We start from the raw sequence: 56,968 nt of genomic DNA on the forward strand, positions 1-56,968 counted from the left end.
TAGTTGACCATCAAGCCTGCGGCCTGGTTAATGCCCTTCTCGGAGATATCGCCCAGCCAATTGATACGATGCAGTTCGGCCCCATTGCCAAGGTGGAAACGGGCCACCGGGTTCAGCGGCAGGCCGTGGCGGTTCTTCTCCTCGGCTAAGTAGCGCGCCGCCAACGGGCGGATCGCGGATTTCAATGGCTCCTCACGGGTTTTATCTTGATGCCAGCCAGGTGTTTCAAGCCCTTTTAGCGACTGACGCAGTGACTCGGGCAACTGCTCATCATCGCGCTGTTCTTGTAACCACTGGGCGAAGCCGGGCACCGGCGAAAGAGTGACGAAGTATTTCAACTGCGGCAGCTCTTGAGACAACTCCTGCACCACTTGCTTGATCAAAAAGTTACCAAAGGAGATGCCGCGCAGACCGGTCTGGCAGTTGCTGATACCAAAGAACGCCGCGGTATCAGCGTCTTCAGGTTCGTCGATAGCTTTTTTAGCGCTACTTTCGCCCGCCCTTTCTCCCAATAAAATAGGCTGAATACGGCTGGGCAGTCCCTTGTGCAGGGCGACTTCGACGAAGATCAACGGCTCGTCGCCAATCGCTGGGTGGAAAAAGGCAAAACAGCGGCGGTCACGTGCATCCAGTCGACGACGTAGATCGTCCCAGTCCTGAATTTCGTGTACCGCCTCGTAGCGGATGATCTTCTCAAGAATTGAAGCGGGGGTATTCCAATCAATGCGCTTGAGCATCAAAAAGCCGCGATTGAACCAGGAGCCGAACAGGTGAGCAAAATCGTCGTCAATGGCCTTCAGCTCAGGCTGCTCACGCAGCAACGACAGAAGATCTTCACGCATTTTAACCAACTCATAGGTACCATCGCTGGCCAGGTTTAAACGCCGGAAAAGTTCCTGGCGCCTAGGTTCGCTGGCTTCAAATAGCCGCTGTAAAGTGGGGTTGTCGCGGGCTTCCCGATACGCCGTGTAGGCCGCATCAATAGGGCCTGGGTCGGCGGCAAAGTCTGTTATTAAACGGTCAAAAAAACTGTTTTTTTCAGTTGCCGGAAGCCGCTGGTAAATCGCCAAAGCACGGCTTGCCAGCGCAATGCTGGAGGCTTCGCCATCGCTTTCCAGCAGCTTGTGGCACGCGTTGACCAACTGCTGATGGTCGGGCGTCACTGTCTCAGGCTGACGTCGCCGTAACAAGGCATCACGCTGGGTGATGTTGTTAAACAGCTCCTGCAAAAACATCATGTTCATGGTTAAACTCCTTAGCCCATGATCAAGTTAGGTAGCCAAAGCGCGATGCCTGGGAAAAGACACAGCAACAAGATACCCAGCACCATGCATAGCGCGTAGGGCAAGCTTCCCATCAGAATGTCGCGCAGCGAGATATCCGGTGCGATGCCTTTAATAATGAACAGGTTGAGCCCCACCGGCGGTGTGATCAGGCCAATCTCCAGGTTGATAGTCAGGATCACCGCAAACCAGTACGGGTCGAAGTTGGCCGCGAGGATGATGGGCAACAAGATCGGGGCAGTCATCACGATCACGGCCACGGGCGGCAGGAAGAAGCCAGCTACTAGCAAAAAGAGGTTAATCACCCCCATCAGTGCCCAGCGGTTAATCTCCAGACCAGCAATCGCCGCCGCTACGGTTTGGGTGATGAACATGGAGGAGAGTGCATAGGCGAACACTTCAGCGGTGGCGATGACCAGCATGATCATCACGCTTTCGCGCAGTGAGTCGCGCATGATCAACTTGATGGGGCCCAACTGCCACATGCGGTAGATGAGGATCGCTAGTGCCAAGCATAAAAACGCGCCAACGCCCGCCGCCTCGGAAGGTGTGGCCACCCCGCCGTAAAGGGCAAACAGGATGCCCGCGACCACGCCTAGGAAAGGGAGAACCCGTACTAATGCTTTCAGGTTACTATCGACATTCTGCTTAACGTTCTCTTTTAGCCGTTCGACGGACTCGGCCATGGGGTTGTTGTAGCCACCGGCCATCTTGCAGGCAATCATGGTCCAGACCATAAACAGGCCCGCGAGCATAAAGCCTGGTACTACCCCGGCAATAAATAGCCGTCCAATCGAGGTTTCGGTGGAAATGCCGTAGATGATCATGGTGACCGACGGCGGAATCAAAATGCCCAGGGTACCGCCTGCGGCAATACAGCCTGCTGCCACGCCATCGGGATAGCCGCGCTTGCGCATTTCAGGAATGCCCATTTTACCAATTGCCGCACAGGTGGCGGGGGATGATCCCGACAGAGCCGCAAAAATGGAGCAGGCGCCAATATTGGAAACCGCCAGACCGCCGGGCAGTTTGCCCATCCACAGATCCAGCGAGCGATACAGGTCACGCCCGGTGGGGGAGGAGGCCACTGCGGCGCCCATCAAAATAAACATCGGAATGGCAACAAAGCCAAACTCTGCGATGCGGTCAAAAAAGGTTTCTCCGAAGTAGGTGAGCTCAGCAAGGCCACGGTCGTAGATCAGTGCCAGCAGCGATACACCGCCCAGGGCGAAAGCGATAGGGGTGCCAATGGCCATCAGCGCAATCAGCGCGATGGCAACGATAATGCCTAACGTGATGGGATCCATGCTCAGTTCTCCCCACGCAAAATTTCAGCCACATACTGCAGCGAAAGTAGGGTGGCGCCGACCGCCATAGGCAGTAAGGCGGGCCACAGTGGCGGATTCCATACCGAGCCCGTGGTCCACTCGCCGTGGAGCGCCTCAAAAACATAGACCCAACTGGCATACGCCAATGCAGCGCAAAAACCTAACCCAAACAGCGACGCGATCAGGCGCATGATAGTGCGGGTAATACCGCCCAGTGCATCGGGAACAATCGTGATGGCGACATGGCCGCCAGTCATCAATACATAGGGGCTGCCCATCAACATCGCCGCCGTTACTGAGAAGATGGTGAATTCAGTCTGCCAACTGGTGCTCATTCCCAGTAAGTAGCGAATAAATACCATCTGACAAATCACGAGTACGCCAGCGATAAACAGGGCGCAGGCCAAGTAGGCAGAAAGCCGCGAGAGCTTGTCCATGACGCGAATGTAGCCGCCAATGATGCCCCGCCGCGCAAGGGCAGTGTGTGTCGTTGCAGGTGCCATAGTTCCCTCGTCAAGCTGGTTATCTCACCAAGCCAAGCAATCATCAGTAGAAGGCGGCCATTCCTGTCGGAATGGCCGTGCCGTAAGGCGATTGGCTATTGCTTACTCGACGGCCAGCGCCGCATCGATAATGGCTTGGCCGTTGGGAACGTTCTCGGCGAAGTTTTTGTAGGAGGTTTCCTTAGCGATATCGAGCCAGGCGTTGTAGTCGTCCTCGCTCATGCTGACCACCTCCACGCCATTCTCTGCGTAGAGGTCGACCATCTCCTGGTCAATGGCGGCGGCCTCTTCCACAAAGAACGCCTCGGCGGCTTCACCTGCTTCCATCAGGGCTGTTTGCTGCTCTTCGTTGAGCCCTTGCCACACCTGCTCGGAAATAAGAATGGGTTCGTACATGTACCACAGCGCGAAGTCGCCGGGCTCGGTCAAGCACTCAACCTGTTCGTAAAGCCGAAAGGAGATAAACGACATCGATGAGGTATTAGCGGCATCCAGCACGCCGGTTTGCATGGCGGTATACACCTCGGAAGAGGGCATGGAGGCGATGGAGGCACCGGCTGCTTCCAGCATTTGTTCAAACGCAGGCCCGGCGGCGCGGAAGTTCTGACCCTCGACGGTATCAGGCGAGGTAACGCACTGCTCGCTAGAGGCAAAACCGCCCGATAGCCAAGCATCTGCAAGTACCCGAGCGCCGCCTTCGCGAATGACCTCTTTAATCATCTCCATATACTCAGAGTCATTCAGGCGTTGGGCATGTTCCTGATTACGCACCAATCCCGGCATCAGCGTAGCCGAGAACTCCGGGTGGCGGCCGCTAGCGTAATCCAGCGGTAGAGAAGTGATGTCCAAACGACCACGGGCGATGGCGCCCCACTGTTCACGCGCTTTAAACAGCGATTGGCCGGGATAGACTTCAATGGTCAGCCCGACATCTGCATCAGCTACTTCGCGGGCCATCATTTGCACCATTTCATCGCGCACGTCCCCTTGACCACCGGGGAATTGATGCGAAGCTCGCAGTACGGTATCGGCAGAGGCGTGTGACGCCGCGATGGCGAGGCCTAGGGCGGTGGCAGTTGAGATCAAATAGCGTTGCATGTGGCTTCTCCAACAATTGTTGTTGTGTGTTTGGATGAGCTTTATATGTTTATCAGAAGATCTGATATATATTTCAATAGCGCTTAAATATGCTAATGTCAACTTTATGACAATTTTAATGGCCTGAAATAAGTCGCGATCCATGGAGGTAAACATGACGGGCACCAAGCGCTCCAACGCTCAGCGATTAAGGGATTCTCTTGAGGATGACATCATCAATGGCCGCCGTTTGCCGGGAGAGCGCTTGGACCCGGAAGCCTTGGGGCGTGAGTTTCAGGTCTCGCGAACACCCGTGCGTGAAGCTTTTCAGCAGTTGGTAGCGAGTGGCCTAGTGACGGTTTCGCCCAAAAAAGGCACCTTTGTGGCGAAGGTAGGAATTGATCAATTGATCGAGATGTTCGAGGTCATGGCGGAACTTGAAGGCATGTGCGGGCGCCTAGCGGCCCGCCGGATCACCGAGCCCGAGCTGGTCGCGCTTCGCGAAGCACACCAACGCTGCGAAGCGGCGGCGCTGGCCGGTGATAGCGATGAGTATTACTACGAAAACGAAGGTTTTCACGACTGTATCTACACCGCTAGCCACAACGCCTTTTTGGCCAGCGAAGCGCGCCAACTAAAGCAGCGCTTAAAGCCTTACCGGCGCCTGCAGCTGCAGGTGCGCCAACGGGTAAATAATTCCCTCAGCGAGCACCAAGCCATCGTGGAAGCGATTGAAAAAGGTGACCCCTTGGCTGCACAGCAAGCGCTTAGTGATCATGTGCTGATTCAGGGCGAGCGCTTTAGTGACTTCGTTTCCAGCGTCCGCCGTATGGAGGCACCGTTAGAAAGAACGGGCTAATTTTGGCCCGCTGATGGTTGACCTAGTCCCATGTCCGAATCGGTGGGGTAATGGTCCTTGCCGACATCGAGCGCAGCGCTGACACTCTCTCTAATGCTTCGATACCCCGCGGAGAGAGACAGTGACTCGCCATATTGCCCTATTGGCTTACCCCGACTGCCAACTGCTGGATGTCAGCGGCCCCTGGCAGGTGTTTGCCAGCGCCAATGCGTTAAGCCCCCAGCCGCTCTATCAGTTGACCCTGATTGCCGATGCCGTCGGCCCGGTTGTCACCAACGGCGGCCTGCCGTGCATGCCACCCACACCTACCAGCAACTTACTCGTTTACTGCCCCTGGATACGCTATTGGTAGCGGGCGGCAGTGGCGTGATGCAGCAGCGTGACATAGCCGCCGTGAAGCAGGTGCTTGGTGAGATCGCCCCAGAGGTGAGGCGGCTAGGTTCTATCTGCTCCGGGGCATTTTTGTTAGCCGCTGCAGGGTTGCTGGATGGGTGTCGCGTTACCACCCACTGGCGTCATGCACCTCAACTGGCTGAGGAGTACCCCGCGCTAAGCGTCGAGCCCGATGCGCTGTATATCGAAAGCAACGGTCGCTACACCAGCGCAGGCGTCACGGCGGGTATTGATCTGGCGCTTTCGCTGGTAGAGGCGGATCACGGTGCTGATCTTGCTGGGCGAGTGGCTCGTGAGTTGGTGGTATTTTTGCAGCGCCCAGGGGGCCAGTCGCAGTTCAGCGAGATACTGCGACACCAACAAGAGGCAGGGCCGCTGCGCCGCTTGCTGGATCAACTCCACGCCGACCCCAGCGTAGACCACGGGCTTGAGAGCATGGCCGATCTGGTGGCCGTCTCCACGCGTCATTTAACCCGACTGTTTAGACGCCACCTAAATACGACCCCGGGTGCTTACCTGACCCAGCTACGCCTTGAACAAGCGCGCCTGGCACTGCTCAGTAAACGCGAGCCGGTCTCCCTTGAGCGGCTCGCGCAACGCTGGCGACTGGGCGGTGCAGAGCAGTTGCGCCGTCAGTTTCAGCGCTACTACGGTGTGTCACCTTCGGTCTATCGCCAACGCTTTGCGTCTTCCCATACCGATCCACTTCAGGAGAGCGCCTCATGCCTTTAACTGTCACACTGTTATCGCTTTGCCAAGCGCTGCTGGTCACTGGCAATGTCCTGCTGATTGCCGTCTCGCCACTGATTGGCGCATCGTTAGCCCCAAGCGCGTCTTGGTCGACCGCTCCGGTTGCCACCCAGTGGCTTGGACTGATGTGCGCGACCATTCCTGCTTCGTTGATCATGGCAAGGTTGGGCCGTAAGCGCGGTTTCATGCTGGGCAACCTCGTTGGTCTAATCGGCGCGCTGGTTGCTGTGCAGGCGCTGATCGGCGAGCGCTTTGGGCTGTTTTTGTTGGCAACTTGGTTAATTGGTATCGGCATTGGCTTTGGCCAGCTCTATCGCTTTGCCGCGGTAGAAGCTGCGCCTACGCCGATGCGTGATCGCGCGATTGGCTTGGTAATGGGTGGCGGTGTGCTGGCCGCGTTTGCCGGGCCATGGCTGGCAAGAGTAAGCCGTGAGCTGGGCGAAGTGCCGTTTCTGGGCAGCTTTGTTGGTTTAGCCGCACTCTACGCGCTGGCATTAGTGGTGTTGATGCTGACGCAACTACCGCCCGCATCCCGCACCCATGACGAAGGTATCGCACTGCCGCTAATCAAGATACTCCGCCAGCCCGCGTTTATTCTGGCGGTAAGCGCGGCGATGGTCGGTTACGGTGTGATGAACCTGGCCATGACCGCCACACCGCTCGCCATGGCGGGAGCCGGACACCACTTTAACCACGTTTCAATGACTATTCAGTGGCACGTGGTGGCGATGTTTTTACCCTCATTCTTTACCGGGCATTTAGCTACCCGTTTCGGTGCTAAGCGGGTCATCGTGGCTGGTTGCCTGCTGCTGGTGGCGAGCGCTTTAGTCGCACAATTGGGTATCAGTTTAGCCGGTTTCAATGTGGCGCTGATTTTGTTGGGGCTGGGTTGGAACTTTACTTTTCTGCCCGCCACAGGGCTGCTTACTGAGAGCTATCGCCCCGTGGATAAAGCACGCACCCAGGCCGCCAATGAATTTTTAGTGTTTGGCACCGCGGCTATCACTGCGCTGCTCGCTGGGCCCTTGGTCAGCGGCTTAGGCTGGGCGACACTTAACTTGCTGTTGATTCCCGTTGCGTTGGTACCGTTGATGGTGCTGCTGTGGCAGCGAAAAAGCAGCATGGCATCATCGAAGATTTGAACGTGTGCTTACACACTCTGCAGATGCTCATTTATTAGACTTAAGGAAGGTCTGAATAAATGCCGATATTCATTAACGCTCACTTGAGCTGACAAAAATCGAAAATTCAGACACTCTTCTCCCGTTCTTTGTGTATTTTTGCCCGTTTCCCGCTCATTGAACGGAAAACGGGCGCAATCTCTTCACCGTGAAGCAGCTGATCGGCAGACATAATGTCAAGGACATTGGCAGCCGTGGTCTCGATACTGTGAATCAACCCAAGTTTATCGTCGACACCTATGTGCATTTTCATGCCAAAGTGCCAAGAGCCCCTTTTTAGTCTGGTGCATTTCGGGGGCGCGCTCGCCTTTTTTTTTGGTGGAACTAGGCGCAGAGATGATAGTGGTATCGACAATGCTCCCTTCGTGCAGCATCAGGCCATTTTCCTCCAGGTGCTTGTTCACTTCCTGAAACAACACCTTGCTAAGGCCGTGGCGTTCTAGAAAATGGCGACACTTGAGAATCGTGGTTTCGTCCGGCAATCGATCCAGCTTCAAACCGGCGAATTGGCGCATGGACTCGATCTCGTAGAGGGCGTCTTCCATGGTCGCATCGACAGGCTATCGCGAATATAAGCGCAACGATCATTACCACAACGATGTTATCGCCATTGCCTGTCTTCCCATCGTCTGACTACTTATTTATAGCTCCTCAGGAAGAGGTTTATGAAGATGGGTTAGTGCTCTATATGCGAGTATAGGGCAACGAAAAGAGCTAAAAGAGGGCAGGTCATGATGCTAGAAAACCTCGGCGACACTGCCCTGGCTGGTCAGGTGTGTGGATTAGTCGCGCTGGTTATTTGTGTCGTCGCCTTTGCCAGTAAGAGCGACGACAGACTGTTGATGTTACTGATTTCTGCCAATGTGGCTTTTGTCTTGCAGTTCGTTTTTTTTGAAAGCTGGACAGCTGCCGTACTGACCTTGCTGGTGATTGTGCGGATTGTGTTGGCCCGTCGTTATATGGGGAGTAAAACGGTGATGGTCGGCGTGCTGCTGGCCAGCGGCGTCGCTGCTACTTTCACTTGGCAAAGCTGGGTGGACTTTTTACCCATTGCTGCCATGGTGCTCGGTACCTTTGGTATGTTTCTGCTGCGCGGGATATCGATGCGGGTGTTTTTAGGTTTGGCGGCCACGCTATGGATGTTGAGCAATTTATTAATTGGCTCTATTGGCGGCACTCTTGCAGAAGGGCTAATCGTTGTGACCAATATCATCACTATCATTCGTTTAGCGCGGGCAAAACGTAAATATCCCGATGTGTTCGAAGATCCGGAAGTGCTTGAGGTGATTACTAATAATGACCGTTCAAGCTAGTCTGTGGATGCCTGCCTGTTCAGTTTTAACCACCAGCCACTGTCAATGCCCCCTTGAGCCTGCAACGCTAATAGCGGGCGTTACTGCTATGCTGATAGATTGCTAGTGCCGAAGCGAGGAGCGCGATGATGGCAGGTGGATGGGCGAAAGATGGCGCCGAACAAGAGCAGATGGAGAGCACGCTGGAGGATGCGGTGCGGCGTGCGCGTAGCCAACTGCCTCGCGGCGAAAGTCTTGAGACTTGTGAGGAGTGTGGCGAACCCATTCCCGAAGCGCGCCGCAAGGCAATTCCAGGCGTTCGGCTCTGCGTGGAATGCCAGAGTGAACTAGATAAAAAGCGGTCGAGCTTTAGTGGCTATAATCGCCGCGGCAGCAAAGATAGCCAGCTACGTTAAAGTGGTGAGCCTGAATAACTAACTTGGCTGGCTTGCCAGTCGACGATGACGCTGCTGGTGACTTAGATAGATTAAGCCGATAGCACCGATGAGCAGCGCCATCGCGATATAGCGTGACGCATCTAACGGTCGCACGGCATTGCTTAACCAGCCGAAATGATCAATCAGCAGGCTCATCAACAGTTGGCCAGAAATGACTGCTACCGTGGCCGCTGCGGTGCCTACTCGGGGTACGGCAAACACAATTGCCAACATATAGACCACGCCAAACAGCGCGCCGGTTAGCTGCCATTTGGGTACGCTGAAGAGCGTCGCTTGCTGTGCTGGCTCAAAAAAGAACATCAATAAAAAGGTCAGGACGGCGCCGATCACAAAGGTCAGCCAAGAACTCTCGATGACGCCTGCTTTTGCACCCAAACGGCCATTGATGGAGGACTGAGCTGCCAGTACCGCACCGCCGACGAGCAGTAAGATAAAGATAAGAGGGAGTAACATGGTTTAGCTCCTGAATACGTTAGCCGTTACATTAACCACAGGGCGGCAAGAATCATCGCCAAGGCGCCAATACGGTAGCCGTCGACTTTACGCTGTTCGCTTCCCAGCCAGCCAAAGTGGTCGATAGCGACGCTAGCCGCTACCTGGCCGCACAAAATCCCCACCATCGTCATTCCAACACCTACCAGCGGCGTCGCAAGCGTTAACACAATGACGTAGACCGGGCCTAAGATGCCGCCCGTCAGTAGCCAGCGCGGCTGCTTAAAAAGGGCTCCCAGCTGTCGTTTAGGCGCAAACACCAGTGCTAGCGAGAGCAGTAGTGCGCCCACCATAAAAATCGACAAGGTGGCCGATAAGTGCCCAACCTGCTCGCCAAGCGGGCCTAGCAAGCCGGCTTCGACCGATAGCCCCATCCCGGCCATTAGCACGCCGAGCAGAATAAGTGCGTGACGCATAGGTGGCTCCGCTAAGTAAAAGAAGCGCGTACTGTAGAGAGTTAGTGTTATTGCTACAATGCGTCAAAACAGCAAAGGACTATTGCATTTTGGACAACTCGCTTCGCCTGTTAGCGTTACGCCTTTTTGTGCGAGTGGCCTCAAGTGGCAGCTTCGCTGAAGCCGCGCGCTACTTCGATTTGCCGGCCTCTTCGGTCTCGCGGCACATTGCAGGGTTAGAGCGTGCGCTAGGCCAGCGGTTGCTCTACCGTCATACGCGAGCGGTAAGGCTCACCGATGCCGGAGAGCGCTACTATCGGGAGGTAAGAAGCATATTAGAAAGCTTGGATGCCGCTACCGAGCAGGTAATCAGCGGCGCTAAGCAACCGCAGGGATTGTTGCGTCTTAATGCACCTGTGGCGTTTGGGCGTCGGCATGTCGCGCCTTTATTGGCTAGTTTTCAGCAGGCAAACCCGGCCGTGGAGGTAGAGCTAACCTTGAGCGATGCCTTTATCGACCCGGTACAAGAGGGCGCCGATGTCGTAATACGGGTGGGATCGCTGGGGAATTCAAGCTTGGTGGCCCGGCAGCTCGCGCCCCAGCGCTTTGTCGCTTGCGCTTCCCCCGCGTATTTAACGCGGTGCGGCGAGCCCCACCATCCTGAACAATTGAGTGACCATAACTGCTTAGTCTATAAAGGAACACGCGGCGTTCAACCTTGGTATTTCCAGGGGACTGGCAATCCTCAAGCGCAGCGTTATTCGGTAAAAGGCAATTTGCATAGCAACAATGCCGAGAGTCTTGTGGAAGCCGCTCTGCAAGGTCAAGGTATTGTGCTATTCCCCACATGGTTGCTATTCGATGCGCTGCGCGATGGCGGCCTAACGCCCATTCTAGAAACCTATGAAGCCTTAGGTGAAGCGACGCGAGAGGGAATTCATTTTATCTACCCTGAAAACCGACTGCGCTCGCAGAAAGTGGCCGCCTTTTTAGAGCATTTGTTCACGGAGATTGGCGAACGACCCTATTGGGATCACCATTAATAACGATGACGATAGTCCCCTTATTAACTTTTAACCGTTACTCTCTGATAATCAACGTCTTAAAGCCCCTTATTCGGGTCTGAATATATGCAATGTTTTGGTGAGGATTGGCCTGTGGAGATTGATCAACATTACCGCGCGCTCGGCGTCGACACGCTATCCCAACGGCTGGGAGGGGTTGAGGCGGTGGCGAGTCGAGTGGGCGGAGAACCCACTAGCTGGGACATTCGCGAGGTGGGTGACGGCAACCTCAACCTAGTGTTTATCGTCTCCGGTGACGTAGGCAGTGTCGTGGTTAAGCAGGCGCTTCCCTATGTACGCATGGTGGGCGAAAGCTGGCCGCTACCGATTTATCGCGCCCACTTTGAATATTATGCGCTGGTTCGCCAAGCCAAGCGTGCGCCCGGCATTGCCCCCGAGGTGTACTACTTCGACAAACCCCAGGCGCTGTTTGTGATGGAGTACCTTCACCCGCACACGATTTTGCGCCGCAAGTTAATCAACGGTGAGCGAGTTGCCCAGCTTGGCGAAACCATCGGCCAATTCTGCGCACGCACCGCGTTTCGCGGCTCGGAGCTTTCGCTGAGCAGCCCGGAGAAAAAAGCGGACGTAGGATTGTTCTCAGGCAATGTGGCGATTCCCGCCATCACCGAGTCGCTGGTGTTTACCGACCCCTATTATGGCGCCGAAATGAACCACCACACTCCGGAACTTTCGCCGGTAGTGGACGAGCTGCGCCGCAGTGCGCGTCTGAAAGCCAAGGTGCAGCGGCTGTTAATGAAGTTCACCTCGAACACCGAAACCATGCTGCACGGTGATCTGCACTCCGGCTCGATTATGGCCACGGATACTGACGTGCGGGTCATTGACCCTGAGTTCTCCCAATACGGTCCAATGGCCTTTGACTTGGGCATGGCGGTGGCCAACTTCCTGATGGCCTATTTCAGCCAGCCCGCTCATCGCCTAGAAGATGAGCTTGAGGCTTATCAGGCGTGGATATTGGAGGTGATCGAAGCCTGCTTTACCCATTTTGATGCCGAATTTCGCCACCTTTGGCAAACCGAGCGGACTGGTATTCTATTTCCCAAGTCGCTGTTTGAAGAGCAAGGCAATAGCGCAGACGACGCCTGCGATGCGCTGCTTGAAGAGATCCGCCTGGATGCGCTGGCCTACTGCGGTATCGAAATGCACCGCCGGGTGTTATCTCTGGCCCACAACGCCGACTTTGAAGAGATTAAAGACACCGCGCTACGCGCCAAGCTTGAAGCGCGCAATGTGCTGATGGGACAAACGCTGATCATGGAGCCGGAAGCCTACTGTGACCTGAATGCGCTGGCGGATTTAGCCAGGGCGTATAACCAGCAAGAGGTGTTGTAAACGGTTTACAGGGGAGTTAGAACGAGCAGGCAGGGCCGGGACAAACCTACACGGGGCGCTGTGACCCCATCCCTGGGCGCTACTTTCGCCATCCATGGCGAAAGACCCCCGCTACGGTTTGTCCCGGCCCAGGCTAAGTTTTTCCTATAGCCGAGCTATTTAAAGCTGATCCAAACGATCAAACTTCCCGGCGATATCGCTTTCGGTCCAGTGGGGCACCCAGCCTTCCACGTTATCGAAGAAACGTAGCGCGGTGAATTCCGGCGCTGGGCCCATATCGAACCAATGGGGCGTGTTGGCAGGCACGCTGATCAGGTCATTGCGAGAGCACAGCACCTGATACACCTTGTTATCGATGTGCAGGCAGAATAGCCCCTGGCCCTTAACGAAGAAACGCACTTCATCTTCGTGGTGGCGATGCTCGTTTAAGAACTTCTGCCGCATGGCGTCCTTCTCTGGGTGCGTGGGCACCATGTGCAGCACATCGACGGTCTGATAGCCGCCCTTAGCTTTGACCCGGTCAATATCTTCCTGGTAAAGCGCCAAAATATCTTCCTGGGTGGCATCGTCAGCAATCTCGCCCGGCGCTGCCCAGCGCTCAAACAGCACACCCACCTTGTTGAGCTCAGTGGTCATTTGTTCGCCGTCAGTGGTGTCGATCAGAGCATCGTTCGGGTTTTGATCAGCAAATACTTTTAGTTGCGACATCTACAACTCTCCTTAAAAGTGACGTGCGATGAACGTTACAGAACGATCTCATCGAAGCGGGTGACGCATGCATGATGGGTACCGGCCTGAGTACCTTCACGTACCAGTTGCAGCGTTTGCATGCCCGCCTGCTTGGCGGCATCCAGCTCTTCGACCACATCCGACAAGAACAGCACCGCATCCGCAGGCAGGTCAAGCTCGGCAACAATACGCTGATAAGCAGTCGCCTCGCGCTTATGACCAATATGGGTATCGAAGTAGCCGCTAAACAGCGGGGTTAAATCGCCCTCATTGCTGTAGCCAAACAGCAGTTTTTGGGCCTGTACGGAGCCTGACGAATAAACGTAAAGGGCTTTGCCTGTCTCTTTCCACTGGTGCAATGCAGGTGCTACATCGCTATATAGGTGACCTTTAAAATCGCCACGCTGGTAGCCGTCGGCCCATACCATGCCCTGCAGTGCTTTCAGCGGGGTGACTTTTTGATCGGTTTCTATCCAGTGCAGCAATTCAACAATGACAGCTTCCAGCGTGGCATCAGGGTCACCCATTTCGCTGCGCACGGCGTCGATCTGCTCGGCGACGGCTGGGGTTTCTGCGTTAGCGCGTAGAAACTCAGGTAACTTATTGTGGGCGTAGGGAAACAGCACCTTGTGCACGAAGTTAATGTCCGTGGTGGTGCCTTCAATATCGGTCACAATGGCGCGAACAGTTGGGTTACTCATTTAAGACTACTCATTTAAGACCACCGACTCTCTTCAAGTACACAGGCAAGTAAAAACTCAATCGCTTCCAGGTGACGGCGGCAACTGGCAATGCTATCACCCACGGCATAAATGCCGTGCCCTGCGACCAAAAAGCCCCAGGGCATTGGCCAGCCGAGGCGCACATGCTCGGCCAGTTCTTCCATATTTTGGGAGTTGGGCACGACGGGCAAATGGATGGTCTCGTAGTGAGTAGCGTTGCCCTGTAGCGCTTTTTGCATTTCAAAACCGCTTAGCTCGATACCCTTTGGAAAGCGCCGCGACAGCACCGTGCTGGCCACGGTGTGAGTGTGGAGCACGCAGTTAATCGAAGCGTCTAAGCGATAGAGCGCGGCATGCAGATCGCTCTCCGCGCTCGGCTTACCATCACCTGATAGCACCTTGCCATCCAGGTCACACAGCAATAGGTCATCAGCCTGAATGCAGGTTTTATCCCGGCCAGAGGCGGTCACAAGATAGCCCGCCTCGGTGCGGGCGGAAAAATTACCGCCGGTAGCAGGAGTCCAGCCTTGCTGCGCCGCCCATGAAATGGCGGCCAGCAGTTCAGTTTGTAGCGTCATCATAAGGTCTGCGTCACCTCTTCTATTGGCAGCCATTCTATATGATAAGCTTCGCGGCTGATAAGCCGTGTAGCTGTTCCGATCAAGTACTCAAGGAGTCCATCGATGCCTCAACTTCAGTCACGCAGTTTGCGGGTCCATGCCGATACGCTTGAGTACTTGGATCAAACCCAGTTGCCGCAAGCTGAAAAGTGGGTGCCCTGTGACTCTCCCGAGGCGTGGCAGGGGGCGGTTAAGAACCTAGCCATTCGTGGCGCACCACTGATTGGTTTGAGCGCCGCTTTCGTGCTGGCGCAGTACGCCGCGCGCCATCCAGAACACGATTGGCAGGAAGTCAGCGATCGCCTGCGCGCCACACGTCCGACAGCCGTCAATCTAATGTACTGCCTGGATGCCATGGAAGCCTGCTTTGAGCAAGGCGCCAATGCTCTAGCCGAGCGCGCCGCCGCGCTGTTTGCAGAGGATCGTGCGCTGTGCCAACAAATGGCCGAACGGGGCGCTGACTTGCTGGAAATGGGTGATCGTGTGCTCACCCACTGCAACACTGGGGCGCTGGCCACTGCAGGGGTGGGCACCGCGATTGGCGCGCTGGCGGTGGCCAAACAGCGTGGCGTAGACCTTCATGTGTATGTGGATGAAACCCGCCCGCTGCTGCAAGGTGGCCGCTTAACCGCCTGGGAAATGGCTGATCTGGGTATTCCCTACCAGTTAATTACCGACAGCATGGCCGCGAGCCTGATGGCGTTAGGCAAGGTGGATAAAGTGATGGTGGGGGCTGACCGTATCTGCGCCAACGGCGACTTCGCCAATAAAGTGGGCACTTACATGCTGGCGGTAATCGCTCACTACCATCAGGTGCCGTTCTATGTGGTGGCCCCCTACACCACAGTAGATCCTGCCTGCGCCACTGGCGCGGACATTCCTATTGAGCAGCGCGATCCCGCTGAGGTGCGCGGCGCCGCAGGGGCTTTTGGTGAGGTAATTTGGGCACCCGACAACGCCCCGGTATGGAATCCCGCCTTTGACGTCACCCCCGCCAAACTCGTCACTGCCTGGATTTTGGATACCGGGGTTTTTGATGCCGCCGCCATTGAGCGCGGCGAGCATTTTCTGGGGCGAAGTTAACCCTTTGCGGCCATGGATGCCCGCACGCATTGCAGAATCGCATAATCAATACGCCCTTCCAGTGCGTCGAACACCACTTTTAACCCTTGATCTGGATATTGCACAAAGGCGGCGCGGACCTGCTCTAAGGTTGCAGCGTCCAGGGCGATCACTTCTTCAAGCGCCAGCTCGCCGCTTTGAATCGCATCGCTTAGGTGGCGATACACGGTATTAGCGGCTAAGCCGCGCTGCTCGGCGACTTGTTCCGGCGTTAACCCCTGACGTAGTAGCGCTGCGGATTCCAGAGCGCTGGCGCCCGGATTGGCACTGGTGGCAGGTTCGTTTGGGTGCGCCAGAATAACGGCCAAAAAGCCCACGCCGTAATCTGCCAACTTGCGCGCGCCGATGCCGGATATGGCGCCCAGTGCCGCTAAACTCTGGGGATTCTGCTCGACCATTTCAGCCAGGGTGGCGTCGTGGAAGATCACATAGGCTGGCACGCCCTGGGCTTCGGCCAGTTCCCGGCGGTGCTGGCGAAGGGCTTCCCATAGCGCGCCATGGCCCAGAGTGGCTGAGGCGCCTTTGCTTCCCCGCCGGGCAGGGTTGGCTTTGCTTGGCTTGCGCAGGGTGAGGTTCTGCTCGCTGCGAAGCACCGGCTTGGCATTGGCGGTGAGCTTGATGGCGCCGTGGCCTTCCATATCCACGCTCAAAAAGCCGCTGGCAATCAGTTGGCGAAAGAGCGCTTTCCATTCGCTGGCCGTGAGGTCTTTGCCGATGCCGAAGGTGCTGAGGCGGTCGTGGCCAAAGCGGGCGATACGTTCATTGCTTTTGCCTAGCAGTACATCCACGAGGTAGGTCACGCCGAAGCGCTGCTCGGTGCGGTAGACGCACGACAGTGCCTTTTGCACCGCCACGGTGGCCTCCCAGGTCTCGGGTGGGGTCAGGCAGTTATCGCAGTTGCCGCAAGGGGCGTCCAGGTGATCGCCAAAGTAGTGCAAAAGCGCCTGGCGGCGGCAGCTGATGATCTCGCACAGCCCCAGCATGGCATCGAGCTTTTGCTGTTCGATGCGCTTTTGCTGGTCGGCGGCGCTGGAGTCCTGCTGCATCTGGCGTAGCGTGATCACATCCTGAAGTCCATAGGCCATCCAGGCATCGGCGGGCAGGCCATCACGCCCGGCGCGGCCTGTCTCCTGATAGTAGGCTTCGATGCTCTTGGGCAGGTTGAGATGCGCGACAAAGCGCACGTCGGGCTTGTCGATGCCCATGCCAAAGGCAATGGTGGCCACGACGACCACGCCATCTTCACGCAGAAAGCGGGTCTGGTGGTGCTGGCGCTGCTCGGGAGGAAGCCCCGCGTGGTAGGGCAGTGCCGTCAACCCCTGGCGTTCCAGCCAGGCGGCGGTCTCCTCCACCTTGCGCCGGGAAAGGCAGTAAATGATGCCCGCCTCGCCGTCGTGGTGCTCGCGGATAAAGCGCAGCAGCTGTTCCTTGGCGTTACCCTGATTTTCGGCGATATGGTAGCGGATGTTGGGGCGGTCAAAGCCGCTGTTGTAAAGCGCCGCCTCCTGGAGCTGCAGATGCTCCATGATATCGCCCCGGGTGGGCACATCGGCAGTGGCGGTGAGGGCGATGCGCGGCACCTGGGGAAAGCGCTGGTGTAGCTGGGAGAGCTGGCGATACTCGGGGCGGAAATCGTGGCCCCACTGGGAGACACAGTGGGCTTCATCAATGGCGAACAGCGCAATCCGGGTCTGCTCCAGCAGCCTCTGCATACGCGGCGTGGCCAACCGCTCGGGCGCGACATATAAAAGATCCAGCTCGCCTGCCCGTAGCCGATTCTCTACCTCGACTGCCTCGTGATAGTCGAGGCTGGAGTTGAGGTAGTCCGCCCTAACCCCGTTCTGCTTAAGCGCCGCCACCTGATCCTGCATCAGCGCGATCAGTGGCGAGACCACAATGGCGGTGCCTTCGCGCAGCAGTGCTGGGATCTGATAACACAGCGACTTGCCTCCACCGGTAGGCATCAGCACCAGCGCATCACCACCGGCGATCACATGCTCAATGATCCCCTGCTGCGGGCCGCGAAAGCTGTCGTAGCCAAATACCTCCTGCAGTACCTTGAGGGCTGCCGGGTCGCCGTGCATCAATGCTCTCCTTGTCTCGTGCTAGAGAGCTAATTGTCGCACGAAAATTCAAGGGAGTTGGCCTAGCGAATCCCTGCCCGTAAAAATGATTGTACGAACTGGCGTTGGAACAGCAGAAAGGCGACCAGCAGCGGGGCGATACTGAGCAGGGTTGCGGCACTGACGGTCGCCCAGTTAACGCCGGTTTCGGGCGCAGAAAAGACCCCTAACCCTACCGTAAGCGGGCGGCTCTCTACCGAGTTGGTCACCACTAAGGGCCAGATAAAGTTGTTCCAGTGGTGGCTAATCGAGACCAGCCCATAAGCCAGGTAAGTGGGCTTGGCGAGCGGTACGTACACCTTCCACAAAATTTCCAGCCAGTTGCAGCCTTCGATGCGTGCGGCGTCTTCCAGCTCCCTTGGAATGGTTTTAAAGGTTTGGCGCAGCAGAAAAATACCCAGGGCGCTGGCCACATAGGGCAGGCCAATCCCGGTAATGGTGTTGATCAGTCCCAACTCACTGGCGATGCGGTAGTTCTCGACAATCAGCACTTCGGGGAACACAAAAAGCTGAATCAGCACCAGCATAAACAGAACGTTCTTGCCGGGAATCGGGAAGCGCGCAAAGGCAAACGCCGCCAGGGTGCAGACCACAAACTGACCGATCACTACCCCCGTCACCAGGGCGAAGGTATTCAGGTAGTAACGAGCAAAGGGCGCTTGCGACCAGGCGTTGGCGAAGTTCTCCAGCGTCAGCGGGGCGAAAAGTTCGAAATTCACCATAAACTCGCTGGGGTGGAAGGCGGCCCAAAAGGCATACAGCAGCGGAAAAATCCAAATAATCGCCAGCAGCCACGCGGCCACGGTTTCCAGTGATGAAATGGAGACGAAACGGTCGCGGGGGGCATAGGGTGTCGTCGTATTCATTGGTAGTGCGTCCTACGATCTAGAATCGTGAACTTAAGCGTGGCGACGACGGCGAGTACCAGCAGAATAACCACCGTAATGGTGGCGGCCGTGGTGCCGTCAAAAAATGAAAAGGCGTTCTCGTAGACGTAGTAGAGCAGCAGGTTGGTGGCGTTATTCGGGCCACCTTTGGTCAAAATGAACAGGTGATCCACCACCCTTACCGCGTTAATCAGCGCATTGATGAGCACGAATAGCGTGGTGGGCATCAATAGTGGGAAGGTCACCCGCCAAAAAAAGTGCCAGCGGCTGGTACCTTCAAGGTCGGATGCCTCTTTTAGCTCGGGGGGCATACTTTGCAGCGCCGCCAAGTAGAAGATCATAAAAAAGCCGGCCTCTTTCCACACCGACATCGCAATCACGGAGCCCAGTGCAACGCTGGGGTCACCGAGCCAATTGACGCCGGAAAACCCGAGGATACCGAGCAGTTGATTGAATAGGCCAATCTGCGGCGCGTAGAAAAACATCCAGATATTGGCCGCGGCGATCATCGGCAGGATGGTCGGCGTAAAGTAGGCCATGCGCACAACGCCGCGCCCGCGCAGTTTGCCGTTAACGAATAGCGCCATGCATAAGGCCAGCGCGATAGAGGTAGGGATCGTACCGATGGCGTAGATTAAGTTGTTGCGCGCTACTTTCCAAAACGTCGGGTCATCGAACAACACCTGATAGTTTTCCAGCCCGACAAATTCAGTGGGGGCGCCGCGAAAGCCCGGTAAAAACAGGCTGTTGATCACCGTCGTGATCGTCGGAAGGTAAGCGAAAGTCGTCAGCAGTACCGCCGCCGGTAACAACAGTAGCGCGCCGTAAAGCTGCATTTTATGGTAGGCGGTTAAGGACATGATGGCACACCGCAAGTGAAAGAAGCCGGGGCGAGCCCCGGCGAACAGTGAAACCTATAACGATTAACGGGCGTAGCGGCGCAGCACGCTATCGGCTTCTTGCTGCGCTTGGCTTAACGCTTCTTCTGGCGTCAGTTGGCCAGTCAGTGCTGCTTGCACGGCGTTATCCAGTGCGCGGCGCACACGGCCACCTTGGTAGGTAGAAAGCTCGGCAGTGCCGTGCTCAAGCTGGTCGCGGGCCACGGCTGCAGGCGCGAACTCTTCCACATAGCTTTTCAGTGCATCGGTTTCGTAGGCAGCGGGGCTAACGCCCATATAGCCGGTTTCGATCGACCAGGCCGCGGCACGCTCGGGCGCGGTCATCCAGCGAATGAAGGTCATCGCCGCGCGCTGCTCTTCTTCGCTGGTATCTTCAAAGATGTAGAAATTACCGCCGCCAGTGGGGCTGCCGCGCTGGGTTTTCATTGGCAGCATAGCAACACCGAAGTCGAAATCAGCTTCGCTGCGCACGGCGGTCAGGTTGCCGGTGGTGTGCCACATCATGGCGGTGGACTGCTCTAGGAAGTTCTGGCGCAGCGTGCCCCACTCAATGGTGCCATCGGGCATGGCGTTATGCTCGTCAGCCAGCGATACCCAGTACTCCAGCGCTTCCACGGCGGCGGGGTCGTCAAAGTAGACCTCGGTGCCATCTTCGCTCATCAAGCGATGGCCGTTCTGAAACGCAAAGGCCTGGAACATCCAGTAGGGGTAGCCGGTAGAGGGCACCATCACGCCCCACTGTTCGCCGTTGGAGGCTTCCCGAACAGTGGCGGCCATCTCGGCCATCTCTTCCCAGTTTTCAGGCGGTGTTTCCGGATCTAGGCCAGCGGCTTCAAAAGCGTCTTTATTCCAGAACAGTACGATGGTGGAGCGCTGGAAGGGGATGCCGTAGGTTTTGCCATCCAACTGGCCGTTTTCCATCAGGCCGGGGTAGAAGCTATCCAGCCATTCGCGCTCCTCGTCGGTTTCGATTAGGTCATCGAAAGCCACGATGGCGTTTTGTTCGATCAGCTCATACAGATCGATGGAAAACATGACCGACAGTTGCGGCGTGTCGCCGGCTTCCATGGCTGACATGGCGCGTACGCGGGTGTCGTCGTAGTTACCGGCGTAGATCGCTTCGACGTTGATATCGGGGTGTTCGCTTTCAAACTCCATGACTAGGTTGTCCACCACATCGGTGAGCGCCCCGCCCACCGAGACCGGGTAGTACATGGTCAGATCGACGCTGTCAGCGTTAACCTGAGCGGCACTTAATAAGCCCGCTGCCAGGGCCGTCATCGCAAAAGGGATCCGCGCACGCATAAAAGACTCCACAAGTATCAGGACTGAACCAAGGTTGAAAAGCGATCAGTGTTGGAAAGAGCCCACCGCCGGTGGACGAGGAATGCTGCGGATTGGCGGCGCGAAATCGCTTAGTGGCATGTCATCGCGCCGCAGGCCGTTAGCATCGAAAAGGTGTATGTTCTTGGACGCCCAAAAGAGGCTGCAGGGCTGGCCAGTCAATAGCGGTTTGCCGCTTAATCGAACGCGCAGGGTATGCGAGCCCACCTCGACATAGGCAATGGTATCTGCCCCCAAGTACTCTTCACTTACTACCTTGGCGGGTACGCCTGGCGACGCTGCTGGACGTAGCTCAATATCTTCTGGGCGCACGCCCAAGTGTCCACCGGCGGCCTCCATTGGCGCCACAAGCGTGCTCGGCTCACCTTCTATGACGGCGCCAGTCTCACCGGCCACCAACGGCAGCAAATTCATCGCTGGGCTACCAATAAAGCTTGCGGCAAAGGCGCTGGCGGGGCGGTTATAAAGCTCGTCGGGCGTACCGTCCTGCACGATTTTGCCGTGCTGCATCAGAATGACGCGGTCGCCCATGCTCATGGCTTCGACCTGATCGTGGGTAACGTAAATCACCGTCATGTTTAGGCGACTTTGGAGCGCTTTGATTTCCCGGCGCATGTCGCTGCGCAGCCGGGCATCCAGGTTGGAGAGCGGCTCATCCATCAGGCAAATGGGGTGTTCGGAGATAATCGAGCGTGCCAGGGCCACTCGCTGGCGCTGCCCACCGGAAAGCTTGGCAGGTTTGCGATCCAGGTAATCGGTGAGATCGACCAATTCGGCGACTCTGGCAAGCCGTTCGCGCTGCTCGGCTTTGGGCACCTTGCGGCTACGCAGGCCAAAGACGATGTTGTCGGCAACGCTTAAATGCGGAAACAGGGCATAGGACTGAAACACCATGCTCAGCCCTCGGTCGCCGGGCGGCAGGCGTGTGACGTCGCGCTCGCCGATATGAATACGCCCGCTGCTGGCTTCTTCCAAGCCTGCGATCATACGCAGCGTGGTTGATTTGCCGCAGCCCGAAGGGCCTAGCAGAATGACAAATTGCCCAGGCGTGACGTCGAAGGAGATATCATCGACAGCAGTGGTCGCGTCCCAACGTTTGGTGACACGTTCCAGGCGGATACGCGATTGGTTTGACATAGCACACACATCACCGGCTGTTGGTTGTTATTGGTTCAGCTTGTGTTGAAGGTGTTGCCGTTGTATGACACTTACATGGATCGTTTATGACAGCCGTTGTGTCAAGCAGAAAATCATTTGGCGACTTTAATGCCATAGCGCTGAAGCCTACGCACCACGCTGGACTGACTGATGCCCAGCCGCTCGGCGATGGCATAGGTACTGGGGTGAGTGGTGCACAGCGCCTCAAGCGTTTCCCGCTCTAAACGGGCCATATACTGCTTAAGTGTTTCATGAGGCTCCAGCCCAGGTATCGACGTTGCTGGTGACGAGCTCGGCAGGCTTGCATGGTGTTGATCGGTATATGGTTGAGCGGCAGGCACCTCGATTTGATCGGTAGGGCTGGAAAGCCAAGCCCGTTCCAACCAGTTCTCCAACTCACGAACGTTGCCCAGCCATTCACTGCCCATTAGGGTCGACCAAACGCGGGTATCGAGAATTTTTTGCCGCCCATAGCGCTGGTTCAGCCGGTTTAAACACGCTTCGACAAGGTCGGGAATATCCTCCCGGCGGTCGCGAAGGGGTGGCAGGGTGACCGGGATGACATTGAGACGGTAGTAAAGATCTAACCGAAACCGCCCAGCCTCAACCTGTTTAGCCAAGTCTTGGTTAGTGGCCACAACCAAGCGGAAGTTGACCTTGCGGGAGCGAGTGTCACCCAGCCGAGTCAGGCTGCCATCTTGAATGACCTTTAACAGTTTGGTTTGCATTAGCAGCGGCAGCTCGCCGATTTCATCAAGGAACAGCGTGCCGCCCTCGGCCTGCTCCAATAGTCCCGCCTTACCTTGCCGCGCCGCACCGCTAAAAGCGCCGGGCTGATAGCCAAACATCTCGGACTCAAACAAATTCTCAGGAATGGCCGCGCAGTTAACGTCAATAAACGGCCCGTCACAGCGCTGGCTCCAGCGGTGTAGCTGTTTAGCAAAGGCGGTTTTACCCACGCCCGATTCACCCAGCATTAGCACATTGGCATCTGATGGTGCGACCCGCTTGAGTAGTAGCGCAATTTCACGCATCACGCTGCTGCGCACCTGCAGGTTATCCAGGGCATCATCCAGCGCCTGCTCTTCGGCATCCGGCGCGGCATGGCTGCGCTTTAAGTGTTCGCTAAAGCGTTTTTGGAGCAGCGCGTATTCGTCTTGCAGCAACTGGAGGTCGGTTAAATCTCGCGAGCGACTGATAATGCGTTCCAGCTTGCCATTCACGAACACCGGATAGGCTTCTGCAATGACGCGGCGGCCTGTGCCTGTGATTTGCATCAATTGCGCGGGCCGACGGGTACGCATGACTTCCATGGTAATGGAGGGCTTCAATACCCCAGCCGCCTGTAGCTGTTGAACGCTGCTGGAAAGCAGCTCTTCACGCGATACTCCATAAACCGCTTCAGCACCTGGGCTGACATCCACGATCTGCCCATCGCCACTGACGATAAAGAAGTGATCGTTAGCAGTCTCTACAATGGTTTGCAGCACATGTATGTCTATTTCACTCACTGCAATCGACTCCTTTCAAATAATTCATTATTGGATCTTTGATTCAATAATGAATTGATTAAGCGTCAAATTGATTCATTTTTGCATCGTTTGGCCGGTAATCCCACCACTTTATAGGGATCTACGACTTGGCATGATCTGTGCAATGTCTATAGGAGATAGCTAAGGCCGAAAGTCAGGAAAGTTGCATAGGCTAAATCGTCACAACAAATCCAAGGAGATGTGTATGTCGGAGTTCAACCAGCCGTTGGGCGGCAACACCATGCCGCGCTTTGCAGGGCCCGCCACCATGATGCGCCTGCCTACCCAAGACACCGCTGAAGGTTTAGATGCGGCGTTTATCGGCATTCCCATGGATATCGGTACCTCGAACCGCCCCGGCACGCGCCTTGGGCCGCGCCAGATCCGCGATGAGTCGCGCATGCTGCGCCCCTATAATATGGCAACCCGCGCCGCGCCGTTTGAAAGCCTCCAGGTAGCCGATATTGGTGATGTACCGATCAATACGTTCCATCTGCCGAAAAGCGTCGACATTATCACGGCCTTTTACGACGACGTGTTAAAGCATGACTGCATTCCGATGACCCTGGGCGGCGAGCACACGTTGACGCTGCCAATTCTACGCGCCATGGCCAAAAAGCATGGCCCGGTGGGATTGATTCATATCGACGCTCATGCCGATGTAAACGAGCATATGTTCGGCGAGCCGATTGCTCACGGCACTCCATTTCGTCGTGCTCAGGAAGAGGGCTTGTTGGCCCACGGTAAGGTCGTACAAATCGGTCTGCGTGGTACTGGTTACGCCGCTGAGGATTTCGACTGGTGCCGCGATCAAGGTTTCCGCGTTGTTCCCGCTGAGGAGTGCTGGTACCGCTCGCTAGCGCCGTTGATGCAGGAAGTGCGCGAACAGATGGGCGATATTCCGGTGTACATCAGTTTCGATATTGATGGTTTGGATCCCTCTGTTGCCCCCGGTACCGGCACGGTAGAGATGGGTGGCCTAACGTCTACTCAGGGATTGGAAATTGTTCGTGGCGCCTTGGGCCTGAATATTGTCGGCTGTGATCTGGTTGAAGTATCCCCGCCCTACGACCCCAGCGGCAACACCGCACTGATGGGCGCCACGCTGCTGTATGAAATGCTCTGCGTCCTGCCGGGCGTGAAGCGTGGCGACTAAGCCGCTCTTAAGACAGTTTTGATTTAAAAGGCGCCGACCTGATAAGGCGCTAATGATAATAGATTGGAAGGAAAGTCATGCTTTCCTTACGGATGACGTCAGCCCACCTCCAATAACCACTTTCAATGGGTGTAATATGAAAACGAATTATTCTTTTGGTCGAGATACGCTTTCAGCCAAGGATGTAAAGCATAGCCTCGGTCTATCCGGTACGTTTGCTTTATGGCTTGGGGCAAATGTTGTTGTCACTACTATTCTCACTGGCATGCTGCTAGTGCCAGATTTGAACTTCAGCATAGCCATGAGCAGTGTAGCTATTGGCTCAATCATCGGTGCCATCCCGCTAGTACTTGTTGGCCTTATGGGGCAACGAACAGGCTTGCCTTCTATGGTTCTAACACGTCGCGCTTATGGCCCAATAGGTAGCCGAGCCATTTCATTAGTTAACATGTGCGTACTTATTGCCTGGAGCTGGATTCAAGCTTTGTTAGCTGGCATGTCATTAAACTACGCTATAGAGAGCACGACGGGTTACTCAAACCTGCCTCTTATGACCATTCTATGTGAAGTGGTGGTGGTATTAATTGTATTGCGTGGCCACATAGGTATTGAACGTGTGGAGCGCTGGGCTGCACTTGTAATGATGGGGTTGGCAGCATTAGTGCTCTATCAACTTAACAAGCATTACGATGTCAGTATGTTGTTGGATATGCCAGCAGAAAACCGAAATGGTATAACACTGGGCATCGCTTTTGATATTGTCATTGCTACTGCCTTCTCGTGGATATCCTCTTCCGCTGATTACAACCGTAACTGTAAGAGCGGTGTCATTGCTGTTTGGGGCACTTGGGCGGGTTATGTGCTGGCAGCAATAGTCGCCATGGGGCTTGGAGCCGTCGTTTCTGGTCTTTCAGTGCTCAATGGTATGGATCAGACCTACGACCCAACCCGTCTACTATCGGGCTTCGGTTTTGGCTTGCCAGCAGCTTTAGTGATCTTTTTCTCGGTCATGACGACCAATGTTATGGCGGTATACAGTGCCACTCTCTCTTGCATGAATGTTGCTCCAAGCATGACCTTTTGGAAGCCAGCGTTGGTGATTGGAATGGTGACAGTCTTCGGTGCATTAATTCCCGGTATTCTTGACCAGTTTCAGAACTTTTTACTGATAATTGGTGCACTATTTATTCCTGCTTTCTCAGTTATGGTGGCGGATTACTACTTGGTAGGTAAGGAAGGCTATGATGAGGGATTGCTTACAGCTACACAGCAACAAGGACGATCCACAGCTTTCATTGCGATTGGATCTTATCTGATAGGGGCGACATTAGCTGCATACTGGACTCTCTTAGACCCTCTTCCCTTCGGAGCATCACTGCCAGTCTTTATAATTACTGGAGCTTTATACTGGTTGGGAGCTTCTGTGCTGGTTAAAACACCTGTTGAAAGTTATAAATAAAATTTTGTAGTTAATTTTAGCTACTTTTTATTTGGAGTGATGTCTACATGAGATTAATGCTGGCCCAGACAGATCCTGTTCGAGGTGAAATTGCAGATAATTTGAACGAACTAGAACGCCTGTGCCAGCAAGCGCAGCTAGCAGGTGTCGACCTGCTAGCGCTGCCAGAGCTGGCTTTTTCTGGATACAATATTTTTAGTCAGTTGCATCAATTAGCTGAGTTTGAAAATGGCCAAATTGTGAAGCGTGTCGCAGCGCTAGCCGAGAAGTATCAATTGCACTTGCTATTTGGTATGGCAGAACGAATTGATAACCATCGGATTGCCAATTCGGCAATGCTCTTTAATGACAAAGGTGAGCGCTTAGCCACTTATCATAAGCGTCAGCTTTGGGGTCAAGAACAACAGTACTTTGTTGCAGGGGAGGATATTTGTGTAGTCAATACACGGCTTGGTTGTGTTGGGCTAATGATTTGTTATGACAACGAATTTCCTGAAATTAGTCGTGCACTGGCACAACGTGGGGCTGAAATTATCTTGTCTCCCACCGCCAACATGATGCCAAACTCTGATCGTCAGCAGTTACAAGTTCGTGCTAGGGCAATTGATAATCAGTGCTTCGTTGCTTGTGTCAATCGCTCAGGTGTAGAGGATGAGTTGCATTATTGTGGCAATAGCCTTGTAGCCGGACCTGATGGGGAAGTTCTTGGTCTTCTGGGTATTGAAGTAGGTATTTTAGTGGTTGACATTGATCTTAGGAGAATTGATCAAAGTCGAAACCATCAGAACTACATTAAGGATTTGCGGAAATTACCAGGAGTTCAAGCATGAGTGACTTCAAACTGCCTAATGCAGGTGCTCCTCAGTGGTACCGCACCACCCCTAAGGCGGACGGTATCACCCTAGTGGATGAGCCGTGGATCAAACCGTTTTACCGCTGCAATATCTGGCATGTTCAGGGTAGCCAGCGCGGCATGGTCGTGGACTTTGGGCTGGGCGCAGTGCCGCTGCGTGAGCAGGTGGCACTACTGAGCGAACGTAATCTTTTGGCGGTCGCCAGTCATACCCACTTTGATCATATCGGTGCGGCTCATGAGTTTGGCTGCTGTCACGTGCATGCTGCCGAGGCGGACATTCTGACCTCGCCTGACAACACGCGCACATTGGCAGACCAGTTTCTCAGCGATGATATGTTTGAGGCGCTACCCCCAGCACCCTATTCACATGATCGTTACCGTATTCAGGCGCCGCAAATGGTATCTCCGCTAAAGGATGGCGAGATACTGGATTTAGGGAACCGCCAGTGGGAAGTCATTCATACGCCTGGCCACTCCCCAGGTGGTATTGCACTGTGGGAGGCGAAAACCCAAACGCTCATCTCCGGAGACCTGATTTACGATGGTCCGCTCATTGAAAATCTGTGGCACAGCGATCTCACTGATTATGCCGCTAGTATGCGCCGGCTACGCCAGTTGCCGGTTCGTACCGTCCATGGGGGCCATTTTCCCAGTTTTAGCGGCCAGCATTTAAGCCAACTTATTGATGATTGGCTTCGCCAACACGAGCTTTAAGGAGCCTTAATCGTGTCTACGACATCTAAAATAGAACACGCTTCTCTGCTTGATAAACAGTTCATCAGCAACCAATGGGTGCCCTCAAACGGCACGCGCCTGCTTGATGTGATGAATCCTTATCGCGAAGAGCGCATTGCTCAGGTTACTGCGGGGGATGCCTCGGATGTAGACGCCGCCGTAACAGCGGCCCAGCAAGCGCAGCCCGATTGGCAGGCGTTGGGCGGTACCGCACGTGCAAACTACCTTGATGGATTTGCCGATGCACTGGAAGCCCGGCGAGAGGCGCTGATGACGCTGTCGGCGACCAATAACGGTAAGCCACTGGTGGAAGCGGAGATCGATCTAGAGGATGCCATTGCCTGCTACCGCTACTACGCCAAACAGGCTAAAGCGTTGGATGCCCGCCAGGGTGAGTTAGTGAGTGTTGAAATGGAGGGGGTTGAAGCGCGCACCTATCACGACCCCGTGGGCGTGGTGGGGCTGATTGCGCCGTGGAATTTCCCTCTGGTGACCAGCGCCTGGAAGCTGGCGCCCGCCTTGGCAGCCGGTTGTACCGCGGTGCTTAAACCGTCCGAAGTTACGCCGCTCCCCGAGCGGGTGCTGGCAGAAATAGCCCTGGAGATTGGCCTACCTGCTGGGGTGCTCAACCTTCTAAACGGCGACGGTGAGGGCATCGGTGCACCGCTGACCAACCATCCGGATGTGGATAAAATTTCCTTTACCGGCAGCAACCGCGTCGGTGAAGCGGTGATGCAAGCGGCCAGCGCCCGCACCGCGAGTGTATCGCTGGAGCTAGGCGGCAAATCCCCCATTCTAGTGATGGAAGACGCCGACCCGGAACAGGCCGCCGACTGGGTAATGGCGGGCATTTACTTCAATGCCGGACAAATCTGCTCAGCAACTTCGCGGCTATTAGTACACGAAGACGTCGCGGAAGCGCTCTATACCGCGCTTGGAGAGCGAGTGGATGCGCTAACGCTGGGCGACCCGCTTGCCGAAGGCACCGACTTAGGCCCGTTGACCAGCGCCAAACAGCGCGACGCGGTACAGCGCTATTTGGATCTGGCCGAACAGGAAGGACTGACAGTCGTGCGCGATACGACGCACCGCACGCTGCCTACCCAGGGCTACTTTCTGGCACCCACGCTCTACCGCGATGTGCCGGTGGAAAGCCGTCTGTGGAAAGAGGAGATTTTCGGCCCGGTGCTCTGCGCCCGCAGCGTGTCAAGCGAAGCCGAAGCCATTCAGCTTGCCAACGACAGCAGCTTTGGCCTGGCAGCAACGGTCATCAGCGGCGACCCTGAGCGGGCAAAACGCATCGGCCGCCAGCTCAAGGCTGGCAGCATTTGGTACAACAGCGAGCAGTTGGTACTACCCGAAACCGCTTGGGGCGGCTTCAAGCGCAGCGGCATTGGCCGTGAATTGGGCCCTTGGGGGCTAAGCGCCTATCTAGAAGTAAAGCATGTGATAGGCCCGAAATAGCGCCCGCTTAAGACTAGCGCTCAGGCATCGCATAACGCCGGGTCGATTTCCCGGCTTTGACCACCTGCCCCGGCACATCGTGGCCGATAAGGTCGGGGAGGGTGACGGCGATTTCCAACAGTGCATCCAGATCGACGCCGGTATCGACGCCCATGGATTCGAACATATGCACCAGATCCTCGGTGCATACGTTGCCCGTCGCACCTGGAGCAAAGGGGCAGCCGCCCAGCCCGCCTAATGAGGCATCGAAGCGGCTGATGCCCGCCTGCCAAGCCGCCAATGCATTGGCTAAGCCCATCCCGCGCGTGTTGTGGAAGTGCAGCGTGAACGGCGTTTGAGCCCAGCGATCAAGCACGGCTTTGCATAGCCGTTTGACTTGGGCAGGGTTGGCCATGCCGGTGGTGTCGCAGAGCGTGACGCCCTGAATGCCAAGGCCAATCAGCTTTTCAACCAGTTCCAGCACCCGCGCTTCAGGGACGTCGCCCTCAAAAGGGCAGCCAAAGGTCGTGGAAAGCGAGGCGTTGATAAACACACCGCTGCCTTCAGTGACGTCCAGAATGGCCGCAAACTGTTCAAGGGACTGTTCCGGCGTCATGCGCAGGTTGGCCAGCCCGTGGCTATTGCTGGCGGACATCACCAGATTGATCTCATCCACCTGGCAGGCGAGCGCCCGCTCGGTGCCTTTTACGTTGGGCACCAGCACGGTGATATCGACGCCTTTCCGGCGCTGAATGCCGGTCACCACTTCAGCAGCATCGCGCAGGTTGGGGATCGCTTTAGGCGATGTGAACGACGTTGCTTCAATACGCCGTAGGCCAGTGGTAGAGAGCGCATCGATCCAGCGGATCTTCTCTTCGGTGGGTACAAAGCGTGCTTCAATCTGCAGGCCGTCCCGGGGAGCGACTTCGTTGATCTCGATTTTGGTGGGGCAAGGTGTTACCAACTTCATAAAAACACTCCCTAAATAATGCCCGCTTGGCGCAGCTTGGCGCGGGTTTCGTGATCGATGCCCAGCTCATCCAATACGTCATCGGTATGCTGGCCAAGCTTGGGGCCGCCTTCGCCTATTCGCCCGGGGGTAGCGCTAAGCTTGGGCAGTACGCCGGGCACTTTTAGCGGTTTGCCGTTGGGGCGAGTGAAGGTTTGAATCATCTCCCGCGCCAAATAATGGGGGTCAAAGGCGATATCTTCGGCCGTGTAGGGGTAGCCTGCGGGCACGCGGGCGTCATCCAGAGCTTGTAGAATGGCATCGCGCGGGCGCTCTTCCGTCCACGTTTGAATCGCGGCATCAATCATTTCGGCTTGCTGGCTTCGCCCATCATTATGGGCCAGGGCCGGGGCGTTGGCGAGATCGTCACGGCCAATTACGCCCATCAAGCGCTTGAAGATACTGTCGCCATTACCGGCAATCAGTACGTAATCACCGCCTTGGCAGCGGTAGGCGTTGGATGGGGTAATACCGGGCAGGGCGCTGCCGCTGGGTTCGCGAATCTGACCGCTGGCATCGAACTCCGGCAGCAGGCTCTCCATCATCGCAAACACCGATTCATACAGCGCGACGTCGATCTCTTGGCCCAAGCCGCTGCGGTTGCGCTCCTGAAGTGCTAACAACGTGCCGATGACGGCGTAGAGCGCGGAAAGCGAATCACCAATGCTGACGCCTACGCGCACCGAAGGCTCGCCCGGCTGGCCGGTGAGGTAACGCAGCCCGCCCATGGCCTCGCCAATCACGCCAAAACCGGGTTTATCGCGGTAGGGTCCCGTTTGCCCGTAGCCGGAAATATGCACCATGATCAGCCGAGGGTTGAGTTTGGAGAGCGCTTCCCAGCCCAGCCCCCAATTTTCCAGCGTGCCGGGGCGGAAATTTTCTACCACTACGTCCGCCTCGGAGGAGAGCTTTCGTACTAAGGCCTGACCCTCTTCGCTTCTTAAATCTAGCGCCACCGAGCGCTTGTTGCGGGTTTGCACATGCCACCACAGCGAGGTGCCATCCTCTATCATTCGCCATTTGCGAAGTGGGTCGCCGGTGCCGGGCGGTTCGATCTTGATCACGTCGGCGCCGAACTCCCCCAGCAGTTTGGTGCCGAAAGGCCCTGCAATCAGTTGGCCAAGCTCAAGCACTTTTAAGCCCTTTAGCGGAAGCTGGCGGGCTTCGGTAGCGTTCATCTAGGCTTTCCTCTATTTGTCGTTATCATCATTGATCTTCAGCATGCGTGAGCCACTACAGGCCGACAATTAGGCAATCGGTAACAAAGGGTTCGTGGTTAGCGAAGGGGTGCGTTAGCATAATGCGCTTGTCTTACGGGAGTCATGTGTCATGCGCCGCTTCGATTTCGTCACTCTTAAGCTGTTTATCTCCGTGGCAGATGAGGGCCGCCTGACCGCCGCCGCTGAGCGTGAGCATTTAGCGCTCGCCGCGGTGAGCAAGCGGATTAGTGATCTGGAGGCGCTGGTAGGTACCACGCTGCTGTATCGTCGCCCGCGCGGTGTTGAGCTGACGCCCGCTGGGCAGGCATTTTTGCATCACGCTAGGCGTATTCTGGATAACATCGAACGCCTCCATGCCGAGCTCAGCGAGTACGGCGAAGGGGTGCGTGGCCATGTGCGTATTCACTCCAATACCTCGGCGATCATTGCTTTTCTCCCTCAGGATCTCAGCGCCTTTTCCCGCCTCTATCCTGAAATCAAGATTGATCTGCAGGAACGGGTCAGTAGTGAAATCATTGCCGCCGTGCGCGATGGGTTGACCGATATCGGTATTTTCGCCGGGCACGTGCCCGCCCCAGATCTTCAGCAGCTCTCTTATCGACATGACCGTCTCGTGTTGATGACACCCATTGATCACCCCTTGGCTGAGCGTGAAAGCATCGCTTTTAACGAAGCGCTGGCCTTCGACTTTATTGGCTTACAGCAGGATGCCTCGCTGCAGTCGCTACTGTACGAGCAGGCTACTCTGGCAGGAAAGACGCTGCGTATGCGCATTCAGGTACGCAGTTTCGATGCCATTTGCCGGATGATTCACCATGGCATGGGCGTTGGCGTACTCCCCGAGCAGACCATCTATCGTGATCTGGGTGATTTGCAGCTCAAAAGTATTCCGCTTAGCGATCCTTGGGCCCAGCGTGAGCTGGTGATTGGCATGCGCCGCTACGCTTCGCTGCACGTGACGGCGCGGCATCTGGTCGACCACCTCACCCAGGCAACAGACGAGCGCTAGCGGCAAAAGCCTAAATATGGCTTCGCGCTTCGTGAAAGCTGGTCAATATCCAGGCTGGCACCATGTCCTGAGTGACGGCTCTGAAACGTGCCGCTGAAACTCGTCAACTTTGCCTCTAAAGAGGGACTTGAAGGCGGTCGGCCATCCACCTTTAGTCGTATGGCCACCAGCGCCTCGGTCAAAAAGCGCGTTATGTCGGCGTTTCTAGCCATCGTATTTTACGAAGTCATCCTTCTCGAACGTCGATTTGAGCCCTTCGGCTGCTTGTTTCAAGATCAGACAAGTGACATCAGCTCCTGCCGACAGGAGCTACCCAGGCACCACACCCAACAACGACAACCGTAGAGAGTGATCCCATGCGGAAACAATTGCTTGCCACGCTGGCTACCCTAGGAATGCTAACGACGGCCCCGTTCGTCCTGGCTAACCCCATCGAAATTCAAGTCAACAACACCATGAGCGAAGGCGGTTCGGAAAGCGCCGCGGTGGAACGCTTTGCTGAGTATCTAGAAGAGCAGGCCCCAGGCCGCTTTGAAGTGCGCCCCTTTTTAGCGGGTTCTCTGGGCGGTGAGAATGCCGTATTGGAGCTGCTAAATCTGGGCCAAACCCAGCTCTCTCTGACCGGTGGTAACTGGCGTCAGCAGTATGCGCCTGAATACGACGCCATTACGGTTCCCTTCGTGTTCACTACCTGGGATGAAGTCGACGCCTATATGGAGAGCCCTTCCGGCCAAGCGCTGGTCGAGAAAGCAGAGAACCAGGGCGGCCTGAAATATTTTGGCCTGCAGCACCGCGGTCCACGGCATATGACCGCGAATAAAGAGATCCACTCCCCGGCGGATCTGGATGGCTTCCGCCTGCGCTTGCCCTCACTGCCGGTATGGCTGGAAGTGTGGGAAGAGATCGGCGCTCAGGTAGTCAATGTGCCTGCGCCAGAGATTTATCTTGCCATGCAGACCGGCCAGGTCGATGGCCACGAAAACTCGCTCTCCTCCCCTTATACCCGGCGGCTATGGGAAGTGCAGGACTACCTGATCATGACCAGCCACGTGCAGTTTCCGTGGAGCTGGGTGGCCAGTGCTCGCTGGTGGGATGGCTTGGAAGAGGAAGATCAAGCGCTGATCGAGGAGGCCATTGAGGTGGCTCGCCAGTATGGGTCAGAGCAAGAGCGCGAACTTGATGAGTTCTATCTGGAAGCGCTGCAGGATGAAGGCATGACCGTCATCGAGCCGGATGTAACACCTTTCCGCGAGGCGGCGTTACCGGCTATCGATCGTGTCATGGCTGACATGGCCGAGGGCGTTCGTGAAGATGCGCTGGGTAACGACAGCGAGTAAAACGCGCTGGACAGAAATTGCGGCGGCCCATCGGGCCGTCGCTTTTCTTCATTACAAATAAGTTTTCATGTAAGACTAAAAAGCAGTCAGGGTAAGGAGTTCTCCTGTGGAAGACGCGGTAGTGCCCAATAAGGGGCCGGATCGAATTGCTTTCTATACGCTGCGCGGCGTTACACGCCTGTGCGATGGGGTGGGCGTGGCGCTGATGGCCGCCATTCTGCTGCTGATCGTGGCGGCCGTGATTGCCCGTGACCTGCTGGGGCTAGGGATGCCCTGGACCGAAGAAGTGGCGTCTATGCTGGCGATTTACGCGATTGGCTTCGGGTCGCTATCCGCCTGGGTACGCAGCGAGCATCTGGTGGTCGATTTGTTCAGCCATAAGCTTTCCGGGCTGGGTAAAAATATCCAGTACCGGCTCACCGCGCTGATCTCCTGCGGCTTTTTTGCACTGGCCGCCTGGGGGGCTTGGATCATGTCAGATATGAGCGCCAACAATAAAACCGTTTCGCTAAGTATCAGTTTCAGCTACCTCTATTACGGCATCTTTTTCAGCTTTGTGGGCATGGCGCTGATTGCCCTCTGGCAAATGCTGCGCGGCCCGGTGGCGTGGTTGGAAACGTCCCATGAAGAGGAGGCCTCTCAGCCATGACCGAACTACTGATTTTCGTCGGTGGCCTGTTAGTTCTGATGGCCATTGGCTTGCCCGTGGTGGTCGCCATTGGCGTGACCTCCTTTATCGCCTTGGTAGCGACCGGCACCGGCGGGCTACCCGTCGAGCTGCTGCCGCTGCGCATGGTGCAAACCCTTAATAACTTTACCCTGCTGGCGATTCCACTGTTTATTCTGGCCGCTAACATCATGAATATTGGCTCCACGACGACGCGGATTTTTGATTTTGCTACCGCGCTGGTGGGTTTCACCAAGGGTGGCCTTGGCCACGCTAACGTTGTGGCCAGCTCCATTTTCGCCACCATGTCGGGCACCGCGGTCGCCGACGCTGCCGGGCTGGGCAGTATCGAAATCAAGGCGATGAAAGAGCGTGGCTACGAGTTGGGTTACTCAACCGGTATCACTGCCGCCTCCAGCGTGATCGGGCCAATTCTGCCGCCCAGTATCGCGCTCGTGGTTTATGGCTGGCTGGCCAATGTGAGTATTGGCGGGCTGTTCATGGCGGGGCTGCTGCCGGGTATCTTGATGGCGCTGCTGCTAATGGGCATGACCGTATTGCTCTCTGCCAGCGGCCGGGTGGTAATGCCCAAACCCACGCCCTTTGACGCCTGCGAAGTCGTCCGTACCGGTAAGCGCGCTATTCTGCCTTTGATGATGCCAGCGATTATCGTTGGCGGTATCTGGGGTGGTTTTTTCACTCCGACGGAAGCCGGCGCCATTGCATCGCTTTACGCAGTGATTCTGGGCGGCCTGGTGTATCGTGATTTGAATTGGCGGGACCTTTTCAACGCCTTTCGGCGTACCCTGATGTTCAGTGCAGTCATTCTGCTGATTATCGCGGTCTCCAGCTTTTATGGCTGGATACTGGTACGCATGGGGATTCCTCAGGCGTTAGCGGGCCAGGTCGCCAGCATCGATATGCCGATGTTTGCGCTGCTACTCTGTTTTGCGCTGTTCTTCCTGCTCATCGGTTGCTTTATGTCGGTGATCGAAAGCATCCTGATTTTTACGCCGATTGTGGTGCCAGCGGCGCTCAGCGCCGGTCTGGATCCGGTACATTTCGGCATCGTGATGGTCATCACGCTATCGGTTGGGGTCATTACGCCACCGTTCGGCACGGTGCTGTTCCTGATGGTGGGCATTACCCGGCTGCGTTATGGCCAAGTGGTGACCGCGATACTGCCGTTCCTACTGCCGATCATAGCGACCATTTTGCTGTTGATTGCCTTGCCTGGGCTGGCCACTTGGTTGCCCGATATCATGGGGTATTAATCCAGAGGAGCTCGTATGAAAATGCCGCGCAACGCCTTTAAGCAACAGCTTCTGGCGGGCCACCCCCAAACGGGCATTTGGCTCGGTTTGAGCAGTGCTTATACGGCTGAGATTGCCGCCACGGCGGGCTTCGACTGGCTACTGATCGATGTGGAACATTCCCCCAATGATCTAGCCAGCCTGCTTTCTCAGCTGCAGGCGCTGGCCCCCTATCAAAGCCACCCGGTGGTGCGTCCGCCCACTGGCGATGCGGTGCTGATCAAGCGTTACCTGGATATTGGCGTGCAAAACCTGCTTATCCCCATGGTAGAGACCGCCGAACAAGCGGCTGAGCTGGTGGCAGCCACACGTTATCCGCCCCACGGTATTCGTGGGGTTGGTCATGTGCTGGCACGCGCCTCGCGTTGGGGGCAGGCAGAAGATTACCTCTCCCGCGCTGATGACGAAATCTGCCTCATGCTGCAGGTGGAGAGCCCCCAGGCGCTTGCTAACCTGGAGGCTATCGCTGCAGTAGACGGTGTCGATGGGGTGTTTATTGGCCCGGCGGATTTGTCAGCGTCTATGGGGCATCTCGGCAATGCCAACCACCCTGAAGTGACAGAAGCGGTTAGTGACGCCATTAACAAGATACGCGCTGCGGGTAAGGCAGCGGGTATTGTCACGGTGGACGAGCTGGCAGCCCGCGGCTATCTCGCCGCAGGCTGTACCTTCGTTGGCGTTGGCATCGATACGCTGCTTTACGCCAATGCGCTGCGCGGTCTAGCGGAGCGTTTCAGGCAGGAATGAACCAAATAGTGTGAACCACGCTGGGGATTACTCCCCAGCAGGCAAAATCCTGCCAGGGTTCATCAACCCTTTGGGGTCGAACAGCGCTTTAACGCCGCTGACCATCTCTCGCTCAATCGGCGATAGCCGCGCCAGATAAGGTGCTTGCTTGGTGCGGCCAATGCCATGCTCGGCGCTGATGCTGCCGTGAACACCGTCGAGCACCTCAAAAAGCCGTTCCTCCAGATCATGCAGGTGGGCTTTCTTATCGCTATCCGCCATGGCCGCGGGCGGTAGAATATTGAAGTGCAAATTGCCGTCACCCACATGGCCGTAGGCAATAATGTCGCACTCCGGTGACGCCGCCATCACCACCTCGCTGGCCCGGCTAACGAAGTCGGGAATCGCTGAGATGGGTACCGAAATATCGGTGCGCAGATGCTCGCCGCGCCGCCGTTGGCCTTCCAGCATGCTTTCGCGGAACTGCCACAGCTGGGCGGACTGGGTGTCACTGCCAGCCAGCGCGCCGTCCAGCACCAGCTCGCGTTCCATGCCGGTTTCCAGCAGCGCTTCCAGCAAGGCACTCAGATCGACTGGCCCCGTGGCGGCGACTTCCATCAGCACGTACCAGGGGTAGGCGCTATCCAGCGGGTCGCGCAGTTCCGGGGTCGCTTCGATCGCCAGCTCGATGCAGCGGCGGGGAATCAGCTCAAACGCCGTTAGCAGATCGCAGCACTCCCGGCGTGCCAAGCCGTAAAGGTCAATCACCGCCTGAACAGAGGGCAGGCCCAGCAGCGCCGTCCGGTTTTGGGTGGGGCGCGGTGATAGTTTTAACACCGCTCCAGTGACGATGCCCAAGGTGCCTTCACTGCCCAGAAACAGCTGCTGAAGGTCATAGCCGCGATTGTCCTTATGCAGTGCATTCAGGCTTTCCCAGGTGCGTCCATCGGGGAGCACTACTTCAAGTCCCAGCACCAGCTCGCGCATCATGCCGTAGCGCAGCACGTTAAGCCCGCCTGCGTTAGTGGCGATATTGCCGCCAATCTGACAACTGCCTTGCGCGCCGAGCGAGAGCGGAAAATCGCAATCATGATCAAAAGCAGCCAGCTTGACGTTCTCAAGAATGCAGCCTGCGTCTACCGTGATGGTGAAGTTGATCGGGTCAATGGCGCGCACGTTGTTTAGGCGCTCCAAGCTGATCACTAGCTCCTGGCCATTGGCGGCGGGCAAGGCGCCTGCCACTAAGCCGCTATGACCGCCCTGTGGCGTCATCGCGATCCCATGCTCATAGCAGCGCTTTGCTATCTCGGCGACCTCAGCGGTGTTGGCCGGGCGTGCCACGGCCAGCGGCATGCCCAGCGTATCGCCTGCCCAATCACTCATATAGCGCGCCATGTCGTCCGGTTCGCGCAGTAAACCGCGCTCGCCGAGTAGGCTGGTTAACTCATTTAGAAAGGTAGCGGTGTCGGTCATCAATGCTCTTCCTGCCAGGCTGCACCCTCAGGGAAGCGGTGCTGTGCTTGGGACTCTGCGTGCATGGCAATGCTGTAACCCGGCGCTTCGGGCACTTGGTAGCGGCCGCGGTTGATGACTACCGGGTCGATAAAGTGCTCGTGAAGGTGGTCTACGTACTCCAGCACGCGGCCTTCCAGGCTGCCGGATACCGCGATGTAGTCGAACAGTGAGATATGTTGGGTGTATTCGCATAGCCCAACGCCACCGCCATGGGGGCAAATCGGTACGCCGAATTTAGCGGCCATCAGTACGACCAGGATGACTTCGTTTAGCCCGCCCAAGCGCGCCGCATCCAACTGGCAGTAGTCGATGGCATCCGCCTGGAAGAACTGCTTGAACATCACCTTGTTGTGGCAGTGTTCGCCGGTGGCTACGCCAATCGGTGCCACTCGATGGCGGATCTCGGCGTGGCCGAGAATGTCGTCAGGGCTGGTGGGCTCTTCGATCCATAACGGATCGAATTCTGCCAGGCGGCGCATTTTGGTGATCGTCTCGTCGACTTCCCACACCTGGTTGGCGTCCATCATCAGCACGTTGTCCCAACCGATCTCATCACGCAGCAGCGCTGCGCGGCGGGCGTCCTCTTCGATGTCGCCGCCAATTTTCTGTTTGAAGTGCGTCCAGCCCTCGGCCAGTGCTTCACGCGCCAGGCTGCGCACTTTTTCATCGCTGTAACCCAGCCAGCCTGCTGAGGTCGTGTAGCCGGGGTAGCCTTCACTGCGCATTTCAGCTTCCCGTGCTGCTTTTCCAGGAGCTTGGCGGCGTAGCAGGCAGATCGCTTCTTCTGGGGTTAGTGCATCCGTCACAAAGCGGAAATCAAGGCAGCGCACCAACTGCTCCGGCGTCATATCCACCAGCAGTTTCCACACCGGCTTGCCTTCTTTTTTCGCCCACATATCCCACACGGCGTTGACGATGGCGGCGGTCGCCAGGTGAATCGCGCCTTTATCGGGGCCAATCCAGCGTAGCTGGCTGTCACCAGTGATTTCCCGCCAGAAGGTGCCCATGTTATCGGTAATCGAGGCCAGCGTGCGCCCTTCAACCAGAGGTGCCAGCGACTGCAGCGCCGTGACGACAATCTCGTTGCCCCGACCAATGGTAAAGGTTAAACCGTGCCCCTCTGGGCTGCCGTCATCGGTGTGTAGGATGACGTAGGCGGCGGAGTAGTCTGGCGCGGCATTCATGGCATCCGAGCCATCCAGCGAACGCGAGGTGGGGAAGCGAATGTCTTGAATGTCGACGCGAGTAATCGTTGTCATTGTGCTCTCCTTGGCGGTGCGATGAGTAGCGTAATGGTTGTCAGAATCAGCGGCGTGCCAAGTGGCGCATCAGCTCGCGAATGCCGTAGGTCCAGGGCGGCAGCTGATCACTTCTGCCTACCCGATTGACCAGCGCGCCCAGGGCTGGAGTGGCGATGGTGACGCGATCACCCATATGATGGGTAAACCCCTGGCCTTCCCCGTCGCGGTCCTGAATCGGCGAGAACATGGTGCCCAGGAACAGCATAAAACCGTCCGGATATTGGTGATGGGCGCCAATGGTTTGCTGCACTAGATCCAGCGGATCGCGGCTGATCTCGCGCATGTCGCTCTCGCCCTGGAGCAAGAAGTCGTCGTCTTCGCCCTCGATACGTAGCGATACCTGGCAATTGCGCACGCTGTCGATATCGAAGTGATCGTCAAACAGCCGAATGAACGGGCCGAGTGAGCAGGAGGCGTTATTGTCTTTCGCCTTGCCGAGTAGCAGGGCGCTGCGTCCCTCGACGTCACGCAGGTTGACGTCGTTGCCCAGCGTGGCACCGCGAACTTTCCCGCGGCTATCGACGGCCAGCACGATTTCGGGTTCAGGATTGTTCCATTGAGAGGAGGGGTGTAAGCCTACAGGGGCGCCAAAACCCACTGATGAGAGCGGCTGAGATTTGGTGAACACTTCCGCGTCGGGGCCGATGCCTACTTCCATGTATTGTGACCAACCTCCGCGCGCCTGCAGTGCCTTTTTCAGCGACATCGCCTCTTCAGAACCCGGCACCATCTTGGAAAGATCAGTGCCGATCAGTGCTTGAAGATCCTCACGCAGTGCAACTGCCCTCGCCGGGTCGCCGCCCGCTTGTTCTTCGATCACTCGCTCTAACAGGCTGACAGCAAAGGTGACGCCGCACGCTTTTACGGCCTGCACATCACAAGGCGCAAGTAGGTAGGGCGCTTGTGGTTGGGATAACTGAGAGTTTTCCAGCAGTGCCTCGACACTGCACAGATGGGGCCCTTCCGCCCGTTGCACGACTTCCTGTAGATCGTCGCGTTCCAGCAGGTCAGCCATGGTGGGGCCGAATTCGGTAATGTCGATCACCTGACCGTTGTTGACAGTCACTAGCGCAGGGCCGGGATGGCTGCCTTCCAGCCAAACGCGGCCAACCAGCAGCGCGTTACCCAGGTCGGCGGGAAGTGTGTCCGTCGATGAAAGTGGCTTCATGTGCTTCTCCATTCGTTCTTAGAATTAGTTTTAATCGTTAGCAGTGGTAGGCGACTGGCGCTAAACACGTCATCGCCTATCATGTTATAGATGTCGTGTTGTATGACAGGTATGCCAGTTCATGGCTTACTTTAGCGCACCGTTCCATTTCGGGTCGATAGTTAAATCTATCTGGATAAAGACGGTGGCGCTAAGCACAGCTCTCACCATAAAACAAAAAGTGGTAAGGAGAATTTCATGTTAGACGAGTGGAAAGGTAAGCGAGTATTGATCACCGGTGCCAGCCGTGGCATTGGCGCGGCGGTTGCAAAACAGCTGGGGGCGTTGGGAGCGCACGTCGCGGTGCACTACCACAGCAGTGAAGCGCCCGCGGAGGCAGTGGCTAAAGCTATTCGCGATGCGGGTGGCGACGCTTTTACCCTGAAAGCAGACGTCAGCCACACTAGCGAGACCCAACAACTGGTCGATGAGGCCGCCGAGCGTCTGGGCGGTTTAGACCTGTTGATCAATAACGCTGGCGACATGCTGGGCCGTGTTGGTTTAGAGGAAATGGACGATGATCAATATGACCGGGTCATGGATCTCAATGTTCGCTCGGTTGTCATGGCCAGCCGCGCAGCGCTGCCGCATTTTCGGCGCGCAGGCGGCGGAAATATCATTCACACCACCTCGATTGCCGCGCGTAATGGCGGCGGGGGTGGCGCTGGGTTATACGCCTCTGCCAAAGGCTTTGTGAGTACCATCACCCGCAATATGGCCAAGGAGCTGGCGGGAGATAATATCCGCGTTAACGCCGTTGCCCCTGGCACGATTGCCACCGATTTTCATGATCGTCACTCAAGCGAGGCGCATCTCAACGCAGCGCGGGCATCGATCCCGATGGGCCGCTTGGGCACGTCGGAAGAGTGTGTCGGGGCTTATGTTTTCCTCGGAACAGAGACGCTGAGTGGCTATGTCACCGGGCAGATCATCGAGGTCAACGGCGGGCAGCTAATGCCATGAATAGCTCGCCACCTGTTGAACGTCAAAACGGTTACGACATTGCGATCACCATGGGCGATCCTGCTGGTATCGGCCCAGAGATCATTTGCCGCGCCTTGAGTGCTATGTCGGCTGCTGAGCGCGCCACGGCGATGGTCATCGGTGACCCGGTGATCTATCGCCGGGCAGCGGCGAGTATTGGCGCCGCGCTTGAATTCGTGCCACTAGAGCATGCACAAAGCGGTAAGGATCATGTGGCGGTCGGCGTGGTCGAGCTGCCGAAAGGCGTTGAGGTTCCTGATGGACAAATCAGCGCCGGGGCGGGCGATATGGCGTTTCGCTGCGTTCAAAAGGCCGTAGAACTGGTGCAGGCGGGGCGGGCGCAGGTGATTGTCACCGCCCCACTGAACAAGGCGGCGCTGCATGAAGCCGGGCACCACTATGATGGCCACACCGGGATGCTGGCATCGCTGACCGGTGCGCCCTCGTCGTTTATGCTGCTGGCATCGGAAACGCTCTCGACGCTGCATGTGTCTACTCACGTTTCGCTGCGCGAGGCGATCGACCGAGTCACCCCCGAGCGCATTATCGCCACCGTTGAGGCGGGGCATGCGCATTTGGTCGCGCTGGGTATGCAGGCACCGCGCATTGCCGTGGCAGGCCTTAACCCGCATTGCGGTGAAGGCGGTATTTTTGGCGACGAAGATAGCCGCTGTATCGCTCCGGCAGTGGAGCGCTTGCGCGAGCGCGGTTTCGATGTGAGCGGGCCTATCTCGGCGGATACGGTGTTTTACCGCGCCTCAAAAGGCGAATTCGATTTGGTCATCGCCCAGTACCATGACCAGGGGCATATCCCCGTCAAGCTGATCGCCTTTGATACCACGGTGAATGTCAGCCTTGGCCTGCCGCTTCAGCGCACCTCGGTAGATCACGGCACCGCTTTTGATATTGCCTGGCAGGGCAAAGCCGATGCTACCAACATGGGGTCAGCGATTGCCTACGCCCGTCGATTAGCCAGTGGCGCCAAGGCATGAGTAGCTGTCAGTTGGTGATTATTGCCGACGACCTCTCAGGCGCGCTGGACACGGCCGCCCCATTCGCCGCGCGGGGCGCAGATGCCCGCGTGGTGATCAGCCTGGAGGCATTAGCTACAACGCTGGAGACCTGGCAAGGCCAGTGGCCTGTGGTCATCGCCGTGAATACCGAATCGCGCCATTTGCCAGCCGAGGCGGCGGCGCTTCGGGTGAGCGAAGCGGTGCGTTTGCTCACGCGAGTAGCGCCGCAGCAGTGGTTCAAGAAAGTCGATTCCACCCTGCGTGGCCAGGTGGTCGCTGAGTGTAAAGCGCTGCGAGAGGCGCTTGGTTTGCCCCTGCTGCTGGCGCCTGCGGTGCCCGCCCAGGGGAGGCTCGTTCGCAACGCGGAAGTGTGGGTGGATGGCACTCCATTGGCCGATACCACCTATCAACAGGATGCCCGTTCGACGCCGCTGGTCGGCCCGATTGATCGGGCATTTGACGCCAGCGGTTTGCCGCTACAGCGCTATCAACCTGGACGTGACGTTCCGCTCCCTCGCGAGGACTGCATCGCCGATGCCGAAAGCGACGAGGAGCTTTCGGCGCTCTATCAGTGCGTGCTGAGTGCTGGCGACCGCTGGGCTATGGCGGGTGCAGCGGGGCTGGCAACGGCAATGGCCAAGAACCTTTGCGGATCGACTGATGCCCCTTTTCACTCGCTAGATAGCATTGAAAATGTGCTTTACGCTGTGGGATCTAGAAGCCCACGCGCTGCCGAACAGTTCCAGCTACTGCGCCAACTTTTACCCGATTTGGCTGTTATTGAGGCCAGTGGAGAGACGCATCTCCACTCTGCAATGGGTGTCTGTGCCGTGGTGCCTGGAGAAGATGGAAAAGATAAAGAGCGCACGGCAAGCCAAGTAGCCGAGGCGATGGCTGCCCAAGTGGACGAGATTACGTCTGCTTGGCGGAGCGAAAAAGCGCGTTTGCTGTTTTTAACCGGAGGTGATATTGCCATGGCCGTGCTCTCGCAGCAGGGTGTGAGCTATATCAACGTAGAATCCGAGTGGTCGCCAGGGGTAGCGTTGGGGTATATGGACGGCGATAAGCGGCGGCGGGTAATGACGAAAGCGGGAGGCTTTGGCGATCCCCAGCTGCTAGTGCGCTTGCATGAACAGCTCACTCCGCCATCTGAATAATCATCAACATGATTAAAATCCTTATCGAGAAGGTTGCGCAATGGTAGGCGACCAACTAGGTTTGAAACAGGTGGTATGACACGTATATAGCACTATGATCGGTTACGTTGCTACTGCCACTCGCACTATAACCAACAACAAATCCAATGGTTGTGAGGAGTACACGATGAGCCACAAAAGCCAACGCCATATCAAAATGGCCCGCTTACTGACCGCCACTCTAATCGCTGCAGGCATCGGTTTTACCGCTGCGGCTCAAGCCGCCGAAAATCTGCGCTTCGCCCACGTTTATGAAACCTCTGAGCCCTTCCACAAATGGGCGCTATGGGCCGCTGATGAAATCGAGGAACGAACCGATGGCCGCTACACCATGCAGGTGCATCCTGCCTCATCGTTAGGTAAAGAAGAGGACATTAACGAAGGGCTTGAACTGGGCACTGTGGACGTTATTTATACCGGCACACAGTTTGCTGGACGCGCTTACGGCCCTATCGGCATTGCCGGTGCTGCTTATATGTTCCGCGACTTTGATCACTGGCAGGCCTTTGCCGACAGTGACCTATTCAAGGAGATTTCACAGGGCTATCAGGATCAAACAGGCAACGTTCCCCTAGCGCTCAACTACTATGGCGAGCGTCATGTCACTTCCAATGAGGCAATCAACGAGCCGGCGGACATGGAAGGCCTGAAGATCCGCGTTCCCAACGCGCCGATGTATATGATGATGCCCGAAGCCGTTGGCGCAAACCCCACCCCCATCGCCTTTGACGAGGTCTATCTAGCGCTGCAACAAGGCGTGGTAGACGCACAGGAAAACCCGCTACCTACCATTCGTGCCAAGGCTTTCCACGAAGTGCAGGATTACATCAACCTGACCGGCCATATCACCGACTCGTTAATCACTATTGTCGGTGGCCCACGTTGGAACCAGCTCTCCGAAGAGGATCGTGAAATATTCCGCGAGGTTTTCCAGGAAGCTGCCGAGAACAACACTCAGGATATCCTCAAATCAGAGGAAGAGCTGGTGGCATGGTTCGAAGAGCAGGGCAACACGGTGAACGAAGTGGATCGCGACATCTTTCGTGAAGCCGTAGTGCCTGCACACAATGGCGACGCTGCTACGTGGGATCAGGAAACCTACGATCGTCTTCAGGCTATCGGCCAGTAATCCAACCCTTGTTTAGTAGCACTCCGCTTTTAATCGAGCGGAGTGCCTGGAGCTTGGTGCCATGAATGATACGCGAGAAGACGCCGCGCCAATCGGCGATCCCATGATCGATTTTGAATCCGCCTTTGATGATGCTCCGTTTAGGCTAAGTGATTACCGGATTGAAGATTTGGTGACCCTTATCCTCTTTTGGGCGCTGATTTTAGTGGTGTTTGCCCAATTTTTTAGCCGCTACGTAATGGGTGACTCTATTGGATGGACTGAGGAGATAGCCCGCTATTTGCTGATCGGAGTGGGCTTTATGGGTAGCGTGATGGCTGCCCGCAATGGCAGCCATATCATGGTGGAGTTTTTCTACCATTATATGCCTGCGTGGCAAGCCCTTTTGCTGGAGCGGCTCGTTAACCTCGTAAGTCTTAGTTTCTATATAGCGATGGCATGGGTGACTTACCAACTGGCATCCCGCACCAGTAGTTTGATGGTCTCCATCGACCTACCCAAGAGCATTATCTATTTCACCGTGTGCGGGGCGTTTGTACTGATGGCGTTTCGCACCGTGCAGCGGCTTTATTTGAAGTATCGGGATCGTACCAATGATGCGTGAAGGGTGGTTTCCGGTCGTGCCATTTTCATTGAGAGGTTTCCCATGTCCCGAATTTCCTTGATGCGCTGGCAGACGCCACTGGTGTCCCCGCTGCTGGCGGCGTTGGCAGTGTTGGGCTGCGTGATCTTACCGCTGATGGGCTACCATCTTGCTTTTTTGTTTTTCGCGCTATTCACCATGCTGGTGCTGGGCGTGCCGATTGCCATCAGCCTAGCGGGCGCCTGCTTGATGTTTGTGCTGATTACCGGACAAGTCCCCAATATCGTGGTGGCCCACCGCATGATTAACGGCATCGACAGCTTCCCGCTGTTGGCGATTCCGTTCTTTATCTTTGCCGGTAGTTTGATGAACAACGGCGGCATTACCGAGCGGATCTTCAATTTCGCCAAGGCCCTAATGGGCTGGATGCGCGGTGGCCTGGGTCACGTCAACGTTGGTGCCAGCATTGTGTTTTCCGGAATGTCGGGGGCTGCTGTGGCGGATGCCGGCGGCCTAGGCATGATTGAAGTTAAAGCGATGAAAGATGCCGGCTACGATGAGGAGTTCGCGGTAGGGATTACCGCTGCTTCCTCTACCATCGGTCCGATTATCCCGCCTAGCCTGCCCATGGTGATTTACGGCGTGATGGCCTCGGCCTCGGTGGGCCAGCTGTTCGCAGCGGGGCTGATTCCAGGACTGCTTATGGGCGCCATGCTGATGCTGATGATCTTTATTATCTCGCGTCGGCGCGGCTATCAGCGCGACGCGGTGTTCTCGATGCGCGTGCTTGGTCATACCTTTAAACGGGCTTTCTTATCGCTGATGACGCCGATCATTATTGTTGGCGGGATTATCACCGGGGCTTTTACACCCACTGAGGCCGCGGTAGCGGCGGTTTTCTATGCGCTGCTTTTGGGCGTGGTGGTTTACCGCACGCTGACTTGGCGCAAGCTGCTGAAAGTCAGCATGGAAACCATCGAGACCACGGCGGTCATCCTGTTTATTGTCTCCTCGGCATCGATCTTTGCCTGGATCCTCACCAGCAATCAGGTCACCCAGAACGTGATTGCCCTAATGGGCCCCTTTGCTGACAGCAAGTTCGCCGTGCTGATGATGGCCAATATCGTGTTGATTATCGTTGGCTGTTTTATGGAAACCATCGCCGCAATCACTATTCTGGTGCCGGTGCTGCTGCCCATGGCCGTTGCCGTGGGCGTCGATCCGGTTCACTTTGGGGTGATCATGGTGCTCAATTTAATGATAGGGCTACTAACCCCGCCGGTCGGCATGGTGCTTTATGTGCTTTCCAGAGTCTCTAACGTCAGCTTCGAGCGCTGCATGCGCGGCACCATGCCGTTCCTGATTCCCTTGGTCATCTGCCTGCTATTGGTGACCTTTATTCCGGCGATCTCCATGTGGCTACCCACACTTATTTATCGCTAGGTTGTACCGGTAACGGATTAAAATTAAGACCAGGAGTATCTAACCCATGAGTGATACGTTGCCAGGTACATTGCAAGAGTTTCGCGTGAACCGTGAAGACCTTAGCCGTTTTATGCAAGCCGCGTTGGCGGCTACGGGAGCTGATCAGGCATCAGCGGATGCAGTAACCCGAGCCCTTGTCACTGCTTCGCGGATGGGGACCGATAGCCACGGTTTACGACTGTTGCCCCACTATTTGCAGGCCCTCAAAGGGGGGCGTATTAACGGCGCCCCCAACATGGTGTTTAACCAGCGCCTAGCGGCCACGGGCTTTTTAGATGCGGATGACGGGTTGGGCCACTTGGCGGGATACACCGCTATGGAGCACGCCACTGCCATGGCCGAAGTGACGGGCATCGGCGCTGTGGCAGTGGGTAACTCATCGCATTTTGGAGCAGCCGGGTGCTACGCGCTGGCTGCAGCTGAGCGTGGCTATGTGGGGATGGCGTTCTGTAATTCTGACCCATTTGTGCTGCTGCATGAGGGCGCCAAGCCTTTTCACGGTACCAACCCCATCGCCTTTGCGGCACCGGTAGCGGGCGAGTCGCCTTACCTGCTGGATATGGCGACTAGCTCGGTGCCCTGGAATCGTGTGCAGCAGTTCGGTGCGATTGGCCGTGAACTGCCGGATCAAGTCGCGGCGGATGCTGCCGGGCAGGTAAGCCGCACGCCTAGCGAAGTGGCCGCACTGTTACCGCTGGGCGGCAGCGGCTTCGGCTTCAAGGGTGCGGGGTTGGGCGGCATGGTTGAGGTTCTGAGTTCGATGCTGTCGGGCATGCAGCATGGCTTCAAGCTGTTGCCCATGGGCGGACCAGACATGTCGACGCCACGCGGGGTAGGGCATTTCTTCCTGGTCATGAAGCCAGATGCGTTTGTGGAGGCGGGCACCTTTGCGCACGGAATGGCCGAGTACTTGGCCGATCTGCGTGCCCAACCTGCTGCACCCAATGCCCAGGTAATGGCGCCTGGGGATCGCGAATGGCGCTGCCAGGCCCAGCGCGACGCCGAAGGCATTCCGCTCGATTCTGCCAATCAAATAGCCTATGCCGAGATCGCCGAGCAGTACCAAATAACGCCGCTCTCTCAGCTGGTTTGAAGGATAATGACGAGAAATGCCGTAAAATGGCGGTGAATTTCAGGTTAACCAGGGGTGACTGCCTATGAGCAGATACCGGATCGAGCGTAAAACGCTGTCCGAACAGGTCGCTGAACAGCTCGAGGCGGAGATTCTCGAAGGGCGGCTAAGTGAAAATGATCAATTGCCGTCAGAACGGGAATTGATGGAGCAGTTTGGCGTTGGCAGGCCCGCCGTGCGCGAGGCGCTTTTCCACCTGCAGCAGCTTGGACTCATCGCCATCAACAGCGGTACACGGGCCCGGGTGATTCGTCCTACCGCCGAGGCGGTAATGGCGAGACTCTCCGGCGTTACCCGGCAACTGCTTTCCAAGCCCGATGGTCAGCAGTATTTTCAGGAAGCGCGGGCCATGTTCGAGATATCCCTGGCACGCTACGCGGCTCGCCACGCCAGCGAGGAGGACCTTGCTAGGCTACATGCTGCGTTGGCGGATAACCGCGATGCCATTGGTGACGAAGCTCGCTTCAAGCGATCCGATAATGACTTCCATGGCGTGTTGGCCAGCATTGGCCGTAACCCTATTTTCGATGCCATTCACGTAGCGCTTTCCGAATGGCTGGATGATCGCCGTGCGCTGGTATTACAGCAAAAAGATGAAGATAAAGCCGCAACCGCTGCCCACACCGAAATCATTGCGGCCATTGAGTCCCGCGACCCGGATGCGGCCGAGGCGGCCATGCGGCGCCACCTCGATCGTCATTACGGCACTTATATGCAGCTAAAAAAGCGCCTCTCGGACGCTTCTTAATGCTTTATAAGCCATAGAAATAGTCCTGCCGCCTTTTTGTTCGGCGGCAGGGATGGCATCACTCGGCCATTGTCGATTTAGCAATCTCTTGGAATTCAGCTACGAGATCTTCGCCAATGCGCGGTGCCCACTCTTCGTAAACCGGCTGCACGGCTTCCTGGAAAGCGGCAATCTGCTCTTCATTAAGACGGGTGATTTTCATGCCACGCTCTTCAAGCTGCTCGCGTGCCCAGTCGTCGTACTCGCTGGAAAGTTGGATTTCGTAATCGGCAGCCTGCAGCGCGGCTTCCTGAACAAGTTCCTGATACTCAGGATCAAGGCGGTCCCAGGTACGCTGAGAGATCATTTTAATGAAGGGCGTGTAGACGTGGCGGGTTTCGGAGCCATAATCCTGCACTTCATGGAAGTTGGAGGTCAGAATGGTGCTCCAGGGGTTTTCCTGACCATCCACTACGCCCTGTTCCATGGCGGAGAACAGTTCACCAAACGCCATGGGGGTAGGGTTGGCGCCCAGCGCTTCCCAAATGGCTAAGTGCACCGGGTTTTCCATGGTGCGGATCGACAAGCCGCGAACATCTAGACCCGCCACATCTTCTGGTGAAGTAACTTCCCGTGCGCTATTAGAGAGCTGGCGGAAACCATTTTCAGAGAACGCTAGCGCTTTCAAGCCGGTGCCATCGAACGCGTCGAGCATCTCTTGGGCAGCATCGCTGCGCATGGCCTTAACAGCTGCTTCCCGGGTAGGTAGCAAGAACGGTAGGTCGAAAACCGCCAGTTCTTCAACATAGCCCGTGGCGGGAGAAGAAGAAGGATAGGTCATATCCAGCGTGCCGGTTTGCAGCATTTCCATCATCTGCACGTCATCGCCAAGCTGGCTATTAGGGAAAATATTGACGGTAATGCGCCCTTCACTGCGCTCGTCAAGAATATCGGCAAAATACTGGCTGGAAATATACTGTGGCGAGCTTTCGGCCAACCCAAGCCCCATGCGTAACGTGACGCTACCGTGGTCACCTACTGTGTCGCCCTCAATCTCCGGCGGGTCGGATAGGTCGGGCGTTTGCGCGTAAACCAAGCCTGAGCTGAGCAGCGTGGCACCGGTCACTAACAGAGTGCGCTTCCAAAGATGATGCATAATCGTCATTCTCCTGGCGTGCTGTAGGCCGCTTTACTAAGGGAATCTTCTAAGCGAGCTACAGCGTGGTGGCTGTTGTTGTTGTCTGTCAGCGGCACTGGCATTAACGCATCAGTACCGCAACCCTTAGGTGAATGTGTAACGTTTTTCGTATATGTTCAACATATACTTTTGTATGTATCGACGCCGCAGTAAAGAAAGCGTACCTTCGTGGCAATCTTTTTTTGTTTATAAGAACGGTTTTTACAAACCGTTCTTACGACCCTTCTTACAACCTTTACTTTAGGCGTGGAGTGTCCCCATGGCCAATTTTCAACGCATAACGCCTGAGCAGCTGCGTTCACGCTACTGGTTCGATAACCCTGATCACCCCGGTACCACGGCGCTGTGCATTGAGCGCTATCTCAATTACGGCATCACGCTGGATGAGTTGACCAGCGGTAAACCGATTATCGGTATTTGCCAGTCTGGCTCGGATTTAACCCCGTGTAACCGCCACCATATTGATTTGGTCAAGCGGGTGAAAGACGGTATTCGCGCCGCAGGCGGCGTGCCGTTTGAATTTCCCATGCACCCGATTCATGAGAACGTGCGGCGGCCCACTGCGGCGCTGGACCGTAACCTCGCCTATTTGGGCATCGTGGAAGTGCTCCACGGCTACCCACTAGACGGCGTCGTATTGACCACCGGCTGCGATAAAACTACTCCCGCCGCGCTAATGGCAGCGGCAACGGTGAATATCCCGGCTATCGTGCTTTCCGGCGGGCCGATGCTCAACGGCTGGCGCGGCGCCGAGCGGGTGGGTTCGGGTACGATTATCTGGGAGCTACGCAAGCGCCTGGCAGCAGGCGATATCGACTACGCAGAGTTCCTTTCCCGTGCCAGCGATTCAGCACCCTCGATAGGCCACTGCAACACCATGGGCACCGCCTCCACCATGAACTCCATGGCGGAAGTGCTGGGCATGAGCCTGCCCGGTTCCGCAGTGATTCCCGCGCCTTATAAAGAGCGCGCCATGGTCGCCTACGACACCGGTACGCGGATTGTCGATATGGTCTGGGAAGATCTGCGCCCGCTGGATATCCTGACCCGCGAAGCGTTTGAGAACGCGATTGTGGCGTGCTCCGCGCTGGGTGGCTCTTCAAACGCGCCGGTGCACATTAATGCGATTGCCCGCCATGCGGGTATCGAGATTAATAACGACGACTGGCAGCGTCTGGGCCATGAAATCCCGCTGCTGGCCAACGTGATGCCTGCGGGTGCCTTTCTGTGCGAAGAGTTCCACCGCGCTGGCGGCGTTCCCGCGATTCTCCACGAGTTACAAACGGCGGGTAAACTGCACGGCGATGCGCTGACGGTCAACGGCCGCTCGATAGGCGATAATCTACAGGGTCGCGAAACCCAGGACCCCGATGTGATTTGTCGCTACGGCGATCCGCTGGTCGAGCATGCGGGCTTCCTCAATCTCAAGGGCAACCTGTTCGACTCGGCGCTGATGAAAACCAGCGTGATCTCGCGGGATTTCCGCGAGCGCTTTCTGAATGATCCCAACGACCCGGAAGCCTTTGAAGGCAAGGTCGTGGTATTTGACGGCTCGGAGGATTACCACGCCCGTATCGATGACCCGGCGCTGAACATTGATGCTCGTACCATTCTGGTGATGCGCGGCGCAGGCCCGGTTGGCCACCCCGGCGGTGCCGAGGTCGTCAACATGCAGCCGCCAGAGGCGCTGATCAAGCAAGGCATCGAATCGCTGCCGTGCCTGGGCGATGGGCGTCAGTCAGGCACCTCTGGCTCGCCGTCGATCCTTAATGCCTCCCCAGAAGCCGCTACCGGCGGCGGCCTGGCGCTGCTGGAAAGCGGTGATCGGCTGCGGGTCGATCTCAAACGTGGTGAGGTACAGCTTTTGATTGAAGCCAGTGAGCTGGAAGTACGCCGCGAGCGCTTAGCTCAACAGGGTGGCTACCGCTACCCCGGCCACCAGACTCCCTGGCAAGAGATCCAGCGCAGTATGGTCGAGCCGCTGGATCGCGGGATGACCCTGGAGCCCGCCACCAAGTATCGCGATGTCGCCCGTCGGCATCCGCCTAGAGACAATCACTAAAGGAATCGTTACCACACATGAGTCGTTGGAGTACCTTTTCGCATCGTCAGCAGGGGCTGCTGTTGACCGGCGGCGGCGCGATAATCATGGCGCCGGACGCCTTGCTGATCAAGGTAGCTAACCTGCCCGATGCGGAAATACTGATGTGGCGCGGTTTTCTCTCCGGGCTGGGTTTTCTGCTGATTGCCTTGGCGCGCTATGGCCGAGGCACGCTGGCAGCCTACCGTCGCTGTGGCTGGACCGGCATCGCCGTGGCGCTGCTATTCAGCCTGACCACCTGTGGTTTCGTGCTGGGGAACCAGTACACCAAGGCAGGCAACGTGCTGATGATACTAGCCAGTTCGCCGATTATCGCCGCCGTTCTCTCCTGGATTATCCTCAAGGAGCGGTTGCCCAGGCGTACTTGGCTGGCGATTTGTCTCTGTATGATGGGTATAGCGATGATCGCGCTGGATGATGCGGGTGCCGGCTCGTGGGTGGGGAACGCTTTCGCCTTGATGGCAGCAACCACCCTGGCCATTAACTTCACTCTCTGCCGCACGCGGCCGGGGGTGGATATGAGCCCGATGCTAGTGTTTAACGGCCTGATTGTCGGCAGCACGGCGGGGCTGTTTTGGCTGGCGGGGAGTGAACCGAGCCTACCAGCCACCAACCAGCTCGCCGTCGTGATCCTGCTGTGCCTGATTATCGTGCCCTGCGGGGTGACGCTGCTGCAGCGCGGTCCGCTCTATCTACCCTCTGCGGAAGTTGGCCTACTGTTATTGCTTGAAGTGGTGGTGGGGACGCTATTAGCTTGGTGGATTATAGGTGAACAACCCGCGCCGATCGCCATAGTCGGCGGCCTTCTGGTACTGGGCACACTGAGTGCGAAGGGCCTCTATGAAAGGCGCCTTGAGCTACGCATGCGCGCCGGATTTGAACCTGCTTCACCGATAACAGTAGACCGGTCAAGTACGTTATGATGGGCAGGAATCGAAATAGGGTCTTAACGTAGTGACGTCATCTCTCAGCAAGCCAGCCGCTCGCCCCAGTATCGCCGAATACCTCGCCGAGGAGATCTTTGGCGGGCGCTATCATCCCGGCGACCTTGTGCCGCGTGAAATGGATCTATGTGAACGCTTTGCGATCAATCGCTCGGCGGTGCGCAGCGACCTTCGCCAACTGGTGGAGGCGGGCATTATCGAGCGTATCTCTGGGCACGGCTCCAAAGTACGCGAGTACTCGGAGTGGCATATTCTCGATGCTCAGGTGACCGACTGGCTGACCCGCTACGCCGCCCCCAACCCGGAAATACAGCGCGAAATCCTCGCCTTTCGTTTGGATGTAGAACCCTATGTGGCGATGACCGCCGCCAAACGCGCTAAAGCGCGTGATCTGGTCGCCATCGAAGAAGCCTTTGAAGGGCTGGGGCAGAACCTGCGCAATGCCACCTGCGAGGAGGAGCGGCGGCTACATAGCGAGTGTGATGTTGCCTTCCATGAGGCGATCTTCAAAGCGACCCACAATATTGTCTGGGCGCAGCTATCGCATATCCTGCGGCCCTCTATCTTTATGCTGGTATCCATGTCCAACGAGAATGCCGTTGACCCCGATGAGAGTCTGGAGCGTCATCGTCAGCTGATGGAAAGCATTCGCTTGCGCCGTCCCCGCGAAGCATTTTTAGCGGCTCAGGCTGTATTGGCAGGCACCGCCGCTGCGTTGGGCTTAGAGCACAGCGCCAGCTCACTGGGCCGCAGTGTCGAGTTGCCCTATAACACGCATTGACCCTGACCCCTCTTGGCCACTTTCAGTTAAGCGATTCTGGGTTCGTTGCTTTCGTTAAAACGATTCTTCCCTTACAACGATTTTCTCTTAAAACGATTATTCTCTTAAAACAGAGGCAAGCGTATGTCTGACTTCAACTCTGGCTTTAAGCTTGGCCTGGTGGGCGTGGGCAAGATTGTTCGCGACCAACACCTACCGGCAATCGCCGCCACTCCAAACTGCCATCTTGTGGCCACGGCGGATCCCCACGCTTCGCTGCCGGATCTACCCGCTTACCAAGGCTTGGAGGCGATGCTCGATGCGCATCCAGAGATCACCGCTGTTGCCATTTGTACGCCAACGCACCTTCGCTATTCACAGGCGCGAGCAGCATTGATGCGTGGCAAACACGTGCTGCTGGAAAAGCCGCCTGGGGCGACGCTGAGTGAAGTGGAGGACTTGATTGCCTGCGCTAAGCAACAAGGCGTCAGTCTGTTCGCGGCTTGGCACTCGCGCTTTGCGCCCGGCGTAGCGCACGCACAGCAGTGGTTAGCCGACCGTCAGGTGCAGCGGGTTGAGATCGAGTGGAAGGAGGATGTACGGGTGTGGCATCCGGGGCAGGCGTGGATCTGGCAGCCGGGTGGCATGGGCGTGTTTGATCCTGGTATTAACGCGCTATCGATTGCGACTGAAATTCTGCCTCAACCGTTTTTTCTGCAACAAGCGCGGCTGCTAGTGCCGAGCAATGCGCAAACGCCGATTGCGGCGGAGCTCTCCTTTACAGACCCTGAAGGCGCAGCCATTGCGGCAGCCTTTGACTTTCGTCAGAGCGGTCCGCCCACCTGGGATATGCATGTCGAGAGTAGTGATGGCAGTCGCTTGAGTCTTACCCAAGGCGGCTGCTGCTTGATGATTGACGGCGAGCTCGTGGTGGAAGCCGAAGAGCGCGAGTATCAAGGCCTCTACGCACGTTTTGCTGAGCTAATCGCAAACAGGCGCAGCGAGGTGGATGTTGCCCCGCTGCGCCAAGTCGCCGATGCGTTTCTATACGGTCATCGAGAAACCACCGACGCCTTCATTGAGTAACGTCTTGAGTGACGCTGGTTTATTCACGCTTACCATCGACCAAGCGTGATACGCCAGCCGGGTTACCATCACGAATCGCCTCAGGCAGCAGGCCTTCCGGCAGCGCCTGGTAGCACACCGGGCGCAGGAAGCGGAAAATCGCCGCGCTGCCCACCGAGGTGGTGCGTGAATCCGAAGTCGCCGGATAAGGGCCGCCGTGTACCATGGCGTGGCATACTTCTACGCCCGTCGGCCAGCCGTTGGCCAGAATGCGTCCCGCCTTGCGTTCTAGCGTCGGCAGCAGCTGCTTGGCAGTCGCCAAGTCACCGTCATCCATCTGCAGCGTAATGGTGAGCTGACCTTCCAACTGAGCCGCCACACGGGCCACTTCCTGAGCATCGGCACAGGCGATGACCAGCGATGTGGAACCGAACACTTCTTCTTGTAACGCGGGGTCACTCAGGAAAGCCTCAGCCTGGGTAACGAATAGGCCCGCTTGGCAGGGGTGCGCTGTCTCTCCGGCCTGACCGCGCGCCACCTCGGTGACCTTGTCATGGCTTGCGAGCCGACTAACGCCCTGCTGATAGGCGTCATGAATGCCCGGCGTCAGCATGGTTTGGCCTGCGCTACCCTTAACGCCTTCACCGGCTGCCGCAACAAAGGCATCCAGCTCAGGGCCTTCCACCGCAATGACCAGCCCAGGGTTGGTACAGAACTGGCCAGCGCCCATGTTGAGCGAGCCGACAAACCCTTCGGCAATCGCTTTACCGCGCGCCTTGAGCGCTTCGGGCAGCAGGAAGACCGGGTTGATCGAGCTCATTTCAGCATACACCGGGATCGGCTGTGGCCGTGCCTGGGCGGTAGCCATCAAGGCCGTGCCACCACTGCGTGAACCGGTAAAGCCAACGGCTTGAATGCGCGGGTCAGCGACCAGGGCCTGACCGATCTCTTTGCCAGAACCGAATAGCAGTGAGAAAACGCCCTCAGGCAGTTTGCACTTGGCCACGGCGCGCTGAATCGCGCGGCCTACCAGCTCGGAAGTGCCGGGGTGGGCAGAGTGACCTTTAACCACGACCGGGCAGCCAGCCGCCAGCGCAGAGGCGGTATCGCCACCGGCCACACTGAAGGCGAGCGGGAAGTTGCTGGCGCCAAACACCGCCACGGGGCCTAGCGCAATATGGCGCTGACGCAGGTCGGCGCGCGGTAGCGGCTCACGATCGGGCATGGCCGGATCGATACGCACATCCAGCCACTCCCCGGCACGGACTACCGAGGCGAACAGACGAAGCTGGCCACAAGTACGGCCACGTTCGCCTTCTATGCGCGGGCGGGGCAGGCCGGTTTCGGCCATGGCGCGCTCAACCAACTCATCACCAATCCCTTCGATTTCAGCGGCAATCGTCTCAAGAAACGTTGCCCGCGCCTCTAGGCCGGTTTCGCGATAGCTATCAAATGCTGCTTCGGCTAACGCACAGGCCTGTTCGACTTCGGCTTTGCTGCCGCCAGGGTAGGCGGGGCTTAGCTTTTCACCGGTGGCGGGATTAACGGCTTGAATGTCAGCCTGTTGGCCGCTAATGGCCTGCTGACCAATTAGTAGTTTGCCTTCCAAATTCATATAACCTCCTGCTGGTGCTAAAAAATAGTGTCAAAGCGATTGAACAGTAACCGCCGGTGCGTCTGCCTCCACCTGAAGCGGATTGCGCAGAGCCCGGCCAAATTCGTTGATACGGATCTCAAAGCGGTCGCCTTCGCGCACTTTGATGTTGTCAGCAAAGCTTAGCGTAGCAGTGCCGAAAAAATGTACGTGGATATCGCCAGGGCGCCGGAAACCTGGGTACTTAAAGTGATGGTATTCAAGGTTGGCCAGACTGTGGGCCATGTTGGCTTCGCCGGTCAAAAAAGGCTTTTCCCATACGGTCTCGCCGTTACGTTGAATCGAGCTTGAGCCTTCTAAATGGGCTGGCAGCTCGCCAATCAATAGCTCGGGCCCAAAGCTGCAGGCGCGTAGCTTGGAGTGAGCCAGCCATAAATAATTAAAGCGCTCGGTGACATGGTCAGAAAACTCGTTGCCCAGCGCGTACCCGACTCTCCAGGGTAGACCGTCCTTGCCAATAACGTAAAGGCCTGCCAG

The 56,968-nt window shown here is 56.8% G+C and carries 54 protein-coding genes and 1 pseudogene (2 of these 55 cut by a window edge); 31 read left to right on the forward strand and 24 right to left on the reverse strand.

Going from position 1 to position 56,968, the window contains the following annotated elements:
- From HUO07_RS13360 to dctP, 4 genes are all read right to left on the reverse strand, one after another.
- Positions 1-1,244, reverse strand: the 5' portion of a protein-coding gene (locus HUO07_RS13360; RefSeq protein WP_176303988.1) for a malonyl-CoA decarboxylase. It extends 133 nt beyond the left edge of the window; only the first 1,244 of its 1,377 coding nucleotides appear in the window; its start codon is at positions 1,242-1,244; the stop codon falls past the left edge of the window.
- An 11-nt stretch (positions 1,245-1,255) separates the two neighbouring features.
- Positions 1,256-2,590: a TRAP transporter large permease gene (locus tag HUO07_RS13365; RefSeq protein ID WP_176303989.1), complete on the reverse strand. Its 1,335-nt coding sequence runs from the start codon at positions 2,588-2,590 to the stop codon at positions 1,256-1,258.
- A 2-nt stretch (positions 2,591-2,592) separates the two neighbouring features.
- The gene (locus tag HUO07_RS13370) at positions 2,593-3,114 is read right to left on the reverse strand and encodes a TRAP transporter small permease subunit (RefSeq protein ID WP_176303990.1); all 522 of its coding nucleotides are present in this window, start codon (positions 3,112-3,114) and stop codon (positions 2,593-2,595) included.
- A 102-nt stretch (positions 3,115-3,216) separates the two neighbouring features.
- Positions 3,217-4,212: a TRAP transporter substrate-binding protein DctP gene (dctP, locus tag HUO07_RS13375; protein WP_176303991.1), complete on the reverse strand. Its 996-nt coding sequence runs from the start codon at positions 4,210-4,212 to the stop codon at positions 3,217-3,219.
- 154 nt (positions 4,213-4,366) lie between these two features.
- Between dctP and HUO07_RS13380 the strand changes: the two genes are divergently transcribed.
- The 4 genes from HUO07_RS13380 to HUO07_RS13390 all read left to right on the forward strand — a co-directional run bounded on the left by HUO07_RS13380 (position 4,367) and on the right by HUO07_RS13390 (position 7,335).
- Entirely contained in the window at positions 4,367-5,050 is a 684-nt protein-coding gene (locus HUO07_RS13380; RefSeq protein ID WP_101148094.1) for a GntR family transcriptional regulator, read from the forward strand.
- A 121-nt stretch (positions 5,051-5,171) separates the two neighbouring features.
- Positions 5,172-5,402, forward strand: coding sequence for a helix-turn-helix domain-containing protein (locus HUO07_RS21745; protein WP_246286641.1), 231 nt, complete (start codon positions 5,172-5,174; stop codon positions 5,400-5,402).
- Entirely contained in the window at positions 5,339-6,175 is an 837-nt protein-coding gene (locus tag HUO07_RS13385; RefSeq protein WP_340162501.1) for a GlxA family transcriptional regulator, read from the forward strand. The genes HUO07_RS21745 and HUO07_RS13385 overlap by 64 nt, the downstream gene beginning before the upstream one ends.
- Entirely contained in the window at positions 6,166-7,335 is a 1,170-nt protein-coding gene (locus HUO07_RS13390) for an MFS transporter (RefSeq protein WP_176303992.1), read from the forward strand. Before HUO07_RS13385 ends, HUO07_RS13390 begins: the two co-directional genes overlap by 10 nt.
- Before the next feature lie 178 nt (positions 7,336-7,513).
- On the opposite strand, the pseudogene HUO07_RS13395 reads toward HUO07_RS13390, so the two are convergent.
- Positions 7,514-7,928, reverse strand: a pseudogene (locus tag HUO07_RS13395) (IS5 family transposase); the annotation flags it as partial.
- A gap of 180 nt (positions 7,929-8,108) precedes the next feature.
- On the opposite strand from HUO07_RS13395, the gene HUO07_RS13400 reads away from it, so the two are divergent.
- Both HUO07_RS13400 and HUO07_RS13405 read left to right on the forward strand, forming a co-directional pair.
- Positions 8,109-8,687: a YgjV family protein gene (locus tag HUO07_RS13400; RefSeq protein WP_176304038.1), complete on the forward strand. Its 579-nt coding sequence runs from the start codon at positions 8,109-8,111 to the stop codon at positions 8,685-8,687.
- 128 nt (positions 8,688-8,815) lie between these two features.
- Positions 8,816-9,082, forward strand: coding sequence for a DksA/TraR family C4-type zinc finger protein (locus tag HUO07_RS13405; protein ID WP_176303993.1), 267 nt, complete (start codon positions 8,816-8,818; stop codon positions 9,080-9,082).
- 18 nt (positions 9,083-9,100) lie between these two features.
- Here HUO07_RS13405 and HUO07_RS13410 read toward each other — a convergent pair whose 3' ends face one another.
- Positions 9,101-9,577 (reverse strand): DMT family transporter, encoded by a 477-nt coding sequence (locus HUO07_RS13410; protein ID WP_008959382.1) that lies wholly within the window; start codon positions 9,575-9,577, stop codon positions 9,101-9,103.
- A 26-nt stretch (positions 9,578-9,603) separates the two neighbouring features.
- On the reverse strand, positions 9,604-10,032 hold the full coding sequence (locus HUO07_RS13415; protein WP_176303994.1) for a DMT family transporter: 429 nt from the start codon (positions 10,030-10,032) through the stop codon (positions 9,604-9,606).
- Positions 10,033-10,121: 89 nt separating this feature from the next.
- Here HUO07_RS13415 and HUO07_RS13420 point away from each other — a divergent pair, with 89 nt between their 5' ends.
- Both HUO07_RS13420 and mtnK read left to right on the forward strand, forming a co-directional pair.
- Complete coding sequence (locus tag HUO07_RS13420; RefSeq protein WP_176303995.1) at positions 10,122-11,054, forward strand: LysR family transcriptional regulator; 933 nt, start codon at positions 10,122-10,124, stop codon at positions 11,052-11,054.
- A gap of 114 nt (positions 11,055-11,168) precedes the next feature.
- Entirely contained in the window at positions 11,169-12,431 is a 1,263-nt protein-coding gene (gene mtnK / locus HUO07_RS13425; RefSeq protein WP_176303996.1) for an S-methyl-5-thioribose kinase, read from the forward strand.
- Between the two features lie 159 nt (positions 12,432-12,590).
- On the opposite strand, the gene HUO07_RS13430 is transcribed toward mtnK, so the two are convergent.
- Genes HUO07_RS13430 through mtnB form a run of 3 tightly spaced genes read right to left on the reverse strand, consistent with a single transcriptional unit; the run spans position 12,591 to position 14,463 of the window.
- Entirely contained in the window at positions 12,591-13,139 is a 549-nt protein-coding gene (locus tag HUO07_RS13430; RefSeq protein ID WP_176303997.1) for a 1,2-dihydroxy-3-keto-5-methylthiopentene dioxygenase, read from the reverse strand.
- 35 nt (positions 13,140-13,174) lie between these two features.
- Entirely contained in the window at positions 13,175-13,861 is a 687-nt protein-coding gene (gene mtnC / locus HUO07_RS13435) for an acireductone synthase (protein WP_176303998.1), read from the reverse strand.
- Between the two features lie 14 nt (positions 13,862-13,875).
- Positions 13,876-14,463 carry a methylthioribulose 1-phosphate dehydratase gene (mtnB, locus tag HUO07_RS13440; protein ID WP_176303999.1) on the reverse strand — a complete coding sequence of 196 codons (588 nt, stop codon included), beginning with the start codon at positions 14,461-14,463 and terminating at the stop codon, positions 13,876-13,878.
- A gap of 102 nt (positions 14,464-14,565) precedes the next feature.
- On the opposite strand from mtnB, the gene mtnA reads away from it, so the two are divergent.
- The gene (mtnA, locus tag HUO07_RS13445; RefSeq protein ID WP_176304000.1) at positions 14,566-15,585 is read left to right on the forward strand and encodes an S-methyl-5-thioribose-1-phosphate isomerase; all 1,020 of its coding nucleotides are present in this window, start codon (positions 14,566-14,568) and stop codon (positions 15,583-15,585) included.
- Here mtnA and recQ read toward each other — a convergent pair.
- The 6 genes from recQ to HUO07_RS13475 form a co-directional block, all read right to left on the reverse strand.
- Entirely contained in the window at positions 15,582-17,708 is a 2,127-nt protein-coding gene (gene recQ / locus HUO07_RS13450; RefSeq protein ID WP_176304001.1) for a DNA helicase RecQ, read from the reverse strand. The two genes, mtnA and recQ, sit on opposite strands and share 4 nt — an antisense overlap.
- Before the next feature lie 62 nt (positions 17,709-17,770).
- Positions 17,771-18,613 (reverse strand): carbohydrate ABC transporter permease, encoded by an 843-nt coding sequence (locus HUO07_RS13455; protein WP_176304002.1) that lies wholly within the window; start codon positions 18,611-18,613, stop codon positions 17,771-17,773.
- Entirely contained in the window at positions 18,610-19,494 is an 885-nt protein-coding gene (locus tag HUO07_RS13460; RefSeq protein WP_176304003.1) for a carbohydrate ABC transporter permease, read from the reverse strand. Before HUO07_RS13460 ends, HUO07_RS13455 begins: the two co-directional genes overlap by 4 nt.
- Before the next feature lie 63 nt (positions 19,495-19,557).
- The gene (locus HUO07_RS13465) at positions 19,558-20,838 is read right to left on the reverse strand and encodes an ABC transporter substrate-binding protein (RefSeq protein WP_176304004.1); all 1,281 of its coding nucleotides are present in this window, start codon (positions 20,836-20,838) and stop codon (positions 19,558-19,560) included.
- 45 nt (positions 20,839-20,883) lie between these two features.
- On the reverse strand, positions 20,884-22,014 hold the full coding sequence (locus tag HUO07_RS13470; protein WP_176304005.1) for an ABC transporter ATP-binding protein: 1,131 nt from the start codon (positions 22,012-22,014) through the stop codon (positions 20,884-20,886).
- A gap of 113 nt (positions 22,015-22,127) precedes the next feature.
- Complete coding sequence (locus tag HUO07_RS13475; RefSeq protein WP_176304006.1) at positions 22,128-23,546, reverse strand: sigma 54-interacting transcriptional regulator; 1,419 nt, start codon at positions 23,544-23,546, stop codon at positions 22,128-22,130.
- Between the two features lie 226 nt (positions 23,547-23,772).
- Here HUO07_RS13475 and speB point away from each other — a divergent pair, with 226 nt between their 5' ends.
- The 5 genes from speB (at position 23,773) to HUO07_RS13500 (ending at position 29,237) form a co-directional block, all read left to right on the forward strand.
- A complete protein-coding gene (gene speB / locus HUO07_RS13480) occupies positions 23,773-24,723 on the forward strand; it encodes an agmatinase (RefSeq protein WP_008959398.1) in 951 nt (316 codons plus the stop codon).
- A gap of 136 nt (positions 24,724-24,859) precedes the next feature.
- Positions 24,860-26,182 carry a purine-cytosine permease family protein gene (locus HUO07_RS13485; RefSeq protein WP_176304007.1) on the forward strand — a complete coding sequence of 441 codons (1,323 nt, stop codon included), beginning with the start codon at positions 24,860-24,862 and terminating at the stop codon, positions 26,180-26,182.
- Positions 26,183-26,238: 56 nt separating this feature from the next.
- On the forward strand, positions 26,239-27,012 hold the full coding sequence (locus tag HUO07_RS13490; RefSeq protein WP_176304008.1) for a carbon-nitrogen hydrolase family protein: 774 nt from the start codon (positions 26,239-26,241) through the stop codon (positions 27,010-27,012).
- Positions 27,009-27,752: an MBL fold metallo-hydrolase gene (locus tag HUO07_RS13495; protein ID WP_176304009.1), complete on the forward strand. Its 744-nt coding sequence runs from the start codon at positions 27,009-27,011 to the stop codon at positions 27,750-27,752. Before HUO07_RS13490 ends, HUO07_RS13495 begins: the two co-directional genes overlap by 4 nt.
- Before the next feature lie 12 nt (positions 27,753-27,764).
- Positions 27,765-29,237: an aldehyde dehydrogenase family protein gene (locus HUO07_RS13500; protein ID WP_176304010.1), complete on the forward strand. Its 1,473-nt coding sequence runs from the start codon at positions 27,765-27,767 to the stop codon at positions 29,235-29,237.
- A gap of 13 nt (positions 29,238-29,250) precedes the next feature.
- Here HUO07_RS13500 and HUO07_RS13505 read toward each other — a convergent pair whose 3' ends face one another.
- Both HUO07_RS13505 and HUO07_RS13510 read right to left on the reverse strand, forming a co-directional pair.
- Entirely contained in the window at positions 29,251-30,186 is a 936-nt protein-coding gene (locus tag HUO07_RS13505; RefSeq protein WP_176304011.1) for a hydroxymethylglutaryl-CoA lyase, read from the reverse strand.
- Between the two features lie 11 nt (positions 30,187-30,197).
- Positions 30,198-31,403 (reverse strand): CaiB/BaiF CoA transferase family protein, encoded by a 1,206-nt coding sequence (locus tag HUO07_RS13510; RefSeq protein ID WP_176304012.1) that lies wholly within the window; start codon positions 31,401-31,403, stop codon positions 30,198-30,200.
- A gap of 151 nt (positions 31,404-31,554) precedes the next feature.
- Here HUO07_RS13510 and HUO07_RS13515 point away from each other — a divergent pair, with 151 nt between their 5' ends.
- The 5 genes from HUO07_RS13515 (at position 31,555) to hpaI (ending at position 36,518) form a co-directional block, all read left to right on the forward strand.
- On the forward strand, positions 31,555-32,454 hold the full coding sequence (locus HUO07_RS13515; protein WP_176304013.1) for a LysR family transcriptional regulator: 900 nt from the start codon (positions 31,555-31,557) through the stop codon (positions 32,452-32,454).
- A 356-nt stretch (positions 32,455-32,810) separates the two neighbouring features.
- Entirely contained in the window at positions 32,811-33,791 is a 981-nt protein-coding gene (locus HUO07_RS13520; RefSeq protein WP_176304014.1) for a TRAP transporter substrate-binding protein, read from the forward strand.
- Between the two features lie 106 nt (positions 33,792-33,897).
- Complete coding sequence (locus HUO07_RS13525; RefSeq protein ID WP_176304015.1) at positions 33,898-34,440, forward strand: TRAP transporter small permease subunit; 543 nt, start codon at positions 33,898-33,900, stop codon at positions 34,438-34,440.
- Positions 34,437-35,732: a TRAP transporter large permease gene (locus HUO07_RS13530; protein ID WP_176304016.1), complete on the forward strand. Its 1,296-nt coding sequence runs from the start codon at positions 34,437-34,439 to the stop codon at positions 35,730-35,732. Before HUO07_RS13525 ends, HUO07_RS13530 begins: the two co-directional genes overlap by 4 nt.
- 15 nt (positions 35,733-35,747) lie before the next feature.
- Positions 35,748-36,518, forward strand: a complete 771-nt coding sequence (gene hpaI, locus HUO07_RS13535) for a 4-hydroxy-2-oxoheptanedioate aldolase (protein WP_176304017.1) — start codon at positions 35,748-35,750, stop codon at positions 36,516-36,518.
- A gap of 27 nt (positions 36,519-36,545) precedes the next feature.
- Here hpaI and HUO07_RS13540 read toward each other — a convergent pair whose 3' ends face one another.
- The 3 genes from HUO07_RS13540 to HUO07_RS13550 are packed head-to-tail and all read right to left on the reverse strand — an operon-like array spanning position 36,546 to position 40,481.
- Positions 36,546-37,970 carry an FAD-binding oxidoreductase gene (locus HUO07_RS13540; protein WP_176304018.1) on the reverse strand — a complete coding sequence of 475 codons (1,425 nt, stop codon included), beginning with the start codon at positions 37,968-37,970 and terminating at the stop codon, positions 36,546-36,548.
- Positions 37,970-39,271, reverse strand: a complete 1,302-nt coding sequence (locus tag HUO07_RS13545) for an L-fuconate dehydratase (protein WP_176304019.1) — start codon at positions 39,269-39,271, stop codon at positions 37,970-37,972. Before HUO07_RS13545 ends, HUO07_RS13540 begins: the two co-directional genes overlap by 1 nt.
- Before the next feature lie 46 nt (positions 39,272-39,317).
- Positions 39,318-40,481 (reverse strand): fumarylacetoacetate hydrolase family protein, encoded by a 1,164-nt coding sequence (locus HUO07_RS13550; RefSeq protein WP_176304020.1) that lies wholly within the window; start codon positions 40,479-40,481, stop codon positions 39,318-39,320.
- Between the two features lie 237 nt (positions 40,482-40,718).
- Between HUO07_RS13550 and HUO07_RS13555 the strand changes: the two genes are divergently transcribed.
- The 8 genes from HUO07_RS13555 to nanR all read left to right on the forward strand — a co-directional run bounded on the left by HUO07_RS13555 (position 40,719) and on the right by nanR (position 48,790).
- Complete coding sequence (locus HUO07_RS13555) at positions 40,719-41,483, forward strand: SDR family NAD(P)-dependent oxidoreductase (RefSeq protein WP_176304021.1); 765 nt, start codon at positions 40,719-40,721, stop codon at positions 41,481-41,483.
- Positions 41,480-42,496: a 4-hydroxythreonine-4-phosphate dehydrogenase PdxA gene (gene pdxA / locus HUO07_RS13560; protein WP_176304022.1), complete on the forward strand. Its 1,017-nt coding sequence runs from the start codon at positions 41,480-41,482 to the stop codon at positions 42,494-42,496. The genes HUO07_RS13555 and pdxA overlap by 4 nt, the downstream gene beginning before the upstream one ends.
- The gene (locus tag HUO07_RS13565; protein ID WP_176304023.1) at positions 42,493-43,674 is read left to right on the forward strand and encodes a four-carbon acid sugar kinase family protein; all 1,182 of its coding nucleotides are present in this window, start codon (positions 42,493-42,495) and stop codon (positions 43,672-43,674) included. The genes pdxA and HUO07_RS13565 overlap by 4 nt, the downstream gene beginning before the upstream one ends.
- 166 nt (positions 43,675-43,840) lie before the next feature.
- Positions 43,841-44,842, forward strand: a complete 1,002-nt coding sequence (locus tag HUO07_RS13570; protein WP_176304024.1) for a sialic acid TRAP transporter substrate-binding protein SiaP — start codon at positions 43,841-43,843, stop codon at positions 44,840-44,842.
- Positions 44,843-44,903: 61 nt separating this feature from the next.
- Positions 44,904-45,446: a TRAP transporter small permease gene (locus tag HUO07_RS13575; protein ID WP_101148060.1), complete on the forward strand. Its 543-nt coding sequence runs from the start codon at positions 44,904-44,906 to the stop codon at positions 45,444-45,446.
- Between the two features lie 42 nt (positions 45,447-45,488).
- Positions 45,489-46,868: a TRAP transporter large permease gene (locus HUO07_RS13580; RefSeq protein WP_008959418.1), complete on the forward strand. Its 1,380-nt coding sequence runs from the start codon at positions 45,489-45,491 to the stop codon at positions 46,866-46,868.
- A 46-nt stretch (positions 46,869-46,914) separates the two neighbouring features.
- Complete coding sequence (locus HUO07_RS13585; protein WP_176304025.1) at positions 46,915-48,003, forward strand: Ldh family oxidoreductase; 1,089 nt, start codon at positions 46,915-46,917, stop codon at positions 48,001-48,003.
- A 64-nt stretch (positions 48,004-48,067) separates the two neighbouring features.
- Positions 48,068-48,790 (forward strand): transcriptional regulator NanR, encoded by a 723-nt coding sequence (nanR, locus tag HUO07_RS13590; protein ID WP_101148058.1) that lies wholly within the window; start codon positions 48,068-48,070, stop codon positions 48,788-48,790.
- A gap of 58 nt (positions 48,791-48,848) precedes the next feature.
- On the opposite strand, the gene HUO07_RS13595 is transcribed toward nanR, so the two are convergent.
- Complete coding sequence (locus HUO07_RS13595) at positions 48,849-49,925, reverse strand: TRAP transporter substrate-binding protein (protein ID WP_176304026.1); 1,077 nt, start codon at positions 49,923-49,925, stop codon at positions 48,849-48,851.
- A gap of 301 nt (positions 49,926-50,226) precedes the next feature.
- Here HUO07_RS13595 and HUO07_RS13600 point away from each other — a divergent pair, with 301 nt between their 5' ends.
- The 4 genes from HUO07_RS13600 to HUO07_RS13615 all read left to right on the forward strand — a co-directional run bounded on the left by HUO07_RS13600 (position 50,227) and on the right by HUO07_RS13615 (position 54,858).
- Positions 50,227-52,029: an IlvD/Edd family dehydratase gene (locus HUO07_RS13600; protein WP_176304027.1), complete on the forward strand. Its 1,803-nt coding sequence runs from the start codon at positions 50,227-50,229 to the stop codon at positions 52,027-52,029.
- A gap of 17 nt (positions 52,030-52,046) precedes the next feature.
- Positions 52,047-52,991: a DMT family transporter gene (locus HUO07_RS13605; RefSeq protein ID WP_176304028.1), complete on the forward strand. Its 945-nt coding sequence runs from the start codon at positions 52,047-52,049 to the stop codon at positions 52,989-52,991.
- Positions 52,992-53,022: 31 nt separating this feature from the next.
- Positions 53,023-53,793 (forward strand): FCD domain-containing protein, encoded by a 771-nt coding sequence (locus HUO07_RS13610; RefSeq protein ID WP_176304029.1) that lies wholly within the window; start codon positions 53,023-53,025, stop codon positions 53,791-53,793.
- 123 nt (positions 53,794-53,916) lie between these two features.
- Positions 53,917-54,858 carry a Gfo/Idh/MocA family protein gene (locus HUO07_RS13615; RefSeq protein ID WP_176304030.1) on the forward strand — a complete coding sequence of 314 codons (942 nt, stop codon included), beginning with the start codon at positions 53,917-53,919 and terminating at the stop codon, positions 54,856-54,858.
- Positions 54,859-54,877: 19 nt separating this feature from the next.
- Here the strand turns inward: HUO07_RS13615 and HUO07_RS13620 are convergent, their stop codons facing one another.
- Positions 54,878-56,452: an aldehyde dehydrogenase (NADP(+)) gene (locus tag HUO07_RS13620; RefSeq protein WP_176304031.1), complete on the reverse strand. Its 1,575-nt coding sequence runs from the start codon at positions 56,450-56,452 to the stop codon at positions 54,878-54,880.
- Between the two features lie 30 nt (positions 56,453-56,482).
- Positions 56,483-56,968, reverse strand: partial view of an AraD1 family protein gene (gene araD1, locus HUO07_RS13625; RefSeq protein ID WP_176304032.1) — the 3' portion only. It continues 501 nt past the right edge of the window; only the last 486 of its 987 coding nucleotides appear in the window; its start codon lies off the right edge, out of view — the gene reads right to left on this strand; the stop codon is at positions 56,483-56,485.

The sequence above is a fragment of the Vreelandella maris genome (assembly GCF_013371085.1).
In the GTDB taxonomy this organism is placed as follows: domain Bacteria; phylum Pseudomonadota; class Gammaproteobacteria; order Pseudomonadales; family Halomonadaceae; genus Vreelandella; species Vreelandella maris.

Bases quoted from the DNA above. Each gene is read 5' to 3' on its own strand.
- HUO07_RS13365 (WP_176303989.1), bottom strand. From the start codon at position 2,590: ATGGATCCCATCACGTTAGGCATTATCGTTGCCATCGCGCTGATTGCG.
- HUO07_RS13370 (WP_176303990.1), bottom strand. From the start codon at position 3,114: ATGGCACCTGCAACGACACACACTGCCCTTGCGCGGCGGGGCATCATT.
- dctP (WP_176303991.1), bottom strand. From the start codon at position 4,212: ATGCAACGCTATTTGATCTCAACTGCCACCGCCCTAGGCCTCGCCATC.
- HUO07_RS13380 (WP_101148094.1), top strand. From the start codon at position 4,367: ATGACGGGCACCAAGCGCTCCAACGCTCAGCGATTAAGGGATTCTCTT.
- HUO07_RS13390 (WP_176303992.1), top strand. From the start codon at position 6,166: ATGCCTTTAACTGTCACACTGTTATCGCTTTGCCAAGCGCTGCTGGTC.
- HUO07_RS13400 (WP_176304038.1), top strand. From the start codon at position 8,109: ATGCTAGAAAACCTCGGCGACACTGCCCTGGCTGGTCAGGTGTGTGGA.
- HUO07_RS13405 (WP_176303993.1), top strand. From the start codon at position 8,816: ATGGCAGGTGGATGGGCGAAAGATGGCGCCGAACAAGAGCAGATGGAG.
- HUO07_RS13410 (WP_008959382.1), bottom strand. From the start codon at position 9,577: ATGTTACTCCCTCTTATCTTTATCTTACTGCTCGTCGGCGGTGCGGTA.
- HUO07_RS13415 (WP_176303994.1), bottom strand. From the start codon at position 10,032: ATGCGTCACGCACTTATTCTGCTCGGCGTGCTAATGGCCGGGATGGGG.
- HUO07_RS13430 (WP_176303997.1), bottom strand. From the start codon at position 13,139: ATGTCGCAACTAAAAGTATTTGCTGATCAAAACCCGAACGATGCTCTG.
- mtnC (WP_176303998.1), bottom strand. From the start codon at position 13,861: ATGAGTAACCCAACTGTTCGCGCCATTGTGACCGATATTGAAGGCACC.
- mtnB (WP_176303999.1), bottom strand. From the start codon at position 14,463: ATGATGACGCTACAAACTGAACTGCTGGCCGCCATTTCATGGGCGGCG.
- mtnA (WP_176304000.1), top strand. From the start codon at position 14,566: ATGCCTCAACTTCAGTCACGCAGTTTGCGGGTCCATGCCGATACGCTT.
- recQ (WP_176304001.1), bottom strand. From the start codon at position 17,708: ATGCACGGCGACCCGGCAGCCCTCAAGGTACTGCAGGAGGTATTTGGC.
- HUO07_RS13455 (WP_176304002.1), bottom strand. From the start codon at position 18,613: ATGAATACGACGACACCCTATGCCCCCCGCGACCGTTTCGTCTCCATT.
- HUO07_RS13460 (WP_176304003.1), bottom strand. From the start codon at position 19,494: ATGTCCTTAACCGCCTACCATAAAATGCAGCTTTACGGCGCGCTACTG.
- HUO07_RS13465 (WP_176304004.1), bottom strand. From the start codon at position 20,838: ATGCGTGCGCGGATCCCTTTTGCGATGACGGCCCTGGCAGCGGGCTTA.
- HUO07_RS13470 (WP_176304005.1), bottom strand. From the start codon at position 22,014: ATGTCAAACCAATCGCGTATCCGCCTGGAACGTGTCACCAAACGTTGG.
- speB (WP_008959398.1), top strand. From the start codon at position 23,773: ATGTCGGAGTTCAACCAGCCGTTGGGCGGCAACACCATGCCGCGCTTT.
- HUO07_RS13485 (WP_176304007.1), top strand. From the start codon at position 24,860: ATGAAAACGAATTATTCTTTTGGTCGAGATACGCTTTCAGCCAAGGAT.
- HUO07_RS13490 (WP_176304008.1), top strand. From the start codon at position 26,239: ATGCTGGCCCAGACAGATCCTGTTCGAGGTGAAATTGCAGATAATTTG.
- HUO07_RS13495 (WP_176304009.1), top strand. From the start codon at position 27,009: ATGAGTGACTTCAAACTGCCTAATGCAGGTGCTCCTCAGTGGTACCGC.
- HUO07_RS13505 (WP_176304011.1), bottom strand. From the start codon at position 30,186: ATGAAGTTGGTAACACCTTGCCCCACCAAAATCGAGATCAACGAAGTC.
- HUO07_RS13510 (WP_176304012.1), bottom strand. From the start codon at position 31,403: ATGAACGCTACCGAAGCCCGCCAGCTTCCGCTAAAGGGCTTAAAAGTG.
- HUO07_RS13515 (WP_176304013.1), top strand. From the start codon at position 31,555: ATGCGCCGCTTCGATTTCGTCACTCTTAAGCTGTTTATCTCCGTGGCA.
- HUO07_RS13520 (WP_176304014.1), top strand. From the start codon at position 32,811: ATGCGGAAACAATTGCTTGCCACGCTGGCTACCCTAGGAATGCTAACG.
- HUO07_RS13530 (WP_176304016.1), top strand. From the start codon at position 34,437: ATGACCGAACTACTGATTTTCGTCGGTGGCCTGTTAGTTCTGATGGCC.
- hpaI (WP_176304017.1), top strand. From the start codon at position 35,748: ATGAAAATGCCGCGCAACGCCTTTAAGCAACAGCTTCTGGCGGGCCAC.
- HUO07_RS13540 (WP_176304018.1), bottom strand. From the start codon at position 37,970: ATGACCGACACCGCTACCTTTCTAAATGAGTTAACCAGCCTACTCGGC.
- HUO07_RS13545 (WP_176304019.1), bottom strand. From the start codon at position 39,271: ATGACAACGATTACTCGCGTCGACATTCAAGACATTCGCTTCCCCACC.
- HUO07_RS13550 (WP_176304020.1), bottom strand. From the start codon at position 40,481: ATGAAGCCACTTTCATCGACGGACACACTTCCCGCCGACCTGGGTAAC.
- HUO07_RS13555 (WP_176304021.1), top strand. From the start codon at position 40,719: ATGTTAGACGAGTGGAAAGGTAAGCGAGTATTGATCACCGGTGCCAGC.
- pdxA (WP_176304022.1), top strand. From the start codon at position 41,480: ATGAATAGCTCGCCACCTGTTGAACGTCAAAACGGTTACGACATTGCG.
- HUO07_RS13565 (WP_176304023.1), top strand. From the start codon at position 42,493: ATGAGTAGCTGTCAGTTGGTGATTATTGCCGACGACCTCTCAGGCGCG.
- HUO07_RS13570 (WP_176304024.1), top strand. From the start codon at position 43,841: ATGAGCCACAAAAGCCAACGCCATATCAAAATGGCCCGCTTACTGACC.
- HUO07_RS13575 (WP_101148060.1), top strand. From the start codon at position 44,904: ATGAATGATACGCGAGAAGACGCCGCGCCAATCGGCGATCCCATGATC.
- HUO07_RS13580 (WP_008959418.1), top strand. From the start codon at position 45,489: ATGTCCCGAATTTCCTTGATGCGCTGGCAGACGCCACTGGTGTCCCCG.
- HUO07_RS13585 (WP_176304025.1), top strand. From the start codon at position 46,915: ATGAGTGATACGTTGCCAGGTACATTGCAAGAGTTTCGCGTGAACCGT.
- nanR (WP_101148058.1), top strand. From the start codon at position 48,068: ATGAGCAGATACCGGATCGAGCGTAAAACGCTGTCCGAACAGGTCGCT.
- HUO07_RS13595 (WP_176304026.1), bottom strand. From the start codon at position 49,925: ATGCATCATCTTTGGAAGCGCACTCTGTTAGTGACCGGTGCCACGCTG.
- HUO07_RS13600 (WP_176304027.1), top strand. From the start codon at position 50,227: ATGGCCAATTTTCAACGCATAACGCCTGAGCAGCTGCGTTCACGCTAC.
- HUO07_RS13605 (WP_176304028.1), top strand. From the start codon at position 52,047: ATGAGTCGTTGGAGTACCTTTTCGCATCGTCAGCAGGGGCTGCTGTTG.
- HUO07_RS13615 (WP_176304030.1), top strand. From the start codon at position 53,917: ATGTCTGACTTCAACTCTGGCTTTAAGCTTGGCCTGGTGGGCGTGGGC.
- HUO07_RS13620 (WP_176304031.1), bottom strand. From the start codon at position 56,452: ATGAATTTGGAAGGCAAACTACTAATTGGTCAGCAGGCCATTAGCGGC.